Source organism: Ochrobactrum sp. RH2CCR150 (genome assembly GCA_014138095.1).
Taxonomy (GTDB): Bacteria; Pseudomonadota; Alphaproteobacteria; order Rhizobiales; family Rhizobiaceae; genus Brucella; species Brucella gambitense.
Window position 1 is genome coordinate 1 of record JACGXE010000001.1, and the last position, 57671, is coordinate 57671.

The window sequence follows — 57671 nt, forward strand, 5'->3', positions numbered from 1 at the left end:
TTTCACCAGAACTCAAGGACGAAGCAACCTGCCGCTAGCAGCGTCGCCGCCCTCGTTGTGGCGCTATATAGGCCCCCAACTCTCAAACTGTCAACAACGCTTTCGCAGTTTTTTGATATTTTTTTGACAGCTTTCCACAGGGCGTAAAATCGCAGATTTTTGCCACTCTATATATAGGGATCAAATCATGACGTTGCGGAAAGCCGGGCCACAAACCAGCCTCAATGAAAAACTAGCTTCCGCGGAATTCGAAAAATAGCTGCGCTGCATCCAGTTGATCGCCAGCCCGGCAGTATTGTGGATATCGGCGTCTGGCACCCTCGTCATTGACTTACGCGTCAACGGCAGGCAAAACTCTGATGCCCGTTTGGGAGCCTTCCATAGACAAAGGAAGACACCTTAGCATCAGATCAGCGCATAGGTCGCTTTTCTGACAAGCGATGTTCAAGCACGTTTCCGTGCCATCAGGTTTATAAGAAGGGCCGACTATAGCAGTATGAAGGATATGGGGCCGAATAATCTCGATCCGGGTGACGAGCCCCCGCTGAGCGTTGGCGGACGGCGACGGCCTCCTGATCGGCGCGAAGTTTCGGCACGCTGGCTTGCCGGCACCTTCCTGACTGGTGTCACCTCCTGCATGCTGATCGGTGTTGCCCTTTTTGCCGCCCTTGACGGGCGCGAGCAATTGGCGACCCCACCCGAAATTCTGGCGCGCAACGATATGCCAAGTGCAGCCGAGGAAAGCGCTGTCACCAAGGGTGGCCGTCTCGTCAGCACAGTTTCGGCGCAGCAGCCGCGCGATCGCCGCCGCTTTGATCTTTCCACCATGCAGAAAATCGGCGAGCGCGAAGTTATCCGCACCCGCCCCTTCGAACTGGTAAGTATGGCGCTTGCTGTCGATCACCCGACCGGTCGCAAATATCCGGCATTCGATGCGCTGACTGTATTCTCTGAAGGTCCGACCGCCCCGCTACCGGCAGACACCGGCCAGATTTACGGCGCCAAGGTTGAAAGTGAAGTCAGCCTTCATGTCGTTGATTTTCCGCTGAACAGCGCAACTTTCGACGCGTCAAGCGATCTGTCGGTCGATGAAGTCGAGAAAGTCGTTCGCGACACGGGTGGCTTGCTGACCGATGGCGACGTTCAGGTCGCTTCACTGCATTATGTCGACCCGGCCCGCTTCGGCGGTAACGATTCTCCCTATGCGCTCGGCCCGGCGCTCGGTGTGAAGATCACGCAGGAAAATGTCAGTGTAGCCCCGAAGGCCAATGACGAGCAGACCGACGATGGTTTTTCGGAAGAATTGATTCCCTTCCGGCAGACTGCAGATATCGCGCAGGCGCTCGAAGATGCGGGCTATACGGGCGATGACACATCGAACATGGTCGATGCACTCGCCAAGATGATGAATTCGCCGCGTTTGAAACAAGGTAGCGTTTTGCGCGTGGGGACTGAAACCCGCAACGGGCAGGACCGTATCGTGCGCGCGAGCATATACAATCGCACCACGCATCTCGTGACGGTCACACTGAACGACCGCCAGCAATATATTCCGTCGGATGAACCCGAAGAAACGCCGCTTTTGCAGACAGCTTTCGACGGTAACGCGATCCCCAGCGCCATCCGGGGCAATCTGCCCAATGTCTATGATGGTATCAGCCGTGCGGCCCTTGCCTATGGCATGACGGAAACCATGCGCGAACAGCTGGTCAAAATGCTGGCCACTGACGTGGACCTTCAGGCGCAGTTGACGGCAACCGACAATATCGATGCCTTTTTCTCGCTGCCAGACGGGTCCGACGATCCGGACAAGGCGGACAGCGATTCGCAACTTCTCTATGTTGCGGCAACATTCAGCGGTACGACCCGGAAATTCTACCGCTATCAGGCGCCGGACGGCGGCGTCGATTACTTCGACGAGGGCGGAAAGAGCGCAAAGCAGTTCCTGCTGCGCAATCCGGTACCCAATGGTGTGTTCCGTTCTCCGTTTGGCATGCGCCGGCACCCGATTCTTGGCTATAGCCGTATGCATACTGGCGTCGATTGGGCAGCACCCCGCGGTACGCCAATCATCGCAACGGGTAACGGGGTTGTCGAAAAGGCTGGCTGGACCAATGGCTATGGCAATCAGACCCTGATTCGTCATGCCAATGGCTATGTCAGCAGCTACAGCCACCAGAATGCCATTGCTCGCGGCGTGTCTGCTGGCGCAAGGGTGCGTCAGGGTCAGGTGATCGGCTATGTCGGTTCGACCGGTCTCTCGACCGGCCCGCATCTCCATTATGAAATGATCGTCAACGGCACCAAGGTCGACCCGCTTCGCATCCGTCTGCCCGACAACAAGGCTTTGAAGGGCAAAGAGCTTGAAGCCTTCAAGCAGGAGCGCGATCGCATCGACACGCTTTTGAACAGCGACGACAATAGCACCAAGCTTGCGGCCAACGCGTCGACCAAAGGTTAAATAGAAAAAGCCGGGAAAGCAAAATGCTCACCCGGCTTTTTTGTTTGACCCGTGAAGGTTGAACTATTCGGAAAACTCGACGGTGACGCCCGCTTTGACGAGCTTGGCCAGTTCTTCTGCGTCCCAATTCGTCAGTCGCACACAGCCATGGCTCGACGTCTTGCCGATCTTGGACGGCTCAGGCGTTCCATGGATGCCGTAAGTCGGCTTGGAAAGCGCAATCCAGACAGTGCCGACCGGCCCATTCGGACCCGGCGGGATCGTCAGAACCTTGTCATTGTTGCCCTGCTTGAAGTTGATCTTCGGATTGTAGGTGTAGTTCGGATTGATCGCGATGCGCTCGACCTGCACGATGCCGGACGGCGACGGATTGTCCGATGAGCCGATTGTCGACGGATAGGCCACGACCAGCTTGCCGCTTTCATCATAACCACGGACCTGCTTGCGTCCCTTGTCGGCGATGATTCTCGCCACCTTGGCGCGCACCGGCTTGCCGAGATTCGGCACCTTCACCACGGAACCCGGCTGATTGAAATTCACGCCCGGATTGATTTCCTTCAGGTAGTTTTCATCAATGTGGAATTTCTCACCGAGCATTTCCGTCACCGACGTATAGGCCATCGACGGAAGCTGCGCCTTATGGGCATAATCCTCGGGGATCGACGCCACATACTGGCGACCGACATCCTCATTGGAGATCGTATATTCGAAGAAGGCTGCACCGCCGGTTGCTTCCAGCTCGGCATTGACTGCCGCATCGTCCTTCGGGCTGATGGATTTGCCGGTCAGTTCACCATAGGCAGCGGCAGCCTTGTCGACGTTGCTGCCGGAACGACCATCGATGACGCCGGGAGATGCGCCCGCACGATCCAACAACACCTGAAAGGCTGCAATCTTGGCCTTGGCGCCCTCGCCTTTCGGCATTTCAATTGCGGGGGCCATGTCGCTGGACTTCGGCACATTCTGCGGTTGCTCATAGCCGGGCTGGCTGTAATCCTCCCCGTTATAGTTCTGATCAATGCTCGCGGAATTGGTGCCCGTATTGTCTGGATAGTTTTCACCAGACGGCGGCAGTTCCGAACGCTGCACCTGACCGTCCTGATTGCCGCGATAGCTTGGATCTGATGGCGCAGCGGGATAATAATTCGGGTCTTCCGGCACATTGCTGAAGCCGTCATAGGGCGAACCGCCATCAACCGGGCCGTTCAGCGTCCAGTTATCGTCTTGCTGCGGATCACGACGGCTGTTGGGGCCGCCATAGCTGTTGCGATCATAGGTATTGGCATCCTCGACGCTGACAATGCGACCACGACGATCCATCGTCACGCGCCGACCATACTGGTCGATGTACACGCGCACGCGTCGGTCATGATAGACCTCTTCGCCCGGATCGTAGAGCTGCGCCAGTTGCACCGGAGCTTCCGTGAGCGTGGCGTCACGGTTTTCGTCTGCAAAAGCACCGGCACCCATGGCGGGAAGAGCCGCAGAAGCAAACAATGCGAAACGAAGCATGCGTATGGAATGCGTCATGGAGGAAGTCCCAGGTGCCCGTAATATCAGACGTTCAATCGGATCGTCAGATCATGGATGCCGTGAATATGGTTAATAACTGATTATCCGAGTAACAGCAGATGCCAGATGAACTGGACATGAAAATGGCCAAGTGACGACAAGTTTTATGAAATTTGTATCTGCAAAATTTCTTCGGGCATCGTGATGCCCACAGTGTGAACTGGCCAAAGCTAATAAAAAGCGCCGCAATCTTGCGACTGCGGCGCTTTGTTAGAGCAAGTAGAAGGTCAGGCTTCCACGCCTTCGTTCTTCGGATCAGGTTCCAGAGCACCGCGAACCGCGCGGAAATTGAGCCTGTCCGAACCAGCGGTGATCTTGACGAGCGAGCCGTCCAGAATATCGCCCAGCAGAATACGCTCGGCGAGCGGATCCTGAACTTCCTTCTGGATCACGCGCTTCAAAGGACGCGCGCCGTAAGCCGGATCATAGCCCTTGTTGGCAAGCCATTCGCGGGCGTCCTCTGCCAACTCCAATGCGATCTTGCGATCGGTGAGCAGGGTCTGGAGACGCTGCAACTGGATATCGACAATCGCACCCATATCCTCGCGGCGCAGCCGGTGGAACAGGATGATTTCATCGACACGGTTCAGGAATTCCGGCCGGAATGCCGCCCGAACCACACCCATCACCTCGTCACGAACGCTCTCGACATCGTCCTTCTCGCCCAGATTGACGAGATATTCGGCGCCAAGGTTGGACGTCATGATGATGACCGTGTTGCGGAAATCGACCGTGCGCCCCTGACCATCGGTCAGACGCCCATCGTCCAGAACCTGCAACAGCACGTTGAACACATCGGGATGCGCCTTTTCGATCTCGTCGAACAGTATTACCTGATACGGCCGACGCCGCACGGCTTCCGTCAGCGTGCCGCCTTCTTCGTAACCGACATAGCCGGGAGGTGCACCGATCAGACGGCTCACGGAGTGCTTCTCCATGAATTCCGACATATCGATACGCACCATCGCGGTGTCGTCTTGGAACAGGAACGAAGCCAGCGCCTTGGTCAGTTCGGTCTTGCCGACGCCCGTTGGGCCGAGGAAGATGAACGAACCGATAGGACGGTTTGGATCCTGAAGACCCGCACGCGCACGGCGAACAGCCTTGGAAACCGCCTGAACGGCTTCACCCTGACCGATAACGCGCTTTGCAAGCTCGTCTTCCATCCGCAGCAGCTTTTCGCGCTCGCCTTCGAGCATCCGGTCAACCGGAATGCCTGTCCAGCGGGAAACGACCTGCCCGACATGTTCCGGTGTAACGGTTTCTTCCAGCAGAGAACCCTTGTTCTCCTGACTTTCAGACTGGGCGAGTTCCTTTTCAAGCTGCGGGATCTTGCCATAAGCAAGCTCACCAGCCTTCTGGAACTCACCATTGCGCTGTGCAGTGGCCAAGGCATTGCGTGCTTCCTCAAGCTGGCGCTTGAGATCGGCAGCAAGACCGAGCTTCTGCTTTTCCGACTGCCACTTGGCGGTCAGTTCAGCGGATTCTTCTTCCAGATCGGTCAGCTCTTTTTCAAGACGCACCAGACGATCCTTGGACGCGGCATCGGTTTCCACCTTCAAAGCTTCGCGCTCGATCTTGAGCTGCATGACGCGGCGGTCGATCTCGTCGAGTTCTTCTGGCTTCGAATCAACCTGCATGCGCAGACGCGATGCTGCCTCATCGACAAGGTCAATCGCCTTATCGGGCAGGAAGCGGTCGGTGATATATCGATTCGACAGTGTTGCGGCTGCGACCAGTGCCGAGTCCGATACGCGCACCTTGTGATGCTGCTCGTATTTTTCCTTCAGGCCGCGCAGGATCGAGATTGTATCCTCGACTGTCGGCTCGTCCACGAAGACCGGCTGGAAACGACGCGCAAGTGCTGCATCCTTCTCGACATATTTGCGATATTCTTCCAGCGTGGTCGCGCCAACGCAGTGCAATTCACCACGGGCCAGCGCAGGCTTGAGCAAGTTGGACGCATCCATCGCACCATCAGTCTTGCCTGCACCAACGAGCGTGTGCATCTCGTCGATGAAGAGAATAACCTGACCGGCAGCGGTCTGGACTTCCGACAAGATCGCCTTCAGGCGTTCCTCGAACTCGCCGCGATATTTCGCACCGGCAATCAGCGCGCCCATATCGAGCGCCATCAACTGCTTGTCCTTCAGCGATTCGGGCACGTCGCCATTCACGATACGCAGCGCCAGACCTTCGGCAATCGCCGTTTTGCCGACGCCCGGCTCACCGATCAGCACCGGATTGTTCTTGGTGCGGCGTGACAGAACCTGAATCGTGCGACGAATTTCTTCATCGCGGCCGATCACCGGATCAAGCTTGCCATTGCGGGCGTCTTCGGTCAGATCGCGCGCATATTTCTTCAGCGCATCGTAATTGCTTTCGGCAGACGCGGAATCGGCAGTGCGGCCCTTACGCATATCGTTGATGACCTTGTTCAACGCCGTCGGTGTCACACCGGCTGCGGCAAGAATTTCAGATGTCTTTGCGGATTTCTCGATTGCCAACGCCGTCAACAGCCGTTCGACGGTGACAAAGCTGTCGCCCGCCTTGCTGGCGAGTTCTTCGGCCAGAGTGAAAACCTTGGCCAGCGGCTGCGAGAGATAGAGCTGATCATTGCCGCCCGAAACTTTCGGCAGCTTTTCCAATGCGCTCTGCAAACCAAGGCGCACATCGGCAATACGTCCGCCAGCCCGCTCGATCAACGATGCGGCAAGACCCTCGTCATCATCGACGAGAATTTTCAGAATATGTTCCGGGGTGAACTGCTGATTGCCGGAAGAAAGCGCAAAGGTCTGCGCCGACTGAATGAAACCGCGAACGCGTTCCGTGTATTTCTCGATATTCATATAGTGTCTCCTTTTGCCCTCCAGCCCTGAATAGGCACCGGAAGATGTTGGGTGACGAAGCCCCCGCGAGGGCGGGCTTCATGTCTTTCCAAGACAGGATATGGGACTATGACCACCATTCGGCAAGGGTGAACAACGCCCGTGCGGCCAAATAAAAATGGCGCGGAAAACCGCGCCATTTTCAAATCTTATACCGAAAGCTCTAAGCGTCAGAATCGACGGGTTCGGTTGCTGGCGTATCGTTGCCGGCATCCTGATCCTTGGCAACACGGCGCGGACGACCCGGACGGCGCGTTGCACGACGCGGTGCAGCTTCGTCGTCGGCCTTCGCTTCGACGGGGGCTTCCACCGGAGCTTCAACAGGTGCAGCTTCTGCAGCCACCGGAGCAGCCTTGGCGGCCCGAGCAACCCGAACTGGTTCTGCTACTTCCACTGGAGCTTCTGTTGCAGGCTGTTCGCCTGCTTCGCCGGCCTGCGCTTCCGGGCGCTCTTCGGCATTGAAGCGTTCGCGCTGCGGGCGGCGTCCGCGGCCAAGACGACGATCGCGATTGTCGCGTTCACGCGGCTGACGGCTTTCGCCGCTTTCCTCACCGTAGATGACTTCGGCAGGGGTGCCTTCGATAACCGGCTGCGGACCGGAACCGCTTACCGGGCGCGGCTCGACGGCGACTGCTGGCGTAAAGCCGGTATCGTCATCGTCAGCGCCGTCATCGTCGAAGGTTTCTTCGCGCTGGAACGGCACCGGGTTCTGCGCCATGGCAGCCATGATGATGCGATTGTAATGTTCAGCGTGCTGAAGGTAGTTTTCAGCCATCACCCGGTCGCCAGAAGCCTGCGCGTCACGAGCGAGTGTCGAATATTTTTCTGCAATATGTTGCGCATTGCCACGGATCTTTACGTCAGGTCCGTTGCTTTCGTAATTACGCGACAGAGGATTGGGGCCCTTGCGGTTGTTGTTATTATTGTTGTTATTGTTATTCCCCCGTCCGCGCATACGCCTGTTCTGCTGTGCTGGCCTCATATTCATCTCTTTTCAGATTAAAGGGCGCAGAAACGTCGCGACGAAAAAGGTCGCCTGTTTCTTGCTATTGAGCCATGGAGGAAGCACGCCCTAAAACTTCCTACACATCGACTATTCTTAAAGCGCGTCGCATTTCAAACTGTTCGCGTGACGCACATTAAGGGGTTGCTTTTATGCATGTCGTCCCCGGAAAACCGTTCCCACTTTTCCGCGACATGCTTATCGGCTCCGCATATCCAGATGGATGGCCGGAACCTGACGGTTGCCTTGTGCAAGGTCCACGCCGAAAAGCATCGCTCTTCGGGACCATGCCTGAAAGTCGTGTACTTCCGTACGAGCCATCTCCAAAGGCTTAGACCCCGGGAGAGCATGACCTCAAATCGTCATGGAGCATTTCCGCCACGGCCCTCTAAAAAGCGGGCAAAACCATTCTGGCTGTATACGGTGGCCGGAAACTAAACGGCTTCGCGGCAAATTCCAAGTGTTTTTTCGCGCCGTTGGGTATCAAAATTTCGTTTATGATTTTTGCGCAAAAAGCATGGCCCTTCTATGGCCGCCCAGATCACGTGCATCGTTTGCGAGTTCAAAACCCGCTTGCTCAAACAGCGCTTTCACATCCTGGAATTGTCCGGCGCCGATTTCTACGGCAACCATACCACCATTATATAGGTACTCTACTGCCTGTTCTGCAAGGGCCCGGTAAAAATCCAGTCCATCCTGGCCGCCATCCAGTGCCGCAAGCGGATCATGCTCGCGCACTTCACGCGACAGACCGGCAATGTCTTCATGCGGAATATAGGGCGGGTTTGAGACGATCATATGAAATCGTCCGCTGACATTGGCGAACCAGTTGCTTCTCAAGGCGGCGAAACGCTGGCTCACATCGTTGATCGCAGCATTGATTCGCGCTGTCGCCAGCGCACCCTCCGACACGTCGAGGCCAATGCCGTGCAGTGTCTCGAAGCGATGCAGGAGCGAGATGACGATCGCCCCGGTGCCCGTGCCCATATCGAGGATTTCGACTGCGCCATGTTCCGCGACAAGTTGCTCAAGCGGTGGGACGACCAGCTCGATCAGCGCTTCCGTATCCGGGCGCGGTTCAAGCGTTTCAGCAGAAAGCCGGAATGGCAGTCCGTAAAATTCGCGAACGCCGATAATGCGATGAACAGGTTCGCCTTTGGCACGGCGTTCCAGCGCTGTACGTAAAGTTTCGACGCGCTCGGCCTCAATCAGCTTGTCCGGCGCGGAAATCAGATCGAGCCGTGTCGTGCCCGTCGTCCATTCGATCAACAGCCGCGCATCGAGATCAGGCGTTTCCAGCCCGGCATCGCGCAACTGTCGCCGGGCTTGCGCCGCCAGAACGTCAAGCCGCTCGCCGCTCACGCTCAGGCACCCAGTTCGGTCAAAAGCGCGGTCTGGTGATCGGAAATCAGCGCATCGACCAATTCGTCGAGGTCGCCTTCCATCACGCGGTCGAGCTTGTAGAGCGTCAGGTTGATGCGGTGATCAGTGACGCGGCCCTGTGGGAAATTATAGGTGCGGATACGTTCCGAACGGTCGCCGGAGCCGACCTGGCTGCGGCGCGCTTCCGAGCGTTCGCTTTCAGCCTTCTGGCGCTCCATGTCATAAAGGCGGGCACGCAGGATCTGCATGGCGCGAGCGCGGTTCTGATGCTGGGATTTTTCCGCCTGAACCACCATGATGCCCGTCGGAATATGGGTGATGCGCACTGCCGAGTCGGTCGTGTTGACGTGCTGACCGCCAGCACCCGATGCGCGCATCGTGTCGATACGGATATCCTCGTTGCGAATCTCGATATCGATGTCCTCGGCTTCGGGCAACACGGCAACCGTCGCAGCTGACGTATGGATGCGCCCGCCAGCTTCTGTTTCCGGTACGCGCTGCACGCGATGCACACCTGATTCGAACTTCATCTTCGAGAACACGCCCTTGCCGGAAACCGTCGCGATGATTTCCTTATAGCCGCCCGCATCGCCTTCGCTGGCCGAGACCAACTCGACGCGCCAGCCCTTCTCGCTCGCATAACGCTCATACATGCGGAAGAGATCGCCCGCGAAAAGCGCTGCTTCCAGTCCGCCCGTACCGGCGCGAATTTCGAGAATGGCGTTCTTTTCGTCAGCCGCATCCTTGGGCAGAAGCAGGATCTGCACTTCCTGCTCCAGCGTCTCGACGCGCTTTTCGACTTCCGGCAATTCCTCGACGGCCAGAGCCCGCATTTCGGCATCGGTCGACGCATCATCGCGCATCGCGGCCAGATCTTTCGCTTCAGCGCGCGCATCGCTCAATTCGCGAATCTTGCCGACGACTTCCTGCAACTCCGAATATTCGGAAGCGAGCTTCACATAGGTTTCCGAATCCGGATTGTCGGCCATCTGGCTTTCGATCATCGAGAACCGCTTCAAGAGCTGGTCCATCCGGTCCTGCGGCAATGCGATCATGTCATGTCCTAAAAATCATCGTCCGAATGCAAATGTGCGTAACCGGGCATGCCGCATCCTGCGTCACACCCGGTCATTCTCTGCAATTTGCCTTGCTATAACGGAATATCGTTGTCTTCTGCAAATCGAAGCATCAATTCGCGCAGCGAATGCGCGACATTTGGCTTGTCCAGCTCTTCATTGAGAAGCGCATTCAGCTTCGCTGTATCCAGCGCGCCGAGCATGGCCTTGACCGGGCCGATTGCAGCAGCCGACATGGAGATCGAGCGGAAGCCAAGGCCGATCAGCGTCATGGCCGTCAGCGGACGTCCCGCCATTTCACCGCAGAGCGTGACCGGCGTGTTGTGCCGGTTGCCCGTATCGACAATATGGCGCAGCGTCCGCAGGAAAGCCGGAGAAAGCTGGTCGAAACGACCGGAAATCAGCGAGTTGCCGCGATCCACCGCCATCAGGAACTGGAACAGATCGTTGGAGCCGACCGAGACGAAATCAACCGCCGTCATCAGTTCATCCAGCTGCCACAACAGGGCTGGAACTTCCACCATAGCGCCAAGCTTCATCCGCGTCGGCAGGGAATGCGCAAACCGCGACAGATGGCGAACCTCGCGTTCGATGATCTCGCGCGCCGCCTTCACCTCGGCCACTTCCGTCACCATCGGCAGCATGAGCTTCAATTCACGTCCGCCTGCCGCTTTCAAAAGCGCGCGCAACTGGGTGCGCAGCAGACCCGGACGGTCAAGCGTAAGGCGGATGGCGCGCCAGCCAAGCGCCGGATTTTCTTCCTGCGCTGATGCGCTGAAGTAAGGCAGCACCTTGTCGCCGCCGATATCGAGCGTGCGGAAGGTGACAGGCTTGTCGCCCGATGCTTCCATCACCGAGCGATAGAGCCGCTCCTGCTGCTCCGCCCGCGGGAAGGTCGAGGCGACCATGAACTGCAGCTCGGTTCGGAACAGGCCAATGCCCGAAGCGCCCGATGCCGCAAGCTGTGGCAAGTCGACCAGAAGGCCCGCATTCATCAACAGCGAAACTTCAATACCATCGGTTGTCATAGCGGGTTTGTCGCGCAATTCGCGATAATGCGCCTGACGCCGGGCGCGGAAGCGAACCTTTTCCGCATAGGCCGATTCGACATCCGACTGCGGACGCAGATGCACGACCCCCTCGTCACCATCGACGATCGCGGCATCGTTGTTTTCAGCCATGGAAACAGCGCCCTTGGCCTGCCCCACGACAGGAATACCCATGGCGCGTGCCACGATCACCACATGGCTGGTGGCGGCGCCGTCTTCCAGCACCACACCGCGCAAGCGCTCACGCGGATAGTCCAGCAACTCGGCAGCGCCCATTGAGCGCGCAACGATGATGGCATCCTTGACCAGCGATTCGGCCATCGTCTTGATATCGCGCCCCATCAGCTGGCGCAGCAGACGATTGGCAAGATCGTCGAAATCCGACAGACGCTCGCGCATATAGGGATCGGTGAGATGCATCATGCGCGCACGCGTGTCGCTCTGCACCTTCTCGACAGCCGCTTCAGCGGTCAAACCGTTATGCACCGCCTCTTCCAGACGGCGCACCCAGCCACGATCATGCGCGAACATGCGATAGGCTTCCAGCACTTCGCGATGCTCGCCCTCGATGGCGACATCGCGGCGCGACAGCATGTCATCGATGGAAATGCGCAAGGAACCCAGCGCCTGATCCAGGCGGACAAGTTCGGCCTGGCTATCCTCGTTGAAAAGATTGGTGACGACGATGCGCGGCTCGTGCAGCACGACATGACCGAGACCGATGCCATCATTGAAGGCCAGCCCGGTAACGCTCATCGGGCGACCCATATCAAGGTCGATACCGGGGCGTACGAGCTTCAGCCCATCACCGGACGCGATGATTTCGGCAAGCACCATGGCGGTTGTTTCAAGCGCTTCGACTTCGTCTTCGCGATAGGCGCGCTTGGTGCGGTTCTGCACGACGAGAACGCCCATCGTACGGCCTGCGCGCAGCACAGGAACGCCGAGGAAGGAATTATACACTTCTTCGCCCGTTTCCGGCAGATAGGCGAAGGCCGGGTGGCTTTGCGCATCAGTGAGGTTCAACGGGCGCGCGCTTGCGGCAATGGTACCGACAAGGCCCTGCCCCAGACGCAATTGCGCCAGGTGGACCGACTGCGGGTTCAAACCTTCGGTGGCATAGAGTTCGAGAACGCCGTCAGCGCGAAGCACGTAGAAGGAGCAGACTTCCGCGACCATATTTTGCGCGATTTCACGAACAATCCGGTCAAGGCGCGGCTGCGGCTCAAGCGGCTCAGCCATCAATTCGCGCAGCCGCTTCAGCAGCACGCGGGGACCGGTTGTCTGATCGCGCATGATCGTCGGACACTCCTCTTGTGCAGTTTCGGCACCGAGGTGAAGCGGCTTTCCGTGCGAACTGCGGCGAATAAAGAGAAAACGGCTTTGCTTGCTCCGTACTACCGAAAGCCGTTCGGACTGGTGGCCCGCTTTCGCCGACCGATTCCCATTACCCGCCCGCGACGCGTTACGCCAACCCCTTTGTGAGCATTTTTGACACTGCCGTCTAGTGCTTTAAGCAGAAATTATGCCAGGTTCCGAAACGAAAAAATGCCGCGATCCATTCAAGGACGCGGCATTGTTTCAAAACGGTTTAATAAAAGCCGGATTTTATGCCGGCTTAATATCAGCCATCAATGGATTACGATTTGTCGAGACCGTAGACGGCGTGCAGCGTGCGCACGGCCAGTTCGGCATAAGGGCCGTCGATCAGGATCGAGATCTTGATTTCCGACGTGGTGATGGCGCGAATGTTGATGCCCTTTTCGGCCAGCGCCTTGAAGGCAGTGGCGGCAACACCTGCATGGCTGCGCATGCCAATGCCGATCACGGAAATCTTGGCGAGACCCGTTTCGGACTGGATGTTATCGAAGCCGATCTCACCCTTGACCTTGTCGAGAACGCGCAGCGCCTTGTCGATGTCGCCGGTCGGGATCGTGAAGGTCATGTCGGTCTTGGAACCGTCTTCCGACACGTTCTGAACGATCATATCGACATTGATGTGCTCTTCGGCAAGCGGGCCGAAAATGGCTGCCGACACGCCCGGCCGGTCGGCCACGCGGCGCAGCGAAATCTGAGCCTCATCTTTCGCAAAGGCGATACCTGTGACGGTCTGCTGTTCCACGATTTCATCCTCGTCGCAAATAAGCGTTCCGGGCGGGTTGATCGGATCACCCATGCCCGGCGCATCGGGGTCCGTAAAGCTCGAGCGCACAAAGGTGCGTACCTTGTGCACCATGGCGAGTTCGACCGAGCGCACTTGCAAAACCTTGGCGCCGAGCGAAGCCATTTCCAACATTTCCTCGAAGGAAATCTTCGGCAGGCGGCGCGCCTTCGGTTCGATGCGCGGATCGGTCGTGTAGACGCCGTCTACATCGGTATAGATATCGCAGCGATCAGCCTTCACCGCTGCAGCAACAGCCACAGCCGAAGTGTCCGACCCGCCGCGTCCGAGCGTCGCGATGCGGTTATCCGGGCCCAGGCCCTGGAAACCGGCAACCACGGCAACCTGCCCCATTTCCATGCGACGGATGATTTCCGAACCGTCAATGTCCTGGATACGAGCCGCGCCATGCGCATTGTCGGTCTTGATTTGAATCTGCCAGCCCTGCCACGAACGCGCATCGACACCGACCGACTGAAGCGCGATGGCCAGAAGGCCGCTTGTCACCTGTTCGCCGGAAGCGACGATGGTGTCATATTCGCGCGCATCGTAGAAAGGCGAACTGGCGCCACATACCTTCGGCATGTTCTGCACCCAGTTGACCAGCTCATTGGTCTTGCCGGACATGGCCGAGACGACAACAGCAACCTGATTGCCCGCCTCGACCTCGCGTTTGACGTGGCGCGCCACATTATAGATGCGTTCCAGATCGGCCACCGAAGTGCCGCCGAATTTCATCACGATGCGCGCCATTTAAGGATACGTCCCGCTATTTTGAAAATTACACTCTCACCTGCCCAAACCTTATAATCTTGCGACAGGCAAACCCGGGGTCACATAGCTAATATGTCGCGGTTCCGCAAGGCCGCGATTCGCAAGAACGTCCCGATAGGGTCAGGAATGCCGGAATTTGATTTGCACCTTGACTTTGAGGCGCTACCTTGAGAGCAGGATTGCACGCTTCCGCTCCTGGAGATTGAAATGACCGAAACTGCCCGCACCACCATCGACGCTTCCGAGATCGAGCATTTCTCGCGCATTGCCGCAGAATGGTGGAACCCGCAGGGCAAGTTCCGCCCGCTGCACAAATTCAATCCGACGCGCCTTGCCTATATCAAGGAAAAAATCTGCGCCAAGTTCAATCGCGATCCCAATTCGCCGCGTCCCTTCGAGGGACTGCGCCTGCTCGATATCGGGTGCGGCGGCGGTCTTCTCTGTGAGCCGATGGCGCGTCTCGGTGCAACCGTGATCGGCGCGGATGCCTCGACCACCAATATCGAGGTTGCTAAAATCCACGCTGCGCAAAGCGGCGTCGAGGTCGACTACCGCGCCACCACGGCGGAAGCTCTGGCCGAGGCTGGCGAGAAATTCGACGTGGTTTTGAATATGGAAGTGGTCGAGCATGTTTCGGACGTCGATCTGTTCATGTCGGCGACCAGCGAAATGGTGAAGCCGGGCGGGCTGATGTTCGTCGCCACCATCAATCGCACGCTGAAAGCCTATGGTCTGGCGATTATCGGCGCGGAATATGTACTGCGCTGGCTGCCGCGCGGCACGCATCAATATGAAAAGCTGGTGCGGCCCGAAGAACTCGAATCCGCGCTTGCCAAAGGCGGTCTGCGCCTCATCGACAAGCTGGGCGTGACCTATAATCCGCTTGCCGACAGCTGGAGCCGCTCCCGCGATACGGATGTGAATTATATGGTTCTGGCCGAGCGGCCAGAATAGTCAGATTTAACAATCAGCTTTTCTGGGCGCGCGTGGTCATCGCCACACCGACAGCGATAACGCCTGCGCCAATCCAGGTAAGCAGCGGATAATGCTCGCCCAGAAACAGCGCGCCGGAAATGAGACCGAGCGCTGCGGCCACATAACCGATCTGGCTGAGATAAACCGGCCCGCCAACCGCCTGTAGCCGGAAGAACAGCGCGAACATTCCAGCCGATGCTATCGCCTGCGCGGTTGCAGCCCATGGGGCAAGCGCAAATGTCTCAACCGGAAAACCGCCGGTGAACAGCAAGATTCCCGCAAAAAGCATAATGGCGGCAGCCAGATGACTGCCTGCCGCAAGCTCCGTCGGATCGGAATTCTTGGGCCAGTCCAGCGTGCGATAGACATTGCCGCAGGCAAGAAACACCGGAATAAGCAAAGCGGCGGCAACCCATAGCGGATCAGCGGGCTTGCCGACCTCGCCGCGTGTCAGCGCCACCAGAATCGCTCCGATAAAGCCGACAACAATCCCGCCAATGCCCAGCGCATTGGGGCGTCGCAAGCCGAAGCCCATCGAAATCACCAGCGTGATAACCGGAGACAGCGTGTACATGATTCCCGTGAAACCAGCGCCAAGACGCGGGATTGCCGACAGGATCAAGAGATTGGGCAAGGCATAGGAGATGATTGCCGTGCAGACATAATAGCGTGCGCGCCCGCCGGAAAAACCGAGGCTCTTTCCCCGCAAAAGCAGAACGGCAAACAGAATCACCCCAGCACTGGCGGAAAACAGAAAGGTCCACATGGCGGGCGGAATACCCGCCTGCGCGGCGATCTTTCCCAGAGGCAGAATAAGCCCCAGCAAGGTGCCGGTGGCCAGAAGCAGAAAGGAGGCGGACTCCATCAATTTCATGCGTCCGGCCTCCCCTGCCGTGCTGTCATGACGAACGGTGACCTAATTTTTTTCTTCTGGAAAAACCGGCAACGGCATCACATCGACGCCGTCTTCAAGCAGCGAATGCACGTCCTCGCGCGACGCTTCGCCATAGATGCCACGCTGCTCCGTTTCACCGAAATGGATCTTGCGTGCTTCCTCGGCAAATTTGTCACCCACATAATCCGCATTCTCGCGGACCTTGCGGCTGAGATCGCGCATTTCTTCGAGGACCTTCTTCTGGGCTTCACCCAGCGCCATGGCGATTTTTTCCTTGGCCCTTGCCGTGGAGACGGCAGGCGCCATCAGAGCTTTCTGCACCTGATGCGAATTGCAGACCGGACAGGAGACGAACTTCATCTCCGACTGCCGATCGAAATCGGCATTGTCGCGGAACCAGCCCTCGAATTCATGGCCGTTATCGCAATGAAGCGAAAAGCGGATCATGGAGTTATGCATCCTCTTTCTGTTTTGCGGTCACCGTCTTGACGGTGAACTCGCGGGCATTCTTCAGATTCGGTACCTTGCCGCGCGCCGCAGCGCTTTCGGCCACATCGATATCGGCAACGATTACAGCCGGTTCGTCATGAGCGGCTTCCGCCAGCACCTTGCCCCAGGGCGAAACGATGATCGAATGCCCGTAGGTTTCACGCCCGTCCTCATGCAAACCGCCCTGCGCCGCCGAGATCAGGAATGCGCCATTTTCGATTGCGCGCGCACGCTGCAAAATGTGCCAGTGCGCCTCGCCGGTCTGCCTGGTGAAGGCGGCAGGGCCGGTAATCACATTGGCGCCAGCGAGCGCCTGTGCGCGGAAAAGCTGCGGGAAGCGGATATCGTAGCAAATCGCCATGCCAAGATTGGCAAAAGGCAATTCGGCAATGACGGTTTCCTTGCCCGGTTCATAGGTTGCCGATTCGCGCCAGCTTTCACCATTGTCGAGATCGACGTCGAACATATGGATCTTGTCATAGGTCACGAGCTTCTCGCCGGATGGCGTAAACAATCCGGCGCGATTGGCAATTCGGCCATCTCCGGCATCGATGGCCGTCGAGCCGATATGCAGGAAGATGCCGTGTTTTGCTGCCAGCGCCGAAGCCGCCTTGAAAACAAGGTCGTTGGCTTCGTCGCGCAGGCTGGCCTTGAACGCCACCCGGTCACGCATCATCGCGCCGGTCATTTCGGGAGATTGTACGTAAGTCGCGCCCTTGACTGCCGCATCAGCGACAAGTTTCTCCAAATCCTCGATGTTGCGGACAACATCAGTACCAGAACGCATCTGTAGTGCGGCAGCGCGGAACGTGCTCATCGGTTTCTCCCCCGTTATAAAAATTAGTTCAGTTCGCCGGTCTTGAGCAGACCGTCGAGCTTGCCCTGACCGTCGAGCGCAAATAGATCATCGCAGCCGCCGACATGGACAGAACCGACGAAAATCTGCGGGAACGTGTTGCGGCCCGAACGCTCTTGCATTTCGGCGCGCAGTTCCGGCGTGGCGCCTGCATTGATCTCGTTGAACTCCACGCCCTTGCGGGTCAGAAGATCGACTGCACGCGAGCAATAAGGGCAGCCGGGGCGGGTATAGATGGTAACGTCAACCATGAAAAACTCCATTCGTTGCCTCACTATATAGTCGGCAACGCTCCGCTCTGGAAGACCCTGCAGGTTTCACGACGGTGTGTGCAGGCTTGTTATTGCCCGCAAGTTTCAATCGGGCAAAACACGGCTGAATGTCAGAACATCGACACTTTTTGCACCGCCGCGCAGCAAGGCGCGCGTTGCCGCCTTCACCGTCGCGCCCGTCGTATAGACATCGTCGATCAATAGAACACGACGCCCGCGCACGTGAATTTCCTGCTCCTTCGGCACACGGAAAGCACCATCCACATTGCGTTTGCGCTCCTTGGAGCCAAGCCCGATCTGCTGCTCGGTGCGACGGATACGGTTCAGGGCTTGCGGCGCAAAGGGAAGCGCGCTCTGCTTTGCCAGCGCCCGCGCCAGCTCGGCGGACTGGTTGAAGCGGCGCTGCCAGAAGCGCCAGCGATGCAGTGGCACCGGCAGGATCACATCGCATTCATCCAGCAATTCGCGGCCAGCGCGCTGCATCCAGCGCGCCATCCATGGAGCCAGATCGGTCCTGTCATGGAATTTCAAAGCCACCGCCATGCGTTGCGCCGCACCGCGATGCACCACCGCCGACCGCGCGCGGCGGAACGGCGGCGGATCGGCAATCGCCTCCGCACTCATAAAACCGTCACCAAAATCATGCCCGAACGGTACGCCCAGCACCGGGCAGTAAGGCCTTTCGATAAAGCGCAGTTCCGACCAGCATGGCGGGCACAATGTTCCAGGCTGCGAGACATGCGCCTTGCAACCCGCACAGCTTGCCGGAAACAGCAGGTTGGCGGTCGCCAACGCCACATGGCGCGCGGCAAAGCACGCGCCGCAGTACAGCCTGCGCAAAAAGGTTTGATGCGGTGTATCGTCATCCGCCATTGCATTCGCCCCCGTTCGAATGCATCTATGCCCAAAATTACACTATACGCCGCGTAGCAAAAGAAAAGACGGATTCCATGCCTGCCCCCGAAAGCGCGATCTTCGACCGCGATCTACAGCTTGCCTTTCGCCGCCGTGCTTTCCGGCGTGCTGAACCGGGTGCCGATTTTCTGTTGCGGCGCGTGGCCGAAGATCTTGCCGACCGTCTGGACACTGTGGAGCGCCGCTTTCCGGTGGCCATCGATCTGGCGGGCCATAACGGTCTTGCAGCAGAGGCCATTGCGCTCTCCGGTAAGGCAGACACCATTTTGCGCGTCGAGCGCGATGCGGATTTCCTGAAAGGTCCGTTTCCTGCCGTCGTCGGCGACGAGGAACTGCTGCCGATCAAACCGGGCAGTGCCGATCTCATCGTATCGCTGATGGCGCTGCACGCCACCAATGACACGCCGGGCGCCATGGTGCAGATTGCCCGCGCATTGAAGCCTGACGGACTTTTTCTGGCGGCGCTCAGCGGCAGCGGCACACTCGGCGAATTGCGTGAAAGCCTGTTGCAGGCCGAAATCGAACTAACCGGCGGCGCATCGCCACGCGTTTTTCCGTTTGCGGATGTGCGCGATGTCGGCGGTCTGTTGCAGCGCGCCGGCTTTGCACTGCCGGTGACGGACGTGGAAAACGTGACGGTGCGCTATGATTCGCTCTTCAACCTGATGGCAGATTTGCGCGCCATGGGCATGCAGAACATCGTGCGCGACCGCTCGCGCCGTCCGGTATCGAAACGACTGTTCTTGCGGGCGGCGGAAATCTACGCCGAACGTTTCAGCGACCCCGATGGGCGCATCCGCGCGACATTCTCGATCATCTGGCTGTCAGGCTGGGCGCCGCATGAATCGCAGCAAAAGCCGCTCAAGCCCGGCTCGGCCAAGGCGTCGCTGGCCGATGCGCTGAAAAAAGCGGAAGAAGAGTAATTAGCAATCGCCGCGATGGCTGCCGTCAACGTCGATCACGCAAACCGAACTCGGATTGGGCTGCAGCACGCTTTTGCGCACGGTATAGGTCTGAACCCCACCATGGGGCTGGTTGCCTGCATCGCGCTTGATGGAGCCGGTCATCGTCCGGTCGATGCCAGCGGGCAGAACGGACTGGGCCGCAACCTTGGCTGCCTGCTCGTTGAGGATCGGAACAATAATCAGCGCCATCGCCGCTGCAGCGGAACCGAACAACAACACAAGACGCAGGAAACCACGCCCGGCTTTTGTCAAAGAGGTAGGCGCATATTCGTTGTGATCGGCACTGAAATAATTGTTGTCGAAACTCATGATACTAAACTCCGGAGCGGCTCCCATTCGAGAATGCCGCAACGGAGTGAATCAGAGATTAACCGACTGCCTTAATCGTAAGAAATTGTCAGCTTTTTCACAGCTGTTAATAAGCAGCCCGAATTTTCGAAAACTATAGAAGGTCGATGAGGAACGGGATCAAGGGTTCATCCGCCGGAGGCATCGGATAATCGCGCATATCCTTCGGGCGGACCCATTTCAGCGCCTGCCCTTCCAGCCCCTGCGCAATGCCTTCGAAACGGCGGCAGACATAAAGCGGCATCAGCAGATGAAAATCATCATAAGTGTGGCTGGCAAAGGTCAAAGGCGCGAGGCAGGCAACCTTCGTCGTGATGCCGATTTCTTCCTGCAATTCACGGATCAGCGTCTCTTCAGGCGTTTCGCCCGGCTCCACCTTACCGCCCGGAAACTCCCACAGGCCTGCAAGCTGCTTGCCTTCCGGGCGTTGGGCCAGAAGCACCCGCCCATCGGAATCCACCAGCGCACAGGCTGCCACGAGAAGAATGCGACGGCTCTTCACTTCGCTCATTTCTCGTTGCTCTCCCGATAAGCGTAACGATAGGCTTCCTGAAAGCCGAAACGTTCGTAAAGCGCAAGACCGGCGACGTTTTGCGCTTCGATCTGTAGCCATGCCGTCTTTGCGCCAAGCTTTGCTGCCCATTTAAGCGCCGAGCCGACAATACTGTGGCCGTAGCCTTTGCGACGGGCGGCAGGCAAGGTGCCGACATCGAACAATCCGGCCATGACGCCATCCTGCACGCACAGCACATCGGACACTGCACGTCCGCCTTCTTCCAGCACGAACATACCCTTGTTCGGACGGATACCGTCCAGAATTTCAGACATGCCGGGACGCATATCTTCCGGGCGCTCGTGAATGGACAGCGACGCATCGACAAAACGGCCAATGTCTTTCAGCGGAATCTGGTCGATCTCGCCGGAAAGGTCGGTCTCGGCCAGATTGCATGTCATGACGATGGTTTCGTCCTGGCGCTTCCAGCCGAGGCCTTCCAGATAATCCTCAAGCTCGACGGGTGCCAGCGGCGAAAGCCGGAAGCATGGTACACGGCCATAAGCGCGAAAACGCTGGGCCGCCAGTTCCACGCGGGTTGGAATATCCCGCGTGTCGCCCGGATCGAGCGGATTAATCGAGTTCAAACGCTTGGAGGAATGCGCTGCCGTCATGCGGATCGCCCAAGTTCCGTCGTAATGAACCGACGTGGCAGGCCAGGCGCGGAAGCCAACGGCTTCAAGCTGGCGGACAATGGCAAGACTAGGTTTGGTCATCGGAATTCCTGAAAGCATTTCAACATCGGTCGGCGCGAAGCCGTTTAACTTCTATAATCGCCGTTAATCGCCACATATTCCTTGGTGAGATCGCAGGTCCAGACGGTGGCTTCACCGCGACCGATGCCAAGATCGACATGGATGCGGATATCCTCGCCCTTCATATAGGCGGAGGTTGCCTGTTCGGAATAAGCAGGATCACGCTCGCCCTGATAGGCAACGCGGATATCGCCGAACGAAATGGCGAGCTTGTCGCGATCAGCCGGTTCCCCTGCCTTGCCGACAGCCATGACAACACGACCCCAGTTGGCGTCTTCACCTGCCACCGCGGTCTTGACCAGCGGCGAGTTGGCAATGGACAGCGCAATCTTCTTGGCCGATGCCGACGACTTGGCGCCCGTCACTTCGATTTCGATCATCTTGCGTGCGCCTTCGCCGTCGCGCACGACCTGCAAGGCCAGCGACTTCAGAACGCGCCTCAGCGCCTTCTTGAATTCCTTCAGGCGCTTGTCGGACACATCCGTGATCTTCGGCGCGCCGCGACCAGCCGCAGCGCCGGTTGCAAACAGCATCAGCGTGTCGGAGGTGGAGGTGTCGCTATCGACAGTCACCGCGTTGAAGCTCTTGTTTGCGCCCTTTGAAAGCAGGCTTTGCAGCACATCGGCCTTGATCGGCGCATCGGTCACAATGAATGACAGCATGGTCGCCATGTCCGGCGCAATCATGCCAGCGCCCTTGGCGATGCCGTTGATCGTGACGGGAACCTTGCCCAGCAGCACCGTTTCGGTGGCGACCTTCGGATAGGTGTCCGTGGTCATGATGGCCTTGGCGGCTTCCGTCCAGAAATCCTCGACCGCGTCCTTGTTCATGTCGCCGAGCAGATGAGAGAATTTGCTCGCATCGAGCGGCTCGCCGATCACGCCGGTCGAAGCCAGAAACACATCGGTTGTGCTGCAGCCAACGGCCTTTGCGGCGGCTTCCGCGGTCGCCTCGGTTGCAGCCGTGCCTTTCACGCCGGTAAAGGCATTGGCATTGCCCGAATTGACCACGACAGCGCGCGCCTTGCCGTGAACGAGGTTCTTGCGGCAAAAATCGACCGGCGCAGACGGGCAGAGCGAACGGGTGAACACACCTGCGGCTTCTGCCGGACGGTCGAACACCATCAGCATCACATCGGTTCGGCCCTTATATTTGATACCGGCAGCGGCAGTAGCAATGCGCACACCGTCGATGGCAGGCATGGACGGGTAATGTTTTGGAGCGAGCGGAGAAACGGACGCAGACATGAGTGCCTCAAAAGGGTCGGTTCAGGATGTTCGGTTCGATGGTTCATCGATAGTCTTGATTCTGGCGCATTGGAAATGTTTGCAGGACAAAATCAAGCAAAAACGCAGATACAATGAAAAACGCCCCGGAAGACCGGGGCGTTTGAGTTCTTAAGAAGTTTACTGCTGCGGCTGGTCGCCTTCAGGGGCGTCACCCGTCTCGCCAGCATCCTGTGCGGCGGCTGCATCCTTCATCGCCTTTTCGACGGCCGGATCCTTGTAGTCGATCTTCATTGCATCGCGGAGCTTCTTGACCGTTTCGACATAACGCTCACGCAGAATGATCGAACGGATCTGTTCCTTGACCTGATCGAATGCAGGCGGCTGCTTGGTGCGGCGGTCTTCGAGCTGAATGACGTGGAAGCCGAACTGGGTCTGCACCGGCTCCTTCGTGTATTCGCCAGGCTTGAGCGCAAAGGCAGCCTTTTCGAATTCCGGAACCATCTGGCCTTCGGTGAAATAGCCGAGATCGCCGCCATTGGCAGCGGAACCGTCCGTGGAGCTTTCCTTGGCCAGATCTTCGAATTTCGCACCACCGGCGAGCTTCTTGATAATGGCTTCGGCTTCTTCCTTCGTCTTCACGAGAATGTGACGCGCACGCACCTCAACCTGAGGCGGCATGGCGGCAATTTCCTTGTCATAGCGAGCGCGAATATCGGCATCGCTGATCTTGTCGACGATGGCGTCCTTGAAATATTCGTTGTGCAGGGCGCGTTCACGCAGGAAAGCCAGACGGGCTTTGAACTCGTCGGTCTGATCGAGCTTTTCCTTTTCCGCTTCAGCCGACATCGCCTTGATGTCGATCAGTGCGGCCAGGGCTGCCAGACGGCGCTGTTCAGCGGGAAGACGGGCAAACTGCGGATCGAGATCGCCTGCGGCCTGATCAACGTCGCCGACAGTGATGTCCTTGCCGTTGACAGTTGCCAGAACCTTTGCCGGATCTTCTTTTTCAGCCGGAGCGGCTGCAGTCTGTGCCGCATCCGCAGGCTTGGGCGCTGCGTCCTGCGCGAACGAGGCCGCGCCGGAGAGGCTTGCGAGGGCAACGGATGCCGCAAGAACAGCGAGAGCCTTGCGATAAGGGGCTTTGAGAATGGCTTTCATATGAGATTCTCTCCTTCGAGACCGCTTACCGGCCCGATGAATGCGGCGGAATTTGGCCCGGATACCGCCACCCTGTCACGAAAGAGCGGGATTTCCGGCCTGTTGAGCAACGTTGACATCGCCCTAAGCCCCACTTATCTGTCCTTCGGCTTTGCGTCCAGAGTGTTTCCAGCGATACCCTGCAAATCTGCCGGGGTTTGGACGCTCGGCGAGCGGCGGGGGGAAATTGTGCCAAAATTGCGCCTTGAAGGGCTGCTTTAGCGGTGTACTTTTCTTGCATTTGTTTCAATACGCGTGAATAAAGCATTCGACATTGCCGGAAGCGCTTCCGGCTGAACGGACAGGAAAGGACCAGAGATGGTCAGCTTTGGCGGCCTCGCCCGCAAGATATTCGGTTCATCCAACGACCGCCAGGTAAAGACCCTGCGTCAGCGTGCGGAGCAAATTACCGCGCTTGAGAAGAATTACGAAACGCTCACCAATGAGCAGCTTCAGGCCAAGACCGCCGAATTCCGCGCCGCACTGGCTGAAGGAAAGACGCTCGACGCCATTCTGCCGGACGCTTTTGCAACCGCGCGTGAAGCCGCCAAGCGCATATTGGGCATGCGTCCCTTCGATGTACAGCTGATCGGCGGCATGGTGCTGCATGAACGCGGCATCGCTGAAATGCGCACCGGTGAAGGCAAGACGCTGATGGCGACCCTGCCCGTCTACCTCAATGCGATTGAGGGCAAGGGCGTTCATGTCGTGACGGTCAACGACTACCTCGCCACCCGCGATGCGGAGACGATGGGTCGTCTTTACAATTTCCTCGGCCTGACGGTCGGCGTTATCAAGCACGGTCTGGACGACGATGAGCGTCGCGAGGCCTATGCCTGCGACATCACCTACGGCACCAATAACGAACTCGGCTTCGATTATCTGCGCGATAACATGAAGTATGAGCGCGCCCAGATGGTGCAGCGCCCGCATAACTACGCCATCGTCGACGAAGTGGATTCGATCCTCATCGACGAAGCGCGCACCCCGCTGATCATTTCCGGCCCGCTGGAAGATCGCTCGGAGTTCTACAACCTCATCGACACGTTCATTCCGCCGCTGGCAGAAGAAGATTACGAAGTCGATGAGAAGCAGAAGACCGCCATCTTCACCGAAGTCGGCACCGAAAAGGTCGAGCAGCTTCTGGAAGCCGCAGGTCATCTGAAGGGTGAAAGCCTCTACGACATCGAGAATGTCGCCGTGGTTCACCATCTGAACAATGCGCTGCGCGCTCACAAGCTGTTCCAGCGCGACAAGGACTATATCGTCCGTAACGACGAAATCGTCATCATCGACGAATTCACCGGCCGCATGATGCCGGGCCGCCGTTATTCGGAAGGCCTGCACCAGGCGCTGGAAGCCAAGGAACATGTGACGATCCAGCCGGAAAACCAGACGCTGGCCTCGATCACCTTCCAGAACTATTTCCGCATGTATAACAAGCTCTCCGGCATGACCGGTACGGCTGCGACCGAAGCGGAAGAGTTCGGCAATATTTACGGTCTCGAAGTTCTCGAAATCCCGACCAACCTGCCTGTGCAGCGTATCGACGAGGACGACGAGGTTTACCGCACCGTCGAAGAAAAATACAAAGCCATCGTTCGCGATATTCGTGCATCGCACGAAAAGGGCCAGCCGATCCTCGTCGGCACGACATCGATTGAAAAGTCGGAACTTCTGGCCGAGCGTCTGCGCAAGGAAGGCATCAAGGACTTCCAGGTCCTGAACGCCCGCTATCACGAGCAGGAAGCTTACATTATTGCGCAGGCCGGTGTGCCGGGCACTGTCACCATCGCCACCAACATGGCGGGTCGCGGTACTGACATCCAGCTCGGCGGCAATCTGGAAATGCGCGTTCGCGAGGAACTGGCGGAAATGCCGGAAGGTCCGGAACGCGACGCCAAGATCGCCGAGATCAAGGCCGATATCGCACAGCTGAAAGAAAAGGCGCTCGCCGCAGGCGGGCTCTATGTTCTCGCTACCGAGCGCCACGAAAGCCGCCGTATCGACAATCAGCTGCGCGGTCGTTCCGGTCGTCAGGGCGATCCGGGCCGTTCCAAGTTCTTCCTGTCGCTGCAGGACGACCTGATGCGCATCTTCGGTTCCGACCGTATGGACGGCATGCTGCAGAAGCTCGGTCTCAAGGAAGACGAGGCCATCGTCCATCCGTGGATCAACAAGGCGCTCGAAAAGGCTCAAAAGAAGGTCGAAGCACGCAACTTCGAAATTCGTAAGAACCTGCTCAAGTACGACGACGTGATGAACGATCAGCGCAAGGTGATCTTCGAACAGCGTCTGGAAATGATGGACGAGCCGGACCTGACCGAAACGGTCGCAGAAATGCGTCATGAGGTTATCGAGGATATCGTCGCCCTGCGTATCCCCAAGGACGCCTATGCGGAAAAGTGGGATATTGCCGGCCTGAAGGAAGATGTCGCCACCAAGCTCAACCTCGATCTGCCGGTCGAGGAATGGGCAAAGGAAGAAGGCATCGCCGAAGAAGAGTTCGAGAACCGCATCAAGGAAGCCGCCGACAAGGCTGCTGCCGACCGTGCCGAACGCTTCGGACCGCAGATCATGACCTATGTTGAAAAGTCGGTCATCATGCAGTCGCTCGACAATCTGTGGCGCGAGCATCTGGTCAACCTCGACCATCTGCGCTCGGTTGTCGGCTTCCGCGGCTATGCCCAGCGCGACCCTCTGAACGAGTACAAGACTGAAGCCTTCGAGCTGTTCCAGTCCATGCTGGCCAATCTGCGCGAAGTGGTCATCTCGCAGCTGATGCGCGTTGAAATTGTCCGCGAAGCACCGCAGGAGCCGGAACTGCCGGTCATGCACGGTCGTCACATCGACGAGACAACGGGGCAGAACGATTTCGACGATGCCGCCTGGACCGATCATCAGCACGATGAACGTGTTGTCCCGGCAGCCGACCGCGATCCAGCCGATCCCCGCACATGGGGCAAGGTCAGCCGCAACGAGGCCTGCCCATGCGGATCGGGCAAGAAATACAAGCACTGTCACGGTGCTTTCGAATAAGGCGAATGACAGAAACCCCGGCGCTTATCACGCCGGGGTTTTTCTTTGTACCCCACCCGCAGGTGCAAGGACCGGTGCAGCAACACGGCAAATTCTCATGGCGCTTTCTGTGGCCAGACAAGAATACTGGCCTGCGCCCATAGCGACAGATAAACCTGTTTTGCCATCTTTAAGCAGATGCTTTAATTAGACAGTAAGCATATATTCTCGGGATTCAGGAAATACTCACCATTCCGGCATTTTCCGCGCCAAATCTTTCGCTGGATTTTTCCTTTTTCCCTTTTTAAAGGACTCCCATCTAATGTCCGGTCATCGGTCTCTCATCAGGCTGATGCAAGAATTCGAACATGTCCCGAAAAACCTGAAACAGATTTCGGATAGGACGTGCGAGAAAGACAGACACAAAGACCGGGAAAATCTCGGCGCAAACAAGCGAAACGCTCATTCATAAGGGCGGCGCATAACAGGGTTGGCAAAGACGTGTGGTTTTCGGCAGCTGAAGCAGCGAGCCGGTTTTTACCCGGCACCATCGCGGCCAGGCTTCGTCCTATGACGGAGCGGCTGGATTCTGTGCTGACCGACAGCGGTCCGCAGGCCGCAGCGCAGCGTGCATCCCTTGCAGCCTTTTCGGTTCGCGTGGCCAGCGCCGCCATTGCGCTCCTGTCGCAAGTTATCCTTGCCCGCTGGATGGGTGAATTTGAATATGGAATCTTCGTTCTTGTCTGGCTGACGATGATCATCATCGGCGATCTCGCCTGCTTTGGCCTGCACACGACGATTATTCGCTATGTGCCGGAATATGTTCAGCGCCAGATGTTCGGTCTGGTACGCGGCATTCTCTTCACCGGACGCGCATTTGCCTTTGCCTCGGCAACGATTATTGCACTGATCGGCTCGCTTACGCTCTGGCTGCTGAAGGATCAGGTCGCCAGCTATTATCTCGTGCCATTCATTCTGGGTTTCGTCTGCCTGCCGATGATCACGCTCGGCAATATGCTGGACGGCATTGCCCGTTCGCGTACCTGGGTCACCCTGGCGCTGACGCCAAGCTATATCGTGCGTCCGCTCCTCGTGCTTCTGTTCATGATCGTGGCGCATGTCTCAGGCTTGCCATCGACGGCCGCAACCGCGCTTTCCGTATCGATTGCCGCAACGTGGATCACCACCGTTGGACAGTTTTTCACGGTCGATCGCTCACTGCAAAAGGACATTCCAACCGCAATGCGCGACCAGCGCCTGCGTGAATGGATGACAGTCGCCCTGCCGATCTTCCTCGTTGAGGGCTTTTTCTTTCTGCTGATCAATGTCGATGTTCTGATGGTCGGTCGCGAGATGGATCCTGAAAATGTGGCAATCTATTTCGCTGCCACGAAGATCATGGCGCTCGCCCATTTCGTCTATTTCGCGGTGAAGGCCAGCGTGGCGCAGCGTTATTCCGATCTGTTGCACAGCGGTGACCGCAGAGAATTTGCGAGTTTTGCGCAGGCCTCGGTTCGCTGGACCTTCTGGCCCACACTCGTTCTCGGTATCGTCATCCTGATGGCCGGATATCCGCTGCTGCGCCTGTTCGGCCCAGCTTTCACGGCAGGCTACCCGCTTCTGTTCATCCTGATCATCGGCGTGATAGCCCGCGCCAGTGTGGGACCGGCGGAGAGTCTTCTCAACATGTCGGGCAAGCAGAACATCTGCGCCCTGCTCTATGCCGCAACACTTGCTGTGAATGTCATTCTCAATCTGGTGCTTATCCCACGCTTCGGCCTGACCGGCGCCGCCATTTCGACAGCCATCGCCATGCTGATGGAAGCAGCCCTGCTTTCGACAGCCGTTTCTCGCACCATGCATATCGCTATGTTCATTCTCATCCCCCGAGATCGAGACAATAGCCCGGAGGGTATTTTGTAATGGCCGCAAAACCTTTGCTTGAAGAATCCGCAGGCGGAAACGCAGCCCGCATCGTTTCGGAACTGTCCGATACAGCTTCCGCAATGGATGCTGCCAAGAAGCTGGAGGAAAGCCTTCACAGCCGCGATATCCCGCGCAAGCTGGCGATCTACGGTGCGGCGGCGGGCTTCGAACTGCGCGACGAGCTGGATCATCTGAGCAACCGGACCATCGAGCCGAATGTATTCTTCAACGCCCGTTTTCTGGCTCCCGCCATGCCGCGGCTGGAAGATCGCGAAGTCCGCTTCATGGTCATGCGTGACGAAAACGAAATCCGCAGCCGCCTGCGCTTCGTAATGCCCTATACGATCGAGCGCCCCGGCCTTCCGCTGTCCACACCGGTTATCCGTGCCTGGTCAACGCCTTTCGGGCCGCAGGGCACACCGCTGATCGACCATGACGACCCTGTCGGCGTGGTGGAAGACCTGTTCGACATTCTGGCACGCGACCACCTCAAACTGCCCCATGTGCTGGTTCTGCCCGAAATGCGCGCCAATGGCGCTGCGGCAAAACTCATCCGTTCGGTCGCAGTCGGCCGGCAACTGCCAGTCGTCGCCATCGAACAGAAAGAGCGCCCGTTCCTCAAAAGCGATCTCGACGGTGACAGCTACATCCAACAGGCCATCGGCGCCCACCATCGCCGCGATTATCAGCGCCTGTGGCGGCGTCTTGCCGAAAAAGGTGAACTCGCCCACCGCATCTATCGCACGCCCGATGAAGTGCGGCAGTCTTTCGAACATTTCCTTTCACTGGAAGCCAATGGCTGGAAAGGAAAACGCGGCACCGCTATGGCGGTGGACCGTTTCCGTGCCGCCTTTGCGCGTGAGGCGGTCAACAATCTCGCCGAACGCGATTGCGTGCGTATCCATACGCTGGAGCTGGATGGGCGCGTTATCGCTATCCTGACCGTCTTTACCGTCGCCGGTGAAGCCTGGACATGGAAAACCGCCTATGACGAAAGCCTTCAACCTTTCTCGCCCGGCGTTCTTCTCATGATCGAAGTTGCGAAAAGCCACCTGAACGATCCGAATATTCTCAGAACAGACTCCTGCGCCGTGCCGGACCATCCAGTGATGACGCGCCTCTTCCAGGAGCGCGAGACCATCGAGACCTTGGTCGTCGGTCTGAACCCCGGTGCAGACAGACTTGCGCGTCAGGCGGCGTCGCAAATCCATCTCTATCAGCGTACCCGCAATCTCGCGCGCATCGTGCGCAACCGCATTCGCAGCATCACGGATCGCAGCTAGAACGATGCTTTGCCTGCTATCGAAATAGCGGGCAAGATCAACAGTTTGTGAAAGCTTTCCCGGCGTGTTATCATCCTTCCCGGGAGAGCGCATGACAGGCGGAAGAGGAGGTCCGCACCGGTGCATTTCCAACCTCGCAAGAGGTGCGAAGCGTTCCGGGTCATAACAATCAGGACCGGCTTTCGTCTGGTTCGCAACCGCCATCGCGCCATCCCATGGGAAGGAGATGCGCTATGGAATATTTACACTATATCAGCACGCTGGATTACATCCTGCTCGGCTTTGTTGCGGTCGTCGTGGTGTGGAACGTGGTTGAACACGGTCTGCGTCATAGATAGGCCATAACGAACCGGCTGGAGCACATCCCGAGAAGTGTGAAACGGTTTTCGGATAAGATGTGCGTCAAACAAACGGTGAGAGCGTCTATCTGATTCAATCAGATCGCAAGGCGTTCCAAGTTTGCGGCTGACAGCTTTGCGATAGTACTGCCTGTGAAAACGCACGGCGTTTTCCAGCTGGGGTTTATTGTGGCGATGACCAGACAGTGCGCCATGTATATGACACGACAAGGCGGTATGCTGGTCGTTTCCTGATATCATACTGCCCATGCTCCAATTCGAACATGTCGACCGCCCGCATCGCTCCGCTCCTTGGCGGCTTTGAACAGACCGCTCGGAACAATCGACATTCCCCGCTAAAACCTGCGCTTATGGGCAATTGACGTTGTTTCGTTTAGCCGGTATATCCCAACCCGCTGTCCATTCTGGACCATATCAAACTGCTTCGGCAGACCTGTGCGGGTGTGGTGGAACTGGTAGACGCGCCGGACTCAAAATCCGGTTCCGAAAGGAGTGTCGGTTCGATTCCGACCACCCGCACCATTTAATCTACAAATTTGAGATTTTTTGCTGATCGGCCTCAACCCGATCCGGTTGATCAAGCCATCAAACGCATCCGTTAGAGGACATCGCGCCGTTGTCGGTCCGACCGGCAGATGGCGCTTTCACGCGCTTGAACCAGCTTTGTATTCGATCTGATTGAGGCAGATCGGAAACGCTGCCGGCCGCCAAAACGCCCCCTCAAGCTTCACGCTGAACCCGCCATATTTCGTAGATCCCTACATTACGTAATGTTAATTTTTACTTTACTGTAAAGTCAAATAAGATAATACTTGACTAGGAAGTTTAGGAATTGAGGTGACGGACTCGAGCCTATCGAACTTCCCACCGACCTATAAAATCTTAAAAAGTATAATCCCTCCAATCTGGCGATGTATTATGGAAAATGCAGCTAAAGAATATACCAATGGAAATAGAATTCTGCATGTGAAGCTAGCTAATAATATTATCACTTCATATGTGAATAAAAATCAGATGACGTCTGAAGAACTACTGAATGTTATCACGGATGTCTGTCAATGTATTGGTGGTTTATCTGGTGGATCGAGCTTTTCTCCCAAAGAAGCTCCTGCAACACCCTCGGTTGACCCCAAGGAATCGATCTTCGAGGATTACATCATCTGTCTGGAAGATGGCCGCCGCTACAAGACGCTCAAGCGCGCCTTGATGAGCCGCTTCGGGCTGACACCTGATGCTTATCGACGGAAATGGAACCTCCCGTCCGATTATCCGATGGTAGCGCCCGCTTCTGCGAAGAAGATGTCCGCACTTTCCAGAATGGAAAAGGACGACGCCGAGAACGCTTGAAGCATTGTCGTTTAGGGGGCTCGACGAACGAACACTTCGGACAGGAGAGCTTGAATGCCTAGACTTCACAACGCAATAACCGTCTGGACATTGTCGACAACGCGCAGGGGTGCAGCCATGTTGCACCCCTGTATTTTGTAGCGGCACGACGCCTGCGTCCTCTGATTTAACTATCAAATCGAAGAGCCAAACGAACCGATGCCTCAGCATTGGCAAGGAAGCGCTACGCTTTTTTTCGCCGCGACCCACATATTTCGCCGCTTTTAAAGACCCATCTCGTTGTTTCCGAGGGCCGTCTAACATGCGTAAATCAAGTCACATTCATTATGCCTGGTACATTGCCCTGGCCTGCCTCGCCATCTCATGCATCCGCGCCGGTATCGGCTTCCAGACGATGGGGTTCATCATCAATCCGGCGCGTGAAGAGCTTGGCTGGTCCAATACGCAGATCACCGGAGTGATCGCCTTCCGGGAACTCGTCGCCGGATTATCCGCTCCCCTTGTCGGTCGGTGGGTGGACCAGCGAGGCCCTAGAACCGTCATTATCATCGGCGCGGTTCTTGTCGGCCTGTCCTTCTGCCTGACATCTGTCGCGCAGACCTTCTGGCAATTCGCGCTCACCTTTGGCGTCATCGGTGGCATAGGCGTTGCGGGCCTCTCCAACGCATTGGTGTTTCCGCTCATCGCCAAGTGGTTTTCAGCGCAACGCGGTCGGGCGACCGGTTTGGTTTCGTCAGGCGCCAATCTCGGCGGCATATTGATGTCACTCCTGATCATATGGCTTCTGTCTATTTCCGACTGGCGCTCAACCTGGTTCGTTCTCGGCTTCCTGCCGGTTCTCATTCTGGTGCCGCTGGCAGTCTTCGTCCTGCGCCGCGAACCTGCGGACATGGGGCTCAAGCCGTTCGGCGAAGACCCGGACAGTGCGAATGCCGCAACCAGAACGACTGATACCGGCCCCGATCTGACCGTTGGAGACGCGATGCGTTCGCCGGGTTTCTGGTTTCTGATGATTGGCTGGAATCTGACCGACTTTGTTCTGAAGGGCGCCTTGCTGCACAAGATCCCTGCAGCGCAATCGCTGGGGTTCAGTACGGCCGAAGCAGGCAGCGTAATCATGACCTACAGTATCTGCGCCATTCTGGGAAAATTGCTCACTGGCTTTATTGCCGATCACTTCCCGACCCGTTTGGTGATCCTCGGTCTTTCCGCAATGCAGGCGATCGGGCTGATCCTGTTCATCAATGCAGACAGTATCTGGCACCTGCAACTCGGATACGGCATCCTCAGCGGCTTGTCGGCAGGCGGGCTCATCATGATGATGCCGTTTCTGTTGGCCTCGCTGTTCGGTCGCAAGAACCAGGGCGCCATCATGGGGGTAGTTACACCCATGGTGATGATCTCCGGCATCGGCGGGCCGATGCTGGCGGCACTGCTGTTCGACATGACGGGCAGCTATACGTTCGCTTTCGAGATTTATGCCGTCATTTCCGTTCTCGGCGGGCTGGCATTGTTTGGCGCCAGTACGGTGCGCAAGGCCACGCCGGAAGTCAGAAAACCCTCAGGAGGCTCATGATGTCCACGATTACTCTTCTCTATCCCGGCGATATGGGTGGCGCTTTTGCCAAATTGCTGATTTCCGCTGGACATAAAGTGATAAGCCCGATGGGCGGTCGCAGCGAACAAACGCAAAAGTCCGCCCAGTCAATCGGCGTCGAATTGCGCGACGACATAGCTTCCGCCGTTGCTGAAAGCGATTTGGTGCTGTCGCTTGTGCCGCCATCGGCAGTCATTGACGTCGCCGAACAAGCAATCGCGGCCTGCCGCGAACAAGGAGCCGCGCCACTTTTCGTCGATATGAATGCCAAGACACCCGCCGATGCCGAGCATCTGGACGCGGCTTTCGGCAATGCTTCGCTTCCTTTCTGCAATGCCTGCATCATTGGTCGCGCATCGCATCTCGGTGACGAAGGCCGCATTTATGCCAGTGGACCAGACACAAAACCTCTTGAGACGTTGTTTGAAGGCTTGTTGCCCGTCATCTCGCTTGGCGAAGAAATCACGCGGGCATCGGTTTTCAAAATGGCATTTGCCGGGTTCAACAAAACTGTAGCGGCAGCATTGTTCGAGACGGCCAACACTGCCAATGCCTTCGGTGTGACCGATCCGCTGTTTGAGCTGATAGACCATCATCTGGGCGGCACGCTATCCGATCTCGCCAAGCTGGTGCCGACTTACCCACGCCATATCCTGCGCCGCGCGGAAGAAATGGAAGCGCTGTCAGAAATGCTGGCCGATGCGAAACTGCCGAACGAAATAGCTTTGGCTGCCGGAGCAACGTTCCGCAGCCTCGGCAATAGCGGCAGCTGGTCTGCGACGAACACAGCCCCGCAATTTCAGGAGCTGCTATCGGAAATCGATTATCGCCATTAGGCCGGGATCTCGCCGTTATGCGGCTTGTTCGCGGTCCATTGGCAGCCGGGTTTCTACGATACGCGCATAGATCGACGAACCGATAGGCAGGGTCGCAGGATCGAGCGTAAAGGCGGGATTGTGAAGTGCAGCCTTGCCAGCGTGCTGTACGTTGATATAGGCCCCCGGCACACGCGCCAGCATATCGGCGAAATCCTCACTGCCCATGGCAGCAGGGGCATCATCGCTGACATTGGCTTCGCCAAGCACATCGCGCGCCGCCGCCATATAGGCGTCCGACAGATCATGGTCGTTACGCAGGACATCGAATACATTGCGAAGATCGACATCCACCGTCACGCCGTAACCGGCAGCGACACCAGCGCATATTTCACGCAAGCGGCTTTCGGCAAGCTCACAGACGCGCTTCTCGAAATAGCGGATGGTGCCGGTGATCGTCGCCACTTCCGGCACGATATTATAGGCGCTGCCCGTGTGAAACTGCGTGCAGGAGACCACGCAAGCCTCGGTCGGCGGAACATTGCGCGAGACGATGGTCTGCAACTGACCGACCAGATCGGCGCCGATCACCAACACATCGCGTGAATTATGCGGCTGTGCGGCATGACTGCCTTTGCCGGTCAGCTTGATATCAAAGAAGCTGGCGCCTGCCATGGCCGCACCCTTGCGGATGACCGCTTTGCCAAGCGTTCCCAAAGGCTGATTGTGCATGCCGTAGATTTCATCACACGGGAAACGTTCGAACAGTCCTTCCGCGATCATGCGGCGCGCACCGCCCAACCCCTCTTCCGCAGGCTGAAAGACGAAAACCGCGCTGCCTTCAAAATTGCGGGTCGCCGCCAGATATTGCGCAGCACCCAGCAGCATCGTCGTGTGCCCGTCATGGCCGCAGGCATGCATGCGGCCCGGATTTTGCGATGTATAGGGCACACCGGAGATTTCATCGATTGGCAGAGCGTCCATATCGGCACGCAGACCGATACGGCGATTGCCAGCCTGACGTCCCTTCAATATACCGACAACCCCGGTCGTCGCGATATCGGTGTGAACTTCATCGAAACCCCATTGCCCCAAAAGGTCAGCAACCACGCCCGAAGCATGCTTTTCCTCAAAGCCGATTTCGGGATGACGATGCAAGTCCTCGAAAACCGCGCGCATCTCGCCGGCCTTCTCCTCAATGAACGGTATGATGGGCATGGTCGCTTCCTGTTTGAATGCATTGCTGAAAACCGGGGCCGCTCCTCACGGCCCTCGGTTTTGATTCGTGCCACCAGATTATGCTGCTTCCAGCGCCTGAGCGAGATCGGCAATCAGATCGTCTGGATGCTCAATGCCGATGGACAGGCGGATGGTCGACTCCAGCACACCTATGCGCTCGCGTACTTCAATCGGAACCCCGGAATGGGTCATCGCGGCCGGGTGGCTCGCAAGCGATTCCGTACCGCCAAGACTGACGGCAAGCTTCAAAATCTGAAGTGCATTGAGGAAGCGAAACGCTGCCGCCTGCCCGCCTTTGATGTCGAAGGAGAATGTGGAGCCAGCGCCCGTGCATTGCCGCTTGAACAACGCGCCGACATCGGAATTCTCATCCACAAATGGCAGATAATGCAGCTTTTCGACCTTGGGGTGGTCACGCAGGAATTCTGCAATCGCCCGTGCATTGCTGTCTGCGCGCTCCATACGCAGGCCAAGCGTTTCCAGCGAGCGTCCGAGCATCCAGCAGGAATGCGGATCGAGCTGCGTGCCGATGGCGCCGCGTAACGCCTTCACCTGCCGGACAATGGATTTGGCGCCGAGCACTGCGCCCGCAATCAAATCGGAATGGCCGCCGACATATTTGGTCAGCGAATAGACCGACAGATCCGCGCCATGATCGAGCGGCTTCTGGAAAACCGGTCCCAGCAAGGTGTTGTCACAGGCAATGATCGGACGATGTCCCTGCCGCTGTTCGATCTTTTCCGCGACACGCCGTATGGCCGCTATATCGACCAGACTATTGGTCGGATTGGCCGGTGTTTCGATCAGGATGACCGAAACGCGCCCCTTGGCCAAGGCTTCCTCCGCCGCCTTTTCGATTGCCGCTTCATGCACGCCATCGGCGAAGGCCACGGCTTCCACGCCGAAATTCAAGAACGTCTTGGCCAACAGCGTTTCGGTACCGCCATAAAGCGGTTGCGAATGCAGGATGACGTCGCCGGGGCGCGCAAAGGCAAAAAGCGTGGTCGCGATCGCCGACATGCCAGACGAAAACAGCGCCGAACTTTCCGCGCCCTCATAGACCGCCAGACGATCTTCAACGATCTCGCTGTTGGGATGATTGAAGCGTGAATAGACCAGTCCCGCGCCCACACCGGCAGGCGGCTCCTTGCGGCCGGAAACGAAATCGAAGAAATCGCGCCCATCCTCGGCGGTCTTGAAAACGAAGGTTGAAGTCAGAAAAACGGGTGGCTTGACCGCGCCTTCGGAAAGTTCCGGGTCATAGCCGTAATTCAGCATTTGTGTTTCGGGATGAAGCAGGTGGTTGCCCAAGTGGGTCTTGTAAGGGCGCGGCGCAGTCATGCAGACCTCCTGAAAAGCCAAACTCCTCTTGCCCAACCAGATAGGCGGACAAGAGGAGCTTAACAGAGGTCATCGGCAATCTTCTTTCGTTGTTTGCCTCTCACGGGTAATCGCTGAACCCGTGAAAAACACCCGACAGAAAACAAATAGCTGCCTATTACTTGATCACCAGCACAGGCACAGTGCTGAGCGACAGGACTTCTGCCGCCTGGCTGCCAAGCAGGAGTTTGTTCACGCCGCGACGGCCATGCGAGGAAATGATGATCAGATCGCTGCCATGAGATTTCGCAGCTTCCACAATGCCTTGCGCGGGCGACTGGTTTTCGACATGCACCGCTTCAGCGGTCACGCCTGCGGCTTTCGCCTTGTCCTTGGCTGCGGTCAAAATCTTCGTCGCAGCCTTGGTGATTGCTTCGCGATATTCCTGAAACGCAACCGGGCTCGATGCCCATTCTGCCGCAACGACGATGCCATAGGACGGCAGAAGCTCGGTCACCGAGACGAAAGTCACTTTCGCACCCGTTTCCTTGGCCAGTTCCACGCCCTGATCGACACCCTTTTCAGCGAGTTCCGACCCGTCGGTCGCGATCAGAATATTCTTGTACATCTCTCGATCTCCTGGTTGCCTGATAGCTTAATTATGCGCGCCTTACCCAAGCCAATGCATTGACGCGGATCAATAACCTTCCAGATAAGCTAATACGCCCACCCCCAATTATGATGGAATTCACTTTTAAAAAATACGATTATATAGAATATAATTCTAAACATGATGCATCAAGCGCACATGTCCAGCTATGCTTTTGCGCTGTTTACTCTTAAACTTTGCGCAACATGAAGGGAGATTACGCTATGAACAAGCCCCTTGGCTCGAAGAGCAACGAAACTGCAGGACGCGGCCGCGTTTACGGCTCGATTCTGGAAACAATCGGCAACACGCCGCTTGTGCGCATTGATAAATTTGCCAAGGAAAACGGCGTTGTCGCGAACCTTCTCGTGAAGCTGGAATTCTTCAATCCGCTGGCAAGTGTGAAGGACCGCATCGGTCTAGCACTCATCGAGGCGCTTGAGGAACAAGGCAAGGCTGTGCCCGGCAAGACGGTTTTCGTCGAACCGACCTCCGGCAATACCGGCATCGCGCTTGCATTTGCCGCAGCAGCCAAAGGCTACCGCCTTGTGCTGACCATGCCGGAAACCATGTCGGTGGAACGCCGCAAGCTGCTCAAGCTGCTCGGTGCCGAACTGGTGCTGACCGAAGGCGCGAAAGGCATGAAAGGCGCGATCGCCAAGGCTGAGGAAATTGCCGAGGGCAACCCGAACGCCATCATTCCGCAGCAGTTTGAAAACCCTGCCAATCCGGAAATTCATCGCCGCACGACGGCGGAGGAAATCTGGAACGACACCAATGGCGAAGCCGATATTCTGATTTCCGGCATCGGCACTGGTGGCACCATCACCGGCGTCGGTCAGGTGATCAAGGCGCGCAAGCCGTCGTTCAAAGTGATCGCCGTCGAGCCGAAGGATTCCCCTGTCCTGTCCGGCGGCACGCCCGGCCCGCACAAGATCCAGGGCATTGGTGCTGGCTTCGCACCGAAGACGCTCGACACCGGTATCTACGATGAAGTCGTGCAGGTTTCCAACGAGGATTCCTTTGCCAATGCACGCCTGATCGCCCGTATCGAAGGCATTCCGGTCGGCATCTCGTCCGGCGCGGCGCTCTCCGCTGCGATCGAAGTCGGCAAGCGTCCGGAAAATGCTGGCAAGAACATTGTCATCATCATTCCTTCCTTTGCAGAGCGCTATCTCTCTACGGCGCTGTTTGAAGGTCTGGAATAGTCGGCTGTATTGAAGCCTGAATTCAGAGAAGCAAAAAGCCAGAGCGGGTGACCGTTCTGGCTTTACTTCTTTCCACCATGTCTTGGGAGAGACACCTTAAAGCGTGTCGCGTTCAATTATTTTCGGGCGAAACGCTTTAAGCTTTTGTTTTTACGCACGTCTTTATCCCGAAACCGGTTCCCACTTTCGGGAGCCGTGCTTTAGTGGCGCGTGCGTGCTTCGCAAGCCGGGCCGGGTCCGCGCATGTAATGGCGCTCGGGCCGGTAGCTCGGTGCGACGAACTCGCGGATGACATTAACGCTGTCACGCAACTGAACAAGAATGCTCATCGCTTTCACCTTCATCTAAATCATGTTCGAAAGGATGTTCACTGCGCTCAATGTGAGCTTGTGAAGTAATCTTCACTTCCGAACATCTTAATGAAAACTTTAACGATCAAAGATGAATAAGTGCTAAACCGGCACCGTTAACGGTAAGTTAATGGTAACGATATTCAGGTTTTCCACAGCTGCCTGAAACTTGTCACAGTTGAAAATTCTCACAAAAAAAGCCGGTCGAAGCCGGCTTTTAGATTGTGCGGATATGGCGCTATCAGCGCGTTGGCACCGGATGCTCGCCGCGATAATCGTAGAAGCCGCGGCCCGTCTTGCGTCCAAGCCAGCCTGCTTCGACATATTTGACCAGCAGCGGGCACGGGCGGTATTTGGAATCCGCGAGACCGTCATGCAGCACCTGCATAATTGAAAGGCAAGTGTCGAGACCGATGAAGTCTGCAAGCTGCAATGGTCCCATCGGATGGTTTGCACCAAGCTTCATGGCGGTATCGATGGCTTCGACGCTGCCTACGCCTTCATAAAGCGTATAGATCGCCTCATTGATCATCGGCAGCAGGATACGGTTGACGATGAATGCCGGGAAATCCTCGGCGACCGTAACCGTCTTGCCGAGCGCCTGCACGAAATCCTTCGACTTGCGGAATGTATCCTCGTCAGTGGCTATGCCGCGAACCAGCTCTACAAGCTTCATCACCGGCACCGGGTTCATGAAGTGAATACCGATGAAACGCTCCGGACGATCCGTCGTAGAGGCAAGCCGCGTGATGGAGATCGACGACGTGTTGGTCGCCAGAATGGCTTGCGGGTTCAGGATCGGGCAGAGCTGCGCGAAAATCTTGCGCTTGACGGTTTCGTCTTCCGTCGCCGCTTCAATGGCCAGATCGACGCCTGCAAGGTCTTCCATGGAGTTTGCTGCGCGGATCAGCTTCATGGCACCTGCGCGCTCTTCTTCCTGCAATTTGCCCGAAGAAACCTGACGCGCCATATTGCCGTTGATGGTGGCAATGCCCTTTTCCAGCCGGTCCGGCGCAGCGTCGTGCAAAAGCACACTAAAACCTGCCAGAGCGCAGACATGGGCGATGCCGCCACCCATCTGACCCGCGCCGACTATACCAACCGTCTTGATTGCCACCGTAGTAACTCCTTCATCCTCCCCAATGGGGCCTGTCGAGCATGTCTTTTTTACAGCAAGCGCAAAACTGCGCTTTGAATTGCATAAGGCTCATCCAGCAGATGATAGGCTGTCCGCCTAAAATGCAATCCAAAATTCTTGCTCATTACAAAGAACCCGCCCCAAACGCGAGATTAGGCCAAGGGCCTTGGTCTCCGACTGGGGCGGGTCGCAAAATGACGAAGCGGCGAGACTGGCCCGCCGCTTCGCAAAAAATCAAAGAGCCTTCTGCAGCTCCGGCAGCACGGTGAAGAGATCACCGACGAGGCCGTAATCGGCAACCTGGAAGATCGGCGCTTCTTCGTCCTTATTGATGGCGACGATGACGCGTGAGTCTTTCATGCCTGCCAGATGCTGGATCGCGCCAGAGATGCCGACAGCGATGTAAAGCTCCGGTGCAACCACCTTGCCCGTCTGGCCAACCTGCCAGTCGTTCGGCGCATAGCCCGCATCGACTGCTGCACGGCTGGCGCCAACCGCCGCACCGAGCTTGTCGGCAACCGGCAGGATCACTTCCTGGAACTTTTCAGCCGAACCAAGTGCACGACCACCCGAGATGATGATCTTGGCCGAGGTCAGTTCCGGACGATCCGAAGCCGACAGCGCATTGCCAACAAAGCTCGACAGGGCCGGATCGGCAGGCACGGTTGCACTTTCAACCGCAGCCGAACCACCATCGCCGGTGGCCTGGAAAGAGGCCGTGCGCACCGTGATCACCTTCTTGGCGTCGGTGGACTGCACGGTCTGGATCGCATTGCCCGCATAGATCGGACGCTTGAACGTATCTGCCGATACGACTTCCATGATTTCCGACAACTGCATCACATCGAGAAGGGCTGCAACGCGCGGCAGGATGTTCTTGGCCGAGGTCGTCGCTGCGGCGATGATCGTGTCGTAATTGGCGGCAAGTGCCACGATGAGTGCTGCCGTCGGCTCGGCCAGACGGTTTTCCAGCGCATCGCTTTCAGCCAGCAGAACCTTGCGCACGCCTTTCAGCTTGGCGGCTGCATCGGCTGCCGCCTTTGCACCCTTGCCAGCAACCAGAATATCGACATCGCCGCCGATCTGGGCGGCCGCCGTCAGCGCCTTTGCCGTCTGGTCCGAAAGGGTTGCATTGTCATGTTCGGCAATAAGAAGAATAGCCATTTATCTCGTCCCTTCCGATTTCTTAGATGATGCCGTCGGCTTTAAGCTTCTCGACCAGTTCAGAGACTGAACCAACCTTGACGCCAGCCTTGCGGCCACCCGGTTCTTCGGTCTTCAGGACCTTCAGGCGCGCCGTGATATCGGCACCGAAATCGGCAGGCGACTTCTCGTCCAGCGGCTTCTTCTTCGCTTTCATGATATTCGGCAGCGATGCATAGCGTGGCTGGTTCAAACGAAGATCGACCGTGACAATCGCCGGAAGCTTCACATCGATGGTCTGCAGACCGCCATCCACTTCACGCGTTACCTTGGCCGAACCGTCACCCAGTTCCACTTTCGAGGCAAAGGTTGCCTGGCTCCAGTTGAGGAGCGCCGACAGCATCTGGCCGGTCTGGTTGGCATCGTCGTCAATCGCCTGCTTGCCGAGGAAGACGAGGTCCGGCTTTTCTGCATCGACAACGCCCTTCAAGACCTTGGCGACGCCGAGCGGCTCGACCGTCTCGTCGGTCTTCACCAGAATGGCGCGGTCCGCGCCCATGGCAAGGGCTGTGCGCAGTGTTTCCTGCGCCTGTGCCGGGCCAACCGAAACAGCCACAATCTCCGTGACCTTGCCAGCTTCCTTCAGGCGGATCGCCTCTTCAACCGCAATCTCGTCGAACGGGTTCATCGACATCTTCACATTCGAAAGCTCAACGCCAGATCCGTCGCCCTTGACACGGATCTTTACGTTGTAATCGACGACACGTTTTACTGCGACAAGGACTTTCATCCGCGACCACCTCTTCAATGAATCCTACGGCACGACTATGCCGCCATGAAACACCGCCCGCATGCCAAATTCCGACGGGAACCTGACACAGAAGCGGCTCCGAAAAAAGCACTGTAACAAGCCGTTCAGCTATAGCGCTTCCTATTAGAAATCGGCGGGAAACGTAAAGACGCCTGACGTGCACGTCAATCAGCCTCGGCAATCTATATCGATTAATATCCATTTATTCCGGCAGAACTTCATTCTCAGATTGCGACATCCCTTGAGAGGCCTTCTGTGATGTCTTTTGCTCCCTCGTCCATGGCGTTTACAAAGACGTCATCCTGCTTTACGACACGCCCGCACTAACCGGTCGCAGCCTACCCGGTCAAAACAAGGAACCCTGACTATGAAAACGCTTGTCGTCTGCTCCGGCGGACTCGACTCCGTTTCGCTTGCGCATAGAATCGCAGCGGAACATGAACTCACTGCCCTTCTCTCTTTCGATTATGGCCAGCGGCACAAAAAGGAGCTGGATTCGGCCAGAGCCTGCGCCGAACGGCTCGGCGTGCCACACCAGATCATCGATATCCGCACCATCGGCGCCAGCCTCACAGGCTCGGCGCTGACCGACGATGTCGACGTTCCCGATGGTCACTATGCCGAAGAGACGATGAAGATCACCGTCGTACCCAATCGCAACGCCATCATGCTGGCCATCGCCTTTGGTGTGGCTGCCGCACAAAAGGCGGATGCTGTGGCGCTGGCTGTCCATGGTGGTGATCATTTCATCTATCCCGATTGCCGCCCCGGCTTCATCGATGCCTTCCAGATCATGCAGAACCATGCGCTGGACGGCTACGCCGATATTAAGCTGCTCGCACCCTATGTGCATGCATCCAAGGCCGATATCGTCACCGATGGGACGAAACACAGCACACCTTTCGAGGCGACATGGTCCTGCTACAAGGGCGGCGAGCAGCACTGCGGCCGCTGCGGCACCTGCGTGGAGCGTCGCGAGGCATTTCACCTCGCAGGCGTCAATGACCCGACTGTCTATGAGGATGCCGATTTTTGGCGTGAAGCCGTTGAGCGGAGGAACGCCTGATGTTTCGCATCACCAAGGAGTTTCACTTCTCCGCCTCACACCAGTTGACCGGACTTCCTGCCGATCATCAATGCGCGCGCCTGCATGGCCATAATTACATCGTTGAAGTCGAGCTTTCCGCCGCTGATCTCGACGGACATGGCTTCGTGCGTGACTATCACGAGCTGGCGCCGTTCAAGCGCTATATCGATGACGCGTTCGATCACCGGCATCTCAACGATGTGCTGGGCCATGGGCACACCACAGCCGAAACGCTGGCAAAGCACTTTTTCGACTGGTGCCGCGCACGCTGGCCGGAAATATCCGCCGTGCGAGTGAGCGAAACGCCAAAGACATGGGCGGAATATCGCCCAAGTGTAAAACCATGAAGCAGGCATCCGAAATCCGCATCAGCGAGATTTTCGGCCCAACCATTCAAGGCGAAGGCGTGCTCATCGGCGAGCCGACTGTCTTCGTGCGTACAGGCGGCTGTGACTATCGTTGCGTATGGTGCGACAGCCTGCACGCGGTTGAAAGCCGCTTTCGCCATGAATGGAAGCCGATGGGTGTCGAAGCCATATGGGACGAAGTGACGACACTTTCCGGAAATCGACCTTTAACAGTGTCACTTTCGGGCGGCAATCCGGCCATACAACCGCTCGGACCTCTCATCGCCCATGGCAAGGCGGAGGGCTATCGCTTTGCGCTGGAAACCCAAGGTTCTATCGCTAAAGACTGGTTTTCCACACTGGACACGCTGGTGCTCAGCCCGAAGCCGCCGTCAAGCGGGATGGAATTCGAACCCGATGCGCTGGCGGCCTGTGTCGAAGCGGCGGGGCCGAAGCCGCGTGTGGTGCTGAAATTCGTGGTCTTCGATGAAACCGATTATGCCTTCGCAAAGCATGTCTCGGCGCTTCATGCTCATCTGCCGATCTATCTCCAGCCCGGCAATCACACGCCGCCACCGCCCGAAGCGGACGACGCATCGATCGACATCGACGGCATCATGCGCCGCATGGAATGGCTGGTGGACACGGTGATAGCAGACCGCTGGTTCGAAGCGCATGTGCTGCCCCAGTTGCATGTGCTGATCTGGGGCAACAAGCGAGGGGTCTGACTATCTGTTCTGTCCCGGCACCCAGAGCACGTCTTTCGCGCCGTTATCATTGACGGCGCGGGAGGCGACGAAGAGAAAATCCGAGAGGCGGTTGATATACTGAAGCGCCTCCGGCGACACCACTTCGCCCTCGATCTTCGCCAGCGCCACCATCAGGCGCTCCGCGCGTCGCGAAACCGTGCGTGCCAGATGAAGTGCTGCCGATGCCGCCGAGCCGCCCGGCAAAATGAAAGAGCGCAATGGCTGGAGATGGGCGTTGAGAGCATCGATATCCGCTTCCACGCGCGCGACCTGTGACGCAACGATGCGCAGCGGTTCATAAGCCAGCGGCTTGCCGTCATCAGGCGTAGAAAGATCGGCTCCTAGATCGAATAGATCGTTCTGGATGCGCGAGAGCATCGCGTCGATTTCGGCATGTTCGCCGGTATGAATCCGCGCCATGCCGATGCAGGCATTGGCTTCATCCACCGTGCCATAGGCTTCCACACGCAGATCGGACTTCAGTCGACGCGGGCCGCTGGCAAGGCCAGTGGTGCCGTTATCGCCGGTGCGCGTGTAAATCTTGTTGAGCTTGACCATGGCTTACTGTCCGCCGGTATGCCGCGCGAAATAGATTGCGCCCACGATCAGAACGATTGCGATGAACTGCAGGAATACACGTAACTGCATCATCTTGTTGGAAAAATTCGCATCACCGCCGCGCATCATATTGCGCAGGCCAATGATCAACACAATCGCCACGGCGAGCATGGCCACCATGGCTGCGCCTTTGAACACAACGTCCATCTTGTTCCCTTCCCATCATCCGCAGTCTATTGAATTTTCAAGACTGATCGGACAGCATCCGGTAAAGCCAGCGCGACGGCATCAGGCGGCGCGCCAGAATTCCCAGTTTCGCCGGTCTCGTTACCGCGTAATGCGGGCGTGGACGCGGCGCCTCCAATGCGTGAAGCAGTACATCATAGACGGCTTCCGGTCCAAGCTTGTTCTTTGATTTGGTGCCGCCGCTTGTCAGCTTGGCCATCTGGCGCTGATAAAGCTCACGATGCACGGAGGCTTCCAGATCGATATTGGCTTGCGCATGACGGGCGGCGTTATAGGTGAATTGCGATGCAATCGGTCCCGGCTCGATCAGCGAAACCTCCACACCGGAACCTTCAAGCTCCATGCGCTGCGCCAGCATCAGCCCTTCAATGGCGAATTTGGACGCGACATAAGCGCCGCGCCATTTCATGGGCACCAGCCCCAATATCGACGAACAATGAACAATGCGTCCGTGCCCCTGGGCGCGCATGACGGGCACCACCCGTCGCGTCAAGTCATGCCAGCCGAAGAAGTTGGATTCGAACTGCGCTCGAAGCGCTTCCACCGGCAAGTCCTCGACCGCGCCCGGCTGGGCATAAGCGCCATTATTGAAAAGCGCATCCAGCCTGCCATCCGTCTTGCGCAACACTTCCTCCGCAAGGGCGGCGATGGAGTCCGGCTCGGCATAATCAAGATAATAGGCCGCCATCCCCTTTGCTTGCAGGGCGGCGATATCCTGCTCCTTGCGAGCGGTGGCAAAGACCCGCCATCCGCGACGATGCAAAGCTTCCGCACAATAAGCACCGATGCCGGACGAACAGCCGGTTATGATGATGCTGCGATTTGCACGTTCCTCTGCCATTTCGTCCTGTCCTGCCGCCGCGTTTCCACCACAGTGCTTGATTCGCAAGGGCTTTAAAACGGCGTAACCCTTGCAATCTGACAGGCGATGCTAGATTTAAGTGTCTGAAACTTGGGCCAATGACCGAAGGGGTAAAATCTGCGGATGCGAAAAGTCAGGCGTTTTCTCCGCCAGATTACCTACGATGTCATCGGTCATTTCAGTTCAGATGATGGCTGGGCTTTTGCAAGTCACATCGCTCTGTCTGGCCTGATGGCGCTGTTTCCCTTCCTGATCTTCGCAACCTCGCTGGCGAGCTTTCTCGGTACCAAGGAATTTGCTCAAACAGCGGTGCATGTCATTTTCGACATGTGGCCGTCGAACATCGCAGCTCCCATCGCCAATGAAGTGACCAATGTTCTGACGGTTCAGCGCCGTGGGCTTTTGACGCTGAGTGTGATCGCCGCTGCGTACTTTGCCTCCAACGGCGTGGAGGCGCTGCGCATCGCGCTCAACCGCGCCTATCGCGTCACCGACCAGCGCTCGATCATCTTTTGCCGCCTGCAAAGCCTCGGTTTCGTTCTGGTCGGCACACTCAGCCTGATGGCGATCAGCTTCCTCTTGGTTCTGGCCCCGCTCGCGGTGCGCATTGCCGAGCAATGGTTTCCCGACATCGCGCCGTTTACCGGTACCATCGCCTTCTGGCGCTATAGTGTCGCCGTGGCGGTTCTGGTTCTGGCGCTTTTCATGGTGCATATCTGGCTGCCTGCCGGTCGCCGCAGCCTTGGCGATATCCTGCCCGGCATCATCATCACGCTTCTTGCCTGGCTAGCCTCGGCAACCGCCTTCGCAAAATATCTGGAGACTTTTGCGAATTATGTCTCCACCTATGCGGGCCTTGCCTCGATCATGGTGGCAATCGTCTTTCTCTACATGCTGTCAGCGATCTTCATCATCGGCGCGGAAATCAATGCTGCGATCATGAATTTCCGCAAACGCGAGCAGCAACCGGATTTGATTGTAGAGTAATTAGCGCTTCATGGTCGTCAGGGCCACGCCAAGCGTGGTGACGATCATACCTGCAATCTGGATCGGACCGAGTGTCTCGCCAAAAATCAGATAGGCCATGATCGCCGCAGTGCCCGGCACGAGATAAAACAGCGATGCGACTTTCGACATCGCGCCCTCGCGGATCATCACAAGAAGCGCCAGAATAGCACCGATGGAAATCGCCAGCGTCAGCCAGACCAGCGCGAAAATGAGTTGCGGAGACCAGATCATCACCCGGGTTTCGAACGCAAAGGCACAGATAGCAGTCAGCGTAGCGGCGGCGATATACTGAACCGCAGTGCCTGTCTTCAAATCGCCGGTGGTTCCAAAACGCTTTTGCCAGACCGTGCCCGTGCTGATGGCCATCACAGCGAAAAAAGCCGCTGCAAGGCTTTTCGGATCAACGCCGCTGCCAGCCGAAAACTTCGGCCAGACGACCATCGCCACGCCGAGAAAGCCGACTAGCAGCCCCGTCCACTGACGCCCGCTTGCTCTTTCTCCGAGAAGCATGGCGGCGATCAGCGTGGTGAGCATGGGTTGCAGACCCGCCACGAGACCCGACATGCCAGCGGGCAGACCGTGATGCACGGCCCAGAACAGTGCGGAGAGATAAGCGCCGTGGATCAGGCAACCGGCAATGGCCGCATGAACCAGCGTCGCCCCCTTTGGCCACGCAGCCCTGCTTGCCAGCGCCCAGAGCGTCATAATGACTGCCGCAATGGAGAACCGCACCGCCATGAAAGTGAAGGGTTCTGCATAAGGCATGGATAGCCCGGCCCCGATAAAGCCAGTGGCCCAGAGCAGAACAAACATGATGGGGAAGAAACGGGCGGCCATGGCAAACTCTCTTATTCTGGCCCGCCATATACCGCTTCGCCAGAAACACCTATCGCATAAATCTGATTGCAGCGTTCAATTTGCCAAAAGGCGCTGGTCCTTTTATGGAGAACGGATGACCGCTGAAACCAACACGATCCGCATTCTTGTCGACGCCGATGCCTGTCCGGTGAAGGCTGAAATCTATCGCGTCGCCGAGCGGCACAATCTTCCGGTGGTGCTGGTTGCCAACAGTCACATGGCAATCCCGCGCGATGCGGAGCGGGTGGAACGGGTTATCGTATCGGACAAGCTGGACGCGGCGGACGACTGGATCGCAGAAAATGCGCAACCGGGGGCAATCGTCATCACCGCCGATATTCCGCTCGCCAGCCGCTCGCTTGAAAAGGGCGCATCGGTTATTGCGCCCAATGGGCGCGTTCACACGCAGAGCACCATCGGCAACACGCTTGCGACACGCAATCTGATGGATTCGCTACGCTCCGCCGGAGAAATCACCGGAGGCCCCGCGCCATTTTCACCGAAGGACCGCTCGGCCTTTCTGTCGGCGCTCGATCTCGCCATTGTGCGTCTGAAACGGGCCGGTTTTACCTCAGCTTGACCGGATCGTTGCAGTCGCAACACCAGCGCCGATCAGCAAGGTTCCGCCCGCACGGTTGAAAATCCGCAGGGCTCGCTCGCTGGCAAAGAAGCGCCGCGCCCGCGCCGCCGTCAGCGCATAAGCGAAGGCATTGAGGAAGGCGAGCACCAGAAATGTGCTCTCAAAAACCAGCATCTGGGTCAGAAAATCCCGATGCGGGCTGAGAAACTGCGGCAGAAACGCCACGAAGAAGGTGATGCTTTTTGGATTGAGAGCTGTCACCAGCCAGGCGTGAACCAGCATCTTTGCCGGATGCACCTTGTCATGCCGCGCCTTGGCGTTCATCGTACCGCCTGCCCGGAATAGCTTGATGCCCAGCCAGACGAGATAGGCAGCGCCTATCCATTTGACCGCCGTGAACACCGTTGCAGAAGCCGCAAGCAGCGCGCCCACGCCTAACATCGACAGGGTCATGGCCGTAAAATCGCCAAGCGCCACCCCCACCGCCATCGGAAAAGCCGTCTTCCAGCCCTGCCCCAGCGCATAGGAAACGACGAGCAGAACCGTCGGCCCCGGAATGATCAGAAGCACGATGGATGCAGCGGTGAATGCCAGCCAGACGTCGAGGCTCATGGGATGTCTCCTTCGAAAAAGGAGCAAGCCACCAATTCCGGACTTTGTCGAGAGCTAAAGTTTCTGCGCTGCTTCGATCAGTTTCATGGCGTCAGGCCCTTCCCATGGAGCAGGACCGTTCATCGATGCGATCTGACAGCCTTCCTTGTCGACCAGAAGCGTGACAGGCAGGCCGAAAGCGAGGTTTTTCCGCTTCAGCTCATTGAAGCTCGCCATGGTCGCATCGCGGTGCAAAGCAAGATTCTTGATGCCGATTTCGCTCAGAAAGCCCTTCGGCTTGTCGTCGGAACCTGTGTCGATATTGATCGCCACGACATCGAAATCATTGCCGCCCTTTTCGGCCTGCAATTTGTCGAGGGCGGGCATTTCCTCGCGGCATGGCGCGCACCAGGTCGCCCAGAGATTAACGAGAAGCGTCTTGCCCTTATAATCACCAAGCGTCATCTGCTTGCCGTCGGGGCCGGTGAAAGCCAGATGAGCAACGGAAATCGGTTTTTCCGCCGGGCGCATGGCAGCCACGCCACCGGTTGCAGCCGCGTCCAGCCCCTTCAGGGAATCGGCCTTGAGGGCACATTGGGCGGACGCTTCGTCATTTTCGGACGAAACATTAGCGGCTACCACATTGCCAGAGGGGCGCTCCATCACGTATACCGCCCCAATACCGGCAATGACACCGGCAAGGGCTGCAAGAAGGACGATCTTGCGATTTCCCGATTTCGCCTTTTCGTTGTCTTCTGCCATGTCGCGTCACTTCTTTCTATTATCCGGCCAAATCGTCACTCGGGGCATATGAGCATGAGCGAACAAAAATCAAGCAATCAGATGTGGGGCGGCCGTTTTGCCTCAGGACCCGATGCGATCATGGAAGAGATCAATGCATCGATCGGCTTCGACCGCAAGCTCTACGCGCAAGACATTCAAGGCTCGCTCGCACATGCAGCCATGCTCGCAAAGACGGGCATCATTACGGCAGACGATCACAAGCAGATCGAGCAGGGCCTGAAAACCATTCTCAAGGAAATTGAGGACGGCAAGTTCACCTTCTCACGCAAGCTCGAAGACATTCACATGAACATCGAGGCGCGGCTGGCTGATCTGATCGGCCCCTCCGCCGGACGCCTGCACACCGCTCGCTCGCGCAACGATCAGGTGGCCGTCGATTTCCGTCTCTGGGTCAAGCAGGAAATGGAAAAGACTGCCGTCGCCCTGAAAAACCTGATCGAAGCTTTTCTGGAGCGCGCCGAAGAACATGCGGCGACGGTGATGCCGGGCTTCACCCACCTCCAGACCGCGCAGCCTGTCACTTTCGGCCATCATTGCATGGCCTATGTGGAAATGTTTGGCCGCGATCTGTCCCGCGTGCGCGACGCAATCGAGCGCATGGATGAATCGCCACTGGGTGCCGCAGCCCTTGCAGGCACCGGTTTCCCGATCGACCGCCACATGACGGCAAAGACGCTCGGCTTCCGCGAACCGACGCGCAACTCGCTCGACAGCGTTTCCGACCGCGACTATGCGCTGGAATTCCTTTCGCTTGCATCGATCTGCGCCGGTCATCTGTCGCGTCTTGCGGAAGAAATCGTCATCTGGTCCACGCCGCAGTTCAACTTTGTGCGCCTGTCCGACGCCTTCTCCACCGGCTCGTCGATCATGCCGCAAAAGAAAAACCCGGATGCCGCAGAACTGGTTCGCGCCAAGACCGGCCGCATCAACGGTTCGCTGGTTGCACTTCTGACCATCATGAAGGGCCTGCCGCTCGCCTATTCCAAGGACATGCAGGAAGACAAGGAACAGGTCTTCGACGCTGCCGAAAATCTGGAACTCGCCATTGCCGCCATGGCTGGCATGGTGCGCGACCTGACCATCAATGTCGCATCCATGAAGAAGGCTGCCGGTTCGGGCTATTCCACAGCAACCGATCTGGCCGACTGGCTGGTACGGGAACTGGGCCTGCCCTTCCGTGAAGCGCATCACGTCACCGGCCGCGCTGTTGCTCTGGCGGAAAGCCGCAAGGTCGACCTCGCCAAGCTCTCACTGGAAGAGCTGCAATCGATCCATCCCGGCATCACCGATGCGATCTTCGGCTATCTCACGGTCGAGAAATCGGTCAAGAGCCGCCAGTCCTTCGGCGGTACCGCCCCGCAGGAAGTGCGCCGCCAGATCCGGTACTGGAAAAAGCGTATCGTGAAGGCGTGAGTGTCTGATCTAAAAGTCGCCATGCCGGTCTGCAAATGGCAATTTCTGCGCTTCCGGTGCTCACGTACCCAAAAGTACGCTGCGCTCCGGTTCTCGAAATCACCATTTTCGCCACGGCCTGTCGCTTTTTGATTCAAACACTGATCGCCGTTCAAGATAAAGTCATGTGAAATCATCCGGGCAACGGGTGATTTCACTCTTGAGAATTTTGCGTTACAGCTAGCGCAACCAAGATTTTGATTCAGGAACCAAAGCTGATGACAGGCCGCTCCGCTATTTCTACCGTGCTTATGATCGCCGCACTCGCGGCCACACTTGCCGCCTGTGGACGCAAGGGCCCGCTGGAGCCGCCGCCGTCATCACTGATCACCGACGATCAGGGGCATACCAAGCCGAAACCCAAGGAAGACAAGCCTTTCATTCTTGATAAGCTGCTCTAGTTCCCAGAAGGACTATCTTCCGTGAATCATTTTGAATATCGCGACGGCGTGCTGCACGCCGAAAATGTCAGCCTGCCTGAAATCGCCAATGCAGTCGGCACGCCGTTCTATGTCTATTCCCGCGCCACGATCGAGCGTCATTTCCGGGTGTTCAGCGAAGCTTTCGCCGACATGGAGCCGCTGGTCGCCTATGCGTTGAAGGCCAACTCGAACCTGGCGGTGCTGAAGACGCTGGCGAAACTCGGCGCCGGTGCCGATACCGTTTCGGAAGGCGAAATTCGTCGTGCGCTTGCCGCAGGCATTCCCGCCAGCAAGATCGTCTTTTCGGGCGTCGGCAAGACGCCGCGCGAAATGGATTTTGCACTGCAGGCCGGTATCTACTGCTTCAATGTCGAATCCGAGCCGGAGCTGGAAATCCTCTCGGCCCGTGCGGTCGCCGCTGGCAAGGTTGCCTCGGTATCGCTGCGCATCAATCCGGATGTTGACGCCAAGACCCACGCCAAGATCTCGACCGGCAAGTCTGAAAACAAGTTTGGCATTCCGCGCGTCAAGGCGCGCGAGGCCTATGCTCGTGCGGCGAGCCTGCCGGGCATCAACGTGGTCGGCATCGATATGCATATCGGCAGCCAGATCATCGATCTGGAACCCTTCGACAATGCCTTTGCGCTGATGGCGCAGCTGGTGACGGAATTGCGCGCCGATGGCCACAATATCCGCCATGTCGATGTCGGCGGCGGGTTGGGCATTCCCTACCGCACCGACAATAACCCGCCGCCGCTGCCCGTGGCCTATGCGGAGATTGTCGCCAAGCACATCAAGCCGCTCGGGCTGAAGACCGTTTTCGAGCCGGGCCGTCTGATTGTCGGGAATGCCGGTCTACTGGTGACGGAAGTGATTTTCGTCAAGGAAGGCGATGCGAAGAACTTCATCATCGTCGATGCCGCGATGAACGATCTCATCCGCCCGACGCTTTATGAAGCATTCCACGATATCCGTCCCGTCAAGCTGGCGAAGGACGATGCGCCGCGCATCCGCGCCGATTTTGTCGGCCCCGTCTGCGAAACGGGCGACTATCTCGGCCTCGACCGCGAAACGACCAAGCCAGCGCCCGGCGACCTGATCGCCGTCAGTACGGCTGGTGCTTACGGCGCGGTTCTGTCGAGCACCTATAACAGCCGCCTTCTGGTGCCAGAAGTTCTGGTGGATGGCGACCGTTACCATGTCGTTCGCCCACGCCACACTTACGAAGAGCTGCTTGCGCTCGATTCCATTCCGGACTGGCTGTAGTCCATTTGGATCATGGTCCATATTAATCATGGCCCAATTAATCATGGCAAAGCCTCGCCTTTGCCATGATGCATGTTATCCTGTCATTCGATTGCACACTGGCAGACAGAGCAGAAAGCCCGGATGACGGATCAAGGCCACGACAAGAAGGATAAGCCGCGATTGATGCGGGATGCCTTTTTGCGCCTGTTTTCAGGCGATGGCGCGCTGTTACGGCGTCTGCGTCTGCGCACCTTCCTGACTGTCGGGTTTGAGCGTCTGTGGCCGCTGGTCCTGCCGCTGATTCTGCTGGCAGCGCTTTTCGCAAGCATCAGCTGGTTTGGCCTGTTTGGCATGATGCCGCGCTGGCTGCATATCGCCGCGCTGACGATCTTCGCACTGGCGGGGCTGGTTGCGCTCTATCTCCCTTCCCGCTTCCGTCGACCGACCGAAGACGATGTCACGGCGCGGATCGAAGCGGTGAATGGCCTTGTGCATGAACCGTTGGCCGTGCAGTCCGGCCATATGGCCACCGGCACCCATGACCCTTTCTCGCAGGCTCTTTGGCGCGAACACCAGCGCCGCATGGCCGAACGGCTGAAGAACCTGCAATCCGGCCTGCCGCGACCGCGCCTTCCTGAACGCGATCCTTACGGACTGCGCGCCGCCGTGGCGCTGTTGTTCGTCACGGCGCTCGCTTATACGTCCAGCTCCGGCAGCGGGCGCATTGCCGATGCGTTTCACATTCGTCCGGGTGAAGGCGGTGCTGTTGCCCGTGTCGATGCCTGGGTGACGCCACCACGCTATACGGGCCGCGCGCCGGTTTTCCTGACAGTCAGCGCCGACAACGCCCGCAATGCCGACGCGATCACGGTCCCGGAAGGCAGTGTGCTTTCGGTTCGCGTCATCGGAGGCAGTTCGGAACGCCTGACCGCAACCAATGCAGAAGGCGAGCAGCGGGAAGTCCAGCCTGTCGCACCAAAGGAAGAGCAGACGGAAGCCAAGGGGCTGAGGCCGGTACAGACGCCGGAAGAAAGCGCTGTCGAGGGCAGCCGCAACTTCCGTTATGATTTGCGCGAAGACGAAACCCTGACGCTTTCCGGCACCGACGCGCGCTGGAAATTCGCGGTGACGCCGGACACGCCGCCGACAATCCGCTTTACCAAGGAACCCGGCCGAGCGCTGAACGGCACGCTGCAACTCACCTATGAAATCGATGACGACTATGCGCCGGCCAAGGCTTTTGCCGAAATCGTGCCGCTGGAAATCGATGAAGACGAAGAGGCCGCCCCGCTTTACGAAGCACCCGAACTGCCGCTCGCACTGCCACGCCGTGGCGTGAAAGAAGCCACCACCTCGAAGGACCTGACCGAACATCCATGGGCTGGCCAGAAAGTGGCACTGACCCTCGTCGTCACCGACGCGGCGGGTCAGGTTGGCCGCAGCGAAACCAAGGTGATAACGCTTCCCGAACGCCCATTCAGCAACCCGCTCGCACGCGCAATTGCCGAACAGCGGCGTATTCTGGCGCTTGACGCCAATCAGCGTGATCACGTGCTGGACATGCTCTCGGCGCTGATGCTGCGCCCGGAAGAAACGATCAAGAACGCCGCGCATTATCTCGGCCTCGTAACCATCCGCACAAAGCTTCGCCTGGCCCGCAGCGATGATTCGCTGCGTGATACCGCCGATTACATGTGGCAGGTGGCGCTGGGTATTGAGGACGGCAATCTTTCGGCAGCTGAAAAACGTTTGCGTCAGGCGCAGGAAGCGCTCAAAAATGCCCTGCAAAACGGTGCCTCTCAGGAAGAGATCGAGAAGCTCACCGCCGATCTGCGCAAGGCGATGCAGGACTTCCTGCGCGAATTCGCCCAGCGCCAGCAGCAGAACCCGAATGCACGCCAGTCAGCGCCCGATCCCAATGCGCGGATGCTGACGGAAAAAGATCTACAGCGCATGATGGACCAGATCGAAAATCTGGCCCGTCAGGGTTCCCGCGATCAGGCCGAACAGCTTCTCTCGCAATTGCAGGACCTGATGAACAATCTGCAGATGGGGCAGGCGCAACCCGGCCAGCAAGGTCAGGGACAGCAGGGCCAGCAAGGCCAGATGCAGCAGCAGATGAACAAGCTTGGTGATCTGATGCGTCGCCAGCAGCAGATGATGAACGAGACATTCAATCTCGACCAGCAACAACAACGCCAGTTCGACAGCAATCCGGGTGCCGGTGAAGAGGGCGAAGGCGAGGACATGGAAGGCCTGTTCCCCGGCGATGACGGCTCCAAGGGTGGCGGCTCGCAGCAGGGCGGCCAGACTGATGAAAAGACGGCTGAGGCCATGCGCAAGCTGCAACAGCAACAGCAGCAATTGCAGCAGGAATTGCAGAAGCTTACAGAAGACCTGAAAGGCATGGGGATTGAACCCGGCAAGGATTTCGGCGATGCCGGAAAATCCATGGGCAATGCTGCCGAAGCGCTCGGACGCAATGAGGGCGCGGAAGCCAATGACAATCAGGGCAGCGCTCTCGACGCCCTGCGCCGTGCCGGGCGCGATATGATGCAGAAGATGCAGCAGGCGATGGGACAGGACGGCCAGCAGGGTCAGGGCGCGAATGGCTCTCGTGGTCGCGATCCGCTCGGACGCCAACAGGGAATGGGAGCCGATGACGGCAGCGGCACCAAAATTCCGGGTGAAATCGATATTCAGCGCGCACGCGAAATTCTGGATGAAATCCGCCGCAAGCTTGGCAATGCGCTGACGCCGCAGATGGAAAAGGAATATCTGCAGCGCCTGTTACAGTTCGATTAGAAGCTGTTTGGAGAGTTAATCCTTGACGTGTCCGACATAGGGCAACTGGCGGAACGAATGGGCCACGTCCATGCCGTAGCCGACGACAAAATAATCCGGGCATTCGAACGCGACGAAATCAGCCTCCAGATCAACCTTGCGACGCACGCTCTTGTCGAGCAGGACGGCGATGCTGACGCTGCGCGCACCGCGTTCCAGCATCAGTTCGCGGACGAATTTGAGCGTCTTGCCTGATTCCAGAATATCATCGATCAACAACACGTCGCGGTCACGAACTTCGCTGTCGATATCGCGCAGAAGGCGAACTTCGGTGCTGGTCGTGCCCTTGCCATAGCTGGAAACGGTGATGAATTCGACGTCCGGTTCCACGCCTGCATCATGCATGGCGCGGATGAGATCAGCTGCGAAAATGAACGAGCCCTTGAGAATGGAAATCGTCAGCAGATTGTGAAACTTGCGTTCGGCAATAGCCTTCGCCAGCTCAAGATTGCGACCGGCAATATCTTCCGGGCTGAACAGAACTTCTATCGTTTTGCCGCCGACTTCTGGCATTGTCGGTTCTCTCCTGATCGTTTGCTGTGCTTCTGGCTCCCGAAGTCGTTTCAGACTTTCGGGAGGCGCTCTCATGCAGAAGGCACGCTCTATAGCATGGTTTGAGAAAAATGCACCCCGCCTGTCAACAGGCTCAGGCTTATATCCATTTCCCGATGACAGGATTTGATATAGCGTGCCCGCATGCATCCGGACATTATCGAACTGCGCTCCTTTTACGACACGACACTCGGTCATTTGGCCGAGCGCGCCATACGCATGGCGATTGCGGGTCTTTGGGAACGCGTGCCGGGTGAGCGCCTCGTCGGAATGGGCTACTGCCTCCCCTACCTCGACCGGTTCAGCGCCGATACCGAGCGGACTTTTGCATTCATGCCAGCAGGGCAAGGCGCCATAGCCTGGCCTTCGGTTGACAAATCCAGCACCGCGCTGGTCTTCGATGAAGAACTGCCGCTGCCGGATTCCTCCATCGACCGCATCTTGATGGTCCATGCACTGGAATATGCCGAAAGCGCGCCCGAAACGCTCAAAGAAATGTGGCGCGTGCTGGCTCCCAACGGGCGGCTGGTGATCGTCGTGCCAAACCGACGCGGCGTCTGGGCCCGCTTCGAACACACACCTTTCGGCAGCGGTCGGCCCTATAGTCGCGATCAGCTTTCCACCTTGCTGCGTGAAGCCAATTTCACGGTCAACACCGTCAGCGACGCCTTGCATTTTCCACCCGCCACGCGCCGCTGGATGATGCGCCCCTGTCTGGCGCTCGAAGGCATGGGGCGGCGGCTGTGGCCGCTTTTCTCCGGCGTTCTGGTTGTGGAGGCACAGAAGCGCCTCTATCAGGGCCTGCCGGTTGCGCAGCGCTCGTCCCGCCGTGTTTTTGTGCCGGTGCTTGGAACTCCCGTCGGGGGCCTACGCAAAACAAAGCAGAAAGAAGCGGAAACCTGACGCTTTTCCCCTGAAAACAAGGTTTTTCTCGACTTCACGCCAATGGCGGTTTATGTCGCATCGGGGCTCAAAATCCCTTGAGCGTCCCGTTAAGCAACACTGTTCTTTTGGCGGAGCCAAAATCATGACCGATCAGCAAAACCTTTCCCGTCCCCAGCCCAAGGCCGGCCTGCTCAACATCGCAGCCTACGTGCCTGGCAAGGAACATGTGGAAGGCGTTGCCAAGGTCTATAAGCTCTCCTCCAACGAGACACCGATCGGTCCCAGCCCCCATGCGGTGGAGGCCTATCGATACGCGGGCGAAAAGCTGGAGCTTTATCCCGACGGACGAGCGCTCGCACTGCGGGAGGCCATTGCCGAAACGCAGGGGTTGAACATTGGCAATATCCTGTGCGGCAATGGTTCGGACGAGTTGTTGGGCCTGCTCTGCCAGACCTATCTTGCGCCCGGCGATGAAGCCATCATCACCGAGCATGGCTTTGCCGTTTACAAGATCCAGACACTGGCAGCCGGTGCAACGCCGGTGACGGTGAAGGAAAGC

52 protein-coding genes and 1 tRNA gene (1 of these 53 running past the window's edge) are annotated in these 57671 nt (G+C 57.6%); 22 read left to right on the forward strand and 31 right to left on the reverse strand.

All coding sequences use genetic code 11. From position 1 onward, the window contains the following. Nucleotides 1–496: 496 nt before the first annotated feature. Complete coding sequence (locus FHW03_RS00005; protein WP_182518807.1) at nt 497–2461, forward strand: M23 family metallopeptidase; 1965 nt, start codon at nt 497–499, stop codon at nt 2459–2461. A 63-nt stretch (nt 2462–2524) separates the two neighbouring features. Here FHW03_RS00005 and FHW03_RS00010 read toward each other — a convergent pair whose 3' ends face one another. The 7 genes from FHW03_RS00010 to FHW03_RS00040 form a co-directional block, all read right to left on the reverse strand. Continuing rightward, nucleotides 2525–3991 (reverse strand): L,D-transpeptidase, encoded by a 1467-nt coding sequence (locus FHW03_RS00010; protein ID WP_182518808.1) that lies wholly within the window; start codon nt 3989–3991, stop codon nt 2525–2527. Nucleotides 3992–4260: 269 nt separating this feature from the next. Next, nucleotides 4261–6882: an ATP-dependent chaperone ClpB gene (gene clpB / locus FHW03_RS00015; protein WP_182518809.1), complete on the reverse strand. Its 2622-nt coding sequence runs from the start codon at nt 6880–6882 to the stop codon at nt 4261–4263. Nucleotides 6883–7084: 202 nt separating this feature from the next. Then, a complete protein-coding gene (locus FHW03_RS00020; RefSeq protein ID WP_182518810.1) occupies nt 7085–7903 on the reverse strand; it encodes a DUF4167 domain-containing protein in 819 nt (272 codons plus the stop codon). Between the two features lie 516 nt (nt 7904–8419). Next, nucleotides 8420–9286, reverse strand: a complete 867-nt coding sequence (gene prmC, locus FHW03_RS00025; protein WP_182518811.1) for a peptide chain release factor N(5)-glutamine methyltransferase — start codon at nt 9284–9286, stop codon at nt 8420–8422. A 2-nt stretch (nt 9287–9288) separates the two neighbouring features. Continuing rightward, nucleotides 9289–10362, reverse strand: coding sequence for a peptide chain release factor 1 (gene prfA, locus FHW03_RS00030; protein ID WP_182518812.1), 1074 nt, complete (start codon nt 10360–10362; stop codon nt 9289–9291). Between the two features lie 95 nt (nt 10363–10457). Continuing rightward, entirely contained in the window at nt 10458–12728 is a 2271-nt protein-coding gene (gene ptsP, locus FHW03_RS00035; protein ID WP_182518813.1) for a phosphoenolpyruvate--protein phosphotransferase, read from the reverse strand. A gap of 343 nt (nt 12729–13071) precedes the next feature. Further along, nucleotides 13072–14346, reverse strand: coding sequence for an aspartate kinase (locus tag FHW03_RS00040; RefSeq protein WP_138787367.1), 1275 nt, complete (start codon nt 14344–14346; stop codon nt 13072–13074). A 228-nt stretch (nt 14347–14574) separates the two neighbouring features. Between FHW03_RS00040 and ubiG the strand changes: the two genes are divergently transcribed. Continuing rightward, nucleotides 14575–15321 carry a bifunctional 2-polyprenyl-6-hydroxyphenol methylase/3-demethylubiquinol 3-O-methyltransferase UbiG gene (gene ubiG, locus FHW03_RS00045; RefSeq protein WP_078341024.1) on the forward strand — a complete coding sequence of 249 codons (747 nt, stop codon included), beginning with the start codon at nt 14575–14577 and terminating at the stop codon, nt 15319–15321. A gap of 13 nt (nt 15322–15334) precedes the next feature. On the opposite strand, the gene FHW03_RS00050 is transcribed toward ubiG, so the two are convergent. The 5 genes from FHW03_RS00050 to FHW03_RS00070 all read right to left on the reverse strand — a co-directional run bounded on the left by FHW03_RS00050 (nt 15335) and on the right by FHW03_RS00070 (nt 18727). Next, the gene (locus FHW03_RS00050) at nt 15335–16216 is read right to left on the reverse strand and encodes a DMT family transporter (protein WP_182518814.1); all 882 of its coding nucleotides are present in this window, start codon (nt 16214–16216) and stop codon (nt 15335–15337) included. A 42-nt stretch (nt 16217–16258) separates the two neighbouring features. Further along, a complete protein-coding gene (locus FHW03_RS00055) occupies nt 16259–16684 on the reverse strand; it encodes a DUF1178 family protein (RefSeq protein WP_182518815.1) in 426 nt (141 codons plus the stop codon). Between the two features lie 4 nt (nt 16685–16688). After that, a complete protein-coding gene (locus FHW03_RS00060; protein WP_182518816.1) occupies nt 16689–17543 on the reverse strand; it encodes a carbon-nitrogen hydrolase family protein in 855 nt (284 codons plus the stop codon). Nucleotides 17544–17566: 23 nt separating this feature from the next. Then, a complete protein-coding gene (gene grxC, locus FHW03_RS00065; RefSeq protein WP_078341047.1) occupies nt 17567–17833 on the reverse strand; it encodes a glutaredoxin 3 in 267 nt (88 codons plus the stop codon). A gap of 105 nt (nt 17834–17938) precedes the next feature. Next, on the reverse strand, nt 17939–18727 hold the full coding sequence (locus tag FHW03_RS00070; RefSeq protein ID WP_182518817.1) for a ComF family protein: 789 nt from the start codon (nt 18725–18727) through the stop codon (nt 17939–17941). Nucleotides 18728–18804: 77 nt separating this feature from the next. Here FHW03_RS00070 and FHW03_RS00075 point away from each other — a divergent pair, with 77 nt between their 5' ends. Next, nucleotides 18805–19692, forward strand: coding sequence for a methyltransferase domain-containing protein (locus FHW03_RS00075; RefSeq protein WP_182518818.1), 888 nt, complete (start codon nt 18805–18807; stop codon nt 19690–19692). On the opposite strand, the gene FHW03_RS00080 is transcribed toward FHW03_RS00075, so the two are convergent. The 5 genes from FHW03_RS00080 to FHW03_RS00100 all read right to left on the reverse strand — a co-directional run bounded on the left by FHW03_RS00080 (nt 19693) and on the right by FHW03_RS00100 (nt 23777). Continuing rightward, complete coding sequence (locus tag FHW03_RS00080; protein ID WP_182518819.1) at nt 19693–20043, reverse strand: hypothetical protein; 351 nt, start codon at nt 20041–20043, stop codon at nt 19693–19695. Nucleotides 20044–20176: 133 nt separating this feature from the next. After that, a complete protein-coding gene (mutT, locus tag FHW03_RS00085; RefSeq protein WP_182518820.1) occupies nt 20177–20593 on the reverse strand; it encodes an 8-oxo-dGTP diphosphatase MutT in 417 nt (138 codons plus the stop codon). Beyond that, nucleotides 20590–21351, reverse strand: coding sequence for an N-acetyltransferase (locus FHW03_RS00090; protein WP_182518821.1), 762 nt, complete (start codon nt 21349–21351; stop codon nt 20590–20592). Before FHW03_RS00090 ends, mutT begins: the two co-directional genes overlap by 4 nt. 44 nt (nt 21352–21395) lie before the next feature. Further along, nucleotides 21396–22637, reverse strand: coding sequence for a bifunctional glutamate N-acetyltransferase/amino-acid acetyltransferase ArgJ (argJ, locus tag FHW03_RS00095; RefSeq protein WP_182518822.1), 1242 nt, complete (start codon nt 22635–22637; stop codon nt 21396–21398). Between the two features lie 159 nt (nt 22638–22796). Further along, entirely contained in the window at nt 22797–23777 is a 981-nt protein-coding gene (locus FHW03_RS00100) for a peptidylprolyl isomerase (protein ID WP_182518823.1), read from the reverse strand. 357 nt (nt 23778–24134) lie between these two features. Here FHW03_RS00100 and secA point away from each other — a divergent pair, with 357 nt between their 5' ends. The 7 genes from secA to FHW03_RS00135 all read left to right on the forward strand — a co-directional run bounded on the left by secA (nt 24135) and on the right by FHW03_RS00135 (nt 34182). Next, nucleotides 24135–26855, forward strand: a complete 2721-nt coding sequence (gene secA, locus FHW03_RS00105) for a preprotein translocase subunit SecA (RefSeq protein WP_182518824.1) — start codon at nt 24135–24137, stop codon at nt 26853–26855. 549 nt (nt 26856–27404) lie between these two features. After that, complete coding sequence (locus FHW03_RS00110; RefSeq protein ID WP_210277117.1) at nt 27405–28757, forward strand: lipopolysaccharide biosynthesis protein; 1353 nt, start codon at nt 27405–27407, stop codon at nt 28755–28757. Further along, entirely contained in the window at nt 28757–30043 is a 1287-nt protein-coding gene (gene bspF / locus FHW03_RS00115; protein WP_182518826.1) for a type IV secretion system effector crotonyl transferase BspF, read from the forward strand. Before FHW03_RS00110 ends, bspF begins: the two co-directional genes overlap by 1 nt. A 796-nt stretch (nt 30044–30839) precedes the next feature. Continuing rightward, nucleotides 30840–30924 (forward strand) — tRNA-Leu (locus FHW03_RS00120). 396 nt (nt 30925–31320) lie between these two features. Next, complete coding sequence (locus FHW03_RS00125) at nt 31321–31749, forward strand: MucR family transcriptional regulator (protein ID WP_182518827.1); 429 nt, start codon at nt 31321–31323, stop codon at nt 31747–31749. A 301-nt stretch (nt 31750–32050) separates the two neighbouring features. After that, nucleotides 32051–33325 (forward strand): MFS transporter, encoded by a 1275-nt coding sequence (locus FHW03_RS00130; protein ID WP_182518828.1) that lies wholly within the window; start codon nt 32051–32053, stop codon nt 33323–33325. After that, nucleotides 33322–34182 carry an NAD(P)-dependent oxidoreductase gene (locus tag FHW03_RS00135; protein ID WP_182518829.1) on the forward strand — a complete coding sequence of 287 codons (861 nt, stop codon included), beginning with the start codon at nt 33322–33324 and terminating at the stop codon, nt 34180–34182. The genes FHW03_RS00130 and FHW03_RS00135 overlap by 4 nt, the downstream gene beginning before the upstream one ends. 15 nt (nt 34183–34197) lie before the next feature. Here FHW03_RS00135 and FHW03_RS00140 read toward each other — a convergent pair whose 3' ends face one another. The 3 genes from FHW03_RS00140 to FHW03_RS00150 all read right to left on the reverse strand — a co-directional run bounded on the left by FHW03_RS00140 (nt 34198) and on the right by FHW03_RS00150 (nt 37348). Continuing rightward, entirely contained in the window at nt 34198–35379 is a 1182-nt protein-coding gene (locus FHW03_RS00140; RefSeq protein ID WP_182518830.1) for a M20 aminoacylase family protein, read from the reverse strand. Nucleotides 35380–35457: 78 nt separating this feature from the next. Continuing rightward, nucleotides 35458–36741 carry a cystathionine gamma-synthase family protein gene (locus FHW03_RS00145; protein WP_182518831.1) on the reverse strand — a complete coding sequence of 428 codons (1284 nt, stop codon included), beginning with the start codon at nt 36739–36741 and terminating at the stop codon, nt 35458–35460. 157 nt (nt 36742–36898) lie between these two features. Continuing rightward, nucleotides 36899–37348, reverse strand: a complete 450-nt coding sequence (locus tag FHW03_RS00150; RefSeq protein WP_182518832.1) for a universal stress protein — start codon at nt 37346–37348, stop codon at nt 36899–36901. A gap of 245 nt (nt 37349–37593) precedes the next feature. On the opposite strand from FHW03_RS00150, the gene cysK reads away from it, so the two are divergent. Further along, entirely contained in the window at nt 37594–38577 is a 984-nt protein-coding gene (gene cysK, locus FHW03_RS00155) for a cysteine synthase A (RefSeq protein ID WP_182518833.1), read from the forward strand. Between the two features lie 200 nt (nt 38578–38777). Here cysK and FHW03_RS25995 read toward each other — a convergent pair whose 3' ends face one another. From FHW03_RS25995 to FHW03_RS00170, 4 genes are all read right to left on the reverse strand, one after another. Beyond that, nucleotides 38778–38906 carry a hypothetical protein gene (locus tag FHW03_RS25995; protein WP_268898867.1) on the reverse strand — a complete coding sequence of 43 codons (129 nt, stop codon included), beginning with the start codon at nt 38904–38906 and terminating at the stop codon, nt 38778–38780. A gap of 262 nt (nt 38907–39168) precedes the next feature. Further along, on the reverse strand, nt 39169–40044 hold the full coding sequence (locus FHW03_RS00160) for a 3-hydroxybutyryl-CoA dehydrogenase (RefSeq protein ID WP_182518834.1): 876 nt from the start codon (nt 40042–40044) through the stop codon (nt 39169–39171). Nucleotides 40045–40299: 255 nt separating this feature from the next. Next, nucleotides 40300–41229, reverse strand: a complete 930-nt coding sequence (locus FHW03_RS00165; RefSeq protein ID WP_182518835.1) for an electron transfer flavoprotein subunit alpha/FixB family protein — start codon at nt 41227–41229, stop codon at nt 40300–40302. Nucleotides 41230–41251: 22 nt separating this feature from the next. Further along, nucleotides 41252–41998 (reverse strand): electron transfer flavoprotein subunit beta/FixA family protein, encoded by a 747-nt coding sequence (locus FHW03_RS00170; RefSeq protein ID WP_182518836.1) that lies wholly within the window; start codon nt 41996–41998, stop codon nt 41252–41254. Nucleotides 41999–42386: 388 nt separating this feature from the next. Between FHW03_RS00170 and queC the strand changes: the two genes are divergently transcribed. The 3 genes from queC to queE are packed head-to-tail and all read left to right on the forward strand — an operon-like array spanning nt 42387 to nt 44181. Continuing rightward, nucleotides 42387–43085, forward strand: a complete 699-nt coding sequence (gene queC, locus FHW03_RS00175; protein ID WP_182518837.1) for a 7-cyano-7-deazaguanine synthase QueC — start codon at nt 42387–42389, stop codon at nt 43083–43085. Next, nucleotides 43085–43453 carry a 6-carboxytetrahydropterin synthase QueD gene (gene queD, locus FHW03_RS00180; RefSeq protein ID WP_182518838.1) on the forward strand — a complete coding sequence of 123 codons (369 nt, stop codon included), beginning with the start codon at nt 43085–43087 and terminating at the stop codon, nt 43451–43453. The genes queC and queD overlap by 1 nt, the downstream gene beginning before the upstream one ends. Beyond that, a complete protein-coding gene (gene queE, locus FHW03_RS00185; RefSeq protein WP_182518839.1) occupies nt 43450–44181 on the forward strand; it encodes a 7-carboxy-7-deazaguanine synthase QueE in 732 nt (243 codons plus the stop codon). The genes queD and queE overlap by 4 nt, the downstream gene beginning before the upstream one ends. Here queE and FHW03_RS00190 read toward each other — a convergent pair whose 3' ends face one another. The 3 genes from FHW03_RS00190 to FHW03_RS00200 are packed head-to-tail and all read right to left on the reverse strand — an operon-like array spanning nt 44182 to nt 45847. Then, entirely contained in the window at nt 44182–44760 is a 579-nt protein-coding gene (locus tag FHW03_RS00190) for a cob(I)yrinic acid a,c-diamide adenosyltransferase (protein WP_182518840.1), read from the reverse strand. It lies immediately after the preceding gene. A gap of 3 nt (nt 44761–44763) precedes the next feature. Further along, nucleotides 44764–44967: a twin transmembrane helix small protein gene (locus FHW03_RS00195; RefSeq protein WP_078337504.1), complete on the reverse strand. Its 204-nt coding sequence runs from the start codon at nt 44965–44967 to the stop codon at nt 44764–44766. Nucleotides 44968–45004: 37 nt separating this feature from the next. After that, nucleotides 45005–45847, reverse strand: a complete 843-nt coding sequence (locus tag FHW03_RS00200; protein ID WP_182518841.1) for an SDR family oxidoreductase — start codon at nt 45845–45847, stop codon at nt 45005–45007. A 144-nt stretch (nt 45848–45991) separates the two neighbouring features. Here FHW03_RS00200 and FHW03_RS00205 point away from each other — a divergent pair, with 144 nt between their 5' ends. Next, complete coding sequence (locus FHW03_RS00205) at nt 45992–46855, forward strand: YihY/virulence factor BrkB family protein (protein WP_182518842.1); 864 nt, start codon at nt 45992–45994, stop codon at nt 46853–46855. On the opposite strand, the gene FHW03_RS00210 is transcribed toward FHW03_RS00205, so the two are convergent. Then, nucleotides 46856–47713, reverse strand: coding sequence for a DMT family transporter (locus FHW03_RS00210; RefSeq protein ID WP_182518843.1), 858 nt, complete (start codon nt 47711–47713; stop codon nt 46856–46858). Between the two features lie 115 nt (nt 47714–47828). On the opposite strand from FHW03_RS00210, the gene FHW03_RS00215 reads away from it, so the two are divergent. Continuing rightward, the gene (locus FHW03_RS00215) at nt 47829–48314 is read left to right on the forward strand and encodes a YaiI/YqxD family protein (RefSeq protein ID WP_182518844.1); all 486 of its coding nucleotides are present in this window, start codon (nt 47829–47831) and stop codon (nt 48312–48314) included. On the opposite strand, the gene FHW03_RS00220 is transcribed toward FHW03_RS00215, so the two are convergent. Together FHW03_RS00220 and FHW03_RS00225 are read right to left on the reverse strand one after the other, a co-directional pair. Continuing rightward, nucleotides 48306–48926 carry a LysE family translocator gene (locus FHW03_RS00220; RefSeq protein ID WP_113533789.1) on the reverse strand — a complete coding sequence of 207 codons (621 nt, stop codon included), beginning with the start codon at nt 48924–48926 and terminating at the stop codon, nt 48306–48308. The two genes, FHW03_RS00215 and FHW03_RS00220, sit on opposite strands and share 9 nt — an antisense overlap. A 54-nt stretch (nt 48927–48980) precedes the next feature. Further along, nucleotides 48981–49667, reverse strand: a complete 687-nt coding sequence (locus FHW03_RS00225; RefSeq protein ID WP_182518845.1) for a TlpA disulfide reductase family protein — start codon at nt 49665–49667, stop codon at nt 48981–48983. A 54-nt stretch (nt 49668–49721) separates the two neighbouring features. Between FHW03_RS00225 and argH the strand changes: the two genes are divergently transcribed. The 4 genes from argH (at nt 49722) to FHW03_RS00245 (ending at nt 55636) form a co-directional block, all read left to right on the forward strand. Continuing rightward, nucleotides 49722–51122 carry an argininosuccinate lyase gene (gene argH, locus FHW03_RS00230; RefSeq protein ID WP_078337509.1) on the forward strand — a complete coding sequence of 467 codons (1401 nt, stop codon included), beginning with the start codon at nt 49722–49724 and terminating at the stop codon, nt 51120–51122. Between the two features lie 257 nt (nt 51123–51379). Then, entirely contained in the window at nt 51380–51562 is a 183-nt protein-coding gene (locus FHW03_RS00235; protein ID WP_078337809.1) for a lipoprotein, read from the forward strand. A gap of 21 nt (nt 51563–51583) precedes the next feature. After that, the gene (gene lysA / locus FHW03_RS00240) at nt 51584–52849 is read left to right on the forward strand and encodes a diaminopimelate decarboxylase (protein ID WP_182518846.1); all 1266 of its coding nucleotides are present in this window, start codon (nt 51584–51586) and stop codon (nt 52847–52849) included. Between the two features lie 123 nt (nt 52850–52972). Next, complete coding sequence (locus tag FHW03_RS00245; RefSeq protein WP_182518847.1) at nt 52973–55636, forward strand: TIGR02302 family protein; 2664 nt, start codon at nt 52973–52975, stop codon at nt 55634–55636. A gap of 15 nt (nt 55637–55651) precedes the next feature. Here FHW03_RS00245 and hpt read toward each other — a convergent pair whose 3' ends face one another. Then, nucleotides 55652–56188 carry a hypoxanthine phosphoribosyltransferase gene (hpt, locus tag FHW03_RS00250; RefSeq protein WP_078337512.1) on the reverse strand — a complete coding sequence of 179 codons (537 nt, stop codon included), beginning with the start codon at nt 56186–56188 and terminating at the stop codon, nt 55652–55654. 183 nt (nt 56189–56371) lie between these two features. Here hpt and FHW03_RS00255 point away from each other — a divergent pair, with 183 nt between their 5' ends. Next, nucleotides 56372–57130 carry a class I SAM-dependent methyltransferase gene (locus tag FHW03_RS00255; RefSeq protein WP_182518848.1) on the forward strand — a complete coding sequence of 253 codons (759 nt, stop codon included), beginning with the start codon at nt 56372–56374 and terminating at the stop codon, nt 57128–57130. 124 nt (nt 57131–57254) lie between these two features. Next, on the forward strand, nt 57255–57671 hold the 5' end (the start) of the coding sequence (hisC, locus tag FHW03_RS00260; protein WP_182518849.1) for a histidinol-phosphate transaminase. The gene runs 690 nt beyond the window's last position; only the first 417 of its 1107 coding nucleotides appear in the window; the start codon lies at nt 57255–57257; its stop codon lies beyond the right edge, outside the window.

What these genes read in the sequence shown, in the direction of transcription:
- FHW03_RS00010 (WP_182518808.1), bottom strand. Translation starts at nt 3,991, where the DNA reads ATGACGCATTCCATACGCATGCTTCGTTTCGCATTGTTTGCTTCTGCG.
- FHW03_RS00040 (WP_138787367.1), bottom strand. Translation starts at nt 14,346, where the DNA reads ATGGCGCGCATCGTGATGAAATTCGGCGGCACTTCGGTGGCCGATCTG.
- FHW03_RS00140 (WP_182518830.1), bottom strand. Translation starts at nt 35,379, where the DNA reads ATGCCCATCATACCGTTCATTGAGGAGAAGGCCGGCGAGATGCGCGCG.
- FHW03_RS00235 (WP_078337809.1), top strand. Translation starts at nt 51,380, where the DNA reads ATGACAGGCCGCTCCGCTATTTCTACCGTGCTTATGATCGCCGCACTC.
- FHW03_RS00060 (WP_182518816.1), bottom strand. Translation starts at nt 17,543, where the DNA reads ATGAGCACGTTCCGCGCTGCCGCACTACAGATGCGTTCTGGTACTGAT.
- FHW03_RS00100 (WP_182518823.1), bottom strand. Translation starts at nt 23,777, where the DNA reads ATGAAAGCCATTCTCAAAGCCCCTTATCGCAAGGCTCTCGCTGTTCTT.
- clpB (WP_182518809.1), bottom strand. Translation starts at nt 6,882, where the DNA reads ATGAATATCGAGAAATACACGGAACGCGTTCGCGGTTTCATTCAGTCG.
- FHW03_RS00090 (WP_182518821.1), bottom strand. Translation starts at nt 21,351, where the DNA reads ATGACCAAACCTAGTCTTGCCATTGTCCGCCAGCTTGAAGCCGTTGGC.
- FHW03_RS00165 (WP_182518835.1), bottom strand. Translation starts at nt 41,229, where the DNA reads ATGGCTATTCTTCTTATTGCCGAACATGACAATGCAACCCTTTCGGAC.
- queE (WP_182518839.1), top strand. Translation starts at nt 43,450, where the DNA reads ATGAAGCAGGCATCCGAAATCCGCATCAGCGAGATTTTCGGCCCAACC.
- queD (WP_182518838.1), top strand. Translation starts at nt 43,085, where the DNA reads ATGTTTCGCATCACCAAGGAGTTTCACTTCTCCGCCTCACACCAGTTG.
- bspF (WP_182518826.1), top strand. Translation starts at nt 28,757, where the DNA reads ATGGCCGCAAAACCTTTGCTTGAAGAATCCGCAGGCGGAAACGCAGCC.
- ptsP (WP_182518813.1), bottom strand. Translation starts at nt 12,728, where the DNA reads ATGCGCGATCAGACAACCGGTCCCCGCGTGCTGCTGAAGCGGCTGCGC.
- FHW03_RS00135 (WP_182518829.1), top strand. Translation starts at nt 33,322, where the DNA reads ATGATGTCCACGATTACTCTTCTCTATCCCGGCGATATGGGTGGCGCT.
- FHW03_RS25995 (WP_268898867.1), bottom strand. Translation starts at nt 38,906, where the DNA reads ATGAGCATTCTTGTTCAGTTGCGTGACAGCGTTAATGTCATCCGCGAG.
- FHW03_RS00075 (WP_182518818.1), top strand. Translation starts at nt 18,805, where the DNA reads ATGCCTGCCCCCGAAAGCGCGATCTTCGACCGCGATCTACAGCTTGCC.
- FHW03_RS00245 (WP_182518847.1), top strand. Translation starts at nt 52,973, where the DNA reads ATGACGGATCAAGGCCACGACAAGAAGGATAAGCCGCGATTGATGCGG.
- FHW03_RS00200 (WP_182518841.1), bottom strand. Translation starts at nt 45,847, where the DNA reads ATGGCAGAGGAACGTGCAAATCGCAGCATCATCATAACCGGCTGTTCG.
- FHW03_RS00215 (WP_182518844.1), top strand. Translation starts at nt 47,829, where the DNA reads ATGACCGCTGAAACCAACACGATCCGCATTCTTGTCGACGCCGATGCC.
- FHW03_RS00210 (WP_182518843.1), bottom strand. Translation starts at nt 47,713, where the DNA reads ATGGCCGCCCGTTTCTTCCCCATCATGTTTGTTCTGCTCTGGGCCACT.
- FHW03_RS00190 (WP_182518840.1), bottom strand. Translation starts at nt 44,760, where the DNA reads ATGGTCAAGCTCAACAAGATTTACACGCGCACCGGCGATAACGGCACC.
- argJ (WP_182518822.1), bottom strand. Translation starts at nt 22,637, where the DNA reads ATGTCTGCGTCCGTTTCTCCGCTCGCTCCAAAACATTACCCGTCCATG.
- FHW03_RS00005 (WP_182518807.1), top strand. Translation starts at nt 497, where the DNA reads ATGAAGGATATGGGGCCGAATAATCTCGATCCGGGTGACGAGCCCCCG.
- FHW03_RS00205 (WP_182518842.1), top strand. Translation starts at nt 45,992, where the DNA reads ATGCGAAAAGTCAGGCGTTTTCTCCGCCAGATTACCTACGATGTCATC.
- FHW03_RS00170 (WP_182518836.1), bottom strand. Translation starts at nt 41,998, where the DNA reads ATGAAAGTCCTTGTCGCAGTAAAACGTGTCGTCGATTACAACGTAAAG.
- FHW03_RS00145 (WP_182518831.1), bottom strand. Translation starts at nt 36,741, where the DNA reads ATGACTGCGCCGCGCCCTTACAAGACCCACTTGGGCAACCACCTGCTT.
- mutT (WP_182518820.1), bottom strand. Translation starts at nt 20,593, where the DNA reads ATGAGCGAAGTGAAGAGCCGTCGCATTCTTCTCGTGGCAGCCTGTGCG.
- FHW03_RS00055 (WP_182518815.1), bottom strand. Translation starts at nt 16,684, where the DNA reads ATGATCCGCTTTTCGCTTCATTGCGATAACGGCCATGAATTCGAGGGC.
- FHW03_RS00080 (WP_182518819.1), bottom strand. Translation starts at nt 20,043, where the DNA reads ATGAGTTTCGACAACAATTATTTCAGTGCCGATCACAACGAATATGCG.
- secA (WP_182518824.1), top strand. Translation starts at nt 24,135, where the DNA reads ATGGTCAGCTTTGGCGGCCTCGCCCGCAAGATATTCGGTTCATCCAAC.
- hpt (WP_078337512.1), bottom strand. Translation starts at nt 56,188, where the DNA reads ATGCCAGAAGTCGGCGGCAAAACGATAGAAGTTCTGTTCAGCCCGGAA.
- prfA (WP_182518812.1), bottom strand. Translation starts at nt 10,362, where the DNA reads ATGATCGCATTGCCGCAGGACCGGATGGACCAGCTCTTGAAGCGGTTC.
- FHW03_RS00070 (WP_182518817.1), bottom strand. Translation starts at nt 18,727, where the DNA reads ATGGCGGATGACGATACACCGCATCAAACCTTTTTGCGCAGGCTGTAC.
- ubiG (WP_078341024.1), top strand. Translation starts at nt 14,575, where the DNA reads ATGACCGAAACTGCCCGCACCACCATCGACGCTTCCGAGATCGAGCAT.
- FHW03_RS00110 (WP_210277117.1), top strand. Translation starts at nt 27,405, where the DNA reads ATGACGGAGCGGCTGGATTCTGTGCTGACCGACAGCGGTCCGCAGGCC.
- FHW03_RS00225 (WP_182518845.1), bottom strand. Translation starts at nt 49,667, where the DNA reads ATGGCAGAAGACAACGAAAAGGCGAAATCGGGAAATCGCAAGATCGTC.
- argH (WP_078337509.1), top strand. Translation starts at nt 49,722, where the DNA reads ATGAGCGAACAAAAATCAAGCAATCAGATGTGGGGCGGCCGTTTTGCC.
- FHW03_RS00150 (WP_182518832.1), bottom strand. Translation starts at nt 37,348, where the DNA reads ATGTACAAGAATATTCTGATCGCGACCGACGGGTCGGAACTCGCTGAA.
- grxC (WP_078341047.1), bottom strand. Translation starts at nt 17,833, where the DNA reads ATGGTTGACGTTACCATCTATACCCGCCCCGGCTGCCCTTATTGCTCG.
- FHW03_RS00195 (WP_078337504.1), bottom strand. Translation starts at nt 44,967, where the DNA reads ATGGACGTTGTGTTCAAAGGCGCAGCCATGGTGGCCATGCTCGCCGTG.
- FHW03_RS00220 (WP_113533789.1), bottom strand. Translation starts at nt 48,926, where the DNA reads ATGAGCCTCGACGTCTGGCTGGCATTCACCGCTGCATCCATCGTGCTT.
- FHW03_RS00020 (WP_182518810.1), bottom strand. Translation starts at nt 7,903, where the DNA reads ATGAGGCCAGCACAGCAGAACAGGCGTATGCGCGGACGGGGGAATAAC.
- FHW03_RS00255 (WP_182518848.1), top strand. Translation starts at nt 56,372, where the DNA reads ATGCATCCGGACATTATCGAACTGCGCTCCTTTTACGACACGACACTC.
- FHW03_RS00130 (WP_182518828.1), top strand. Translation starts at nt 32,051, where the DNA reads ATGCGTAAATCAAGTCACATTCATTATGCCTGGTACATTGCCCTGGCC.
- cysK (WP_182518833.1), top strand. Translation starts at nt 37,594, where the DNA reads ATGAACAAGCCCCTTGGCTCGAAGAGCAACGAAACTGCAGGACGCGGC.
- FHW03_RS00050 (WP_182518814.1), bottom strand. Translation starts at nt 16,216, where the DNA reads ATGAAATTGATGGAGTCCGCCTCCTTTCTGCTTCTGGCCACCGGCACC.
- FHW03_RS00125 (WP_182518827.1), top strand. Translation starts at nt 31,321, where the DNA reads ATGGAAAATGCAGCTAAAGAATATACCAATGGAAATAGAATTCTGCAT.
- queC (WP_182518837.1), top strand. Translation starts at nt 42,387, where the DNA reads ATGAAAACGCTTGTCGTCTGCTCCGGCGGACTCGACTCCGTTTCGCTT.